The sequence below is a fragment of the Hydrocarboniphaga daqingensis genome, assembly GCF_900129825.1.
Taxonomy (GTDB): Bacteria; Pseudomonadota; Gammaproteobacteria; order Nevskiales; family Nevskiaceae; genus Hydrocarboniphaga; species Hydrocarboniphaga daqingensis.
Genome location: NZ_FQWZ01000002.1, coordinates 1 through 56244 on the forward strand (window position 1 = coordinate 1; position 56244 = coordinate 56244).

General features: G+C 63.4%; 50 protein-coding genes, 5 tRNA genes and 3 rRNA genes (1 of these 58 only partly in view). 19 read left to right on the plus strand and 39 right to left on the minus strand.

The genetic code is table 11. The features are described 5' to 3' along the window. From BUB09_RS03045 to BUB09_RS03070, 6 genes are all read right to left on the minus strand, one after another. A partial coding sequence (locus tag BUB09_RS03045; protein WP_245793092.1) for a GTP-binding protein occupies positions 1–416 on the minus strand: 416 nt, incomplete at its 3' end. Between the two features lie 219 nt (positions 417–635). Next, a tRNA-Thr gene (locus tag BUB09_RS03050) sits at positions 636–711 on the minus strand. A gap of 59 nt (positions 712–770) precedes the next feature. Then, positions 771–844 (minus strand) — tRNA-Gly (locus BUB09_RS03055). 5 nt (positions 845–849) lie between these two features. Next, positions 850–935: transfer RNA gene (locus BUB09_RS03060), tRNA-Tyr, on the minus strand. A gap of 109 nt (positions 936–1044) precedes the next feature. Further along, positions 1045–3516, minus strand: coding sequence for an ATP-dependent helicase HrpB (gene hrpB / locus BUB09_RS03065; RefSeq protein WP_072894098.1), 2472 nt, complete (start codon positions 3514–3516; stop codon positions 1045–1047). A gap of 4 nt (positions 3517–3520) precedes the next feature. Beyond that, a complete protein-coding gene (locus BUB09_RS03070; protein ID WP_072894101.1) occupies positions 3521–4387 on the minus strand; it encodes an alpha/beta fold hydrolase in 867 nt (288 codons plus the stop codon). A gap of 144 nt (positions 4388–4531) precedes the next feature. On the opposite strand from BUB09_RS03070, the gene BUB09_RS03075 reads away from it, so the two are divergent. From BUB09_RS03075 to trpE, 3 genes are all read left to right on the plus strand, one after another. Further along, entirely contained in the window at positions 4532–5293 is a 762-nt protein-coding gene (locus tag BUB09_RS03075) for a proteasome-type protease (RefSeq protein ID WP_072894105.1), read from the plus strand. A 70-nt stretch (positions 5294–5363) separates the two neighbouring features. Then, a complete protein-coding gene (rpe, locus tag BUB09_RS03080) occupies positions 5364–6044 on the plus strand; it encodes a ribulose-phosphate 3-epimerase (protein ID WP_072894107.1) in 681 nt (226 codons plus the stop codon). Between the two features lie 237 nt (positions 6045–6281). Beyond that, positions 6282–7715, plus strand: a complete 1434-nt coding sequence (gene trpE / locus BUB09_RS03085) for an anthranilate synthase component I (protein ID WP_072894128.1) — start codon at positions 6282–6284, stop codon at positions 7713–7715. 62 nt (positions 7716–7777) lie between these two features. On the opposite strand, the gene mmsB is transcribed toward trpE, so the two are convergent. The 5 genes from mmsB to BUB09_RS03110 form a co-directional block, all read right to left on the minus strand. Next, positions 7778–8662 (minus strand): 3-hydroxyisobutyrate dehydrogenase, encoded by an 885-nt coding sequence (gene mmsB / locus BUB09_RS03090; protein ID WP_072894131.1) that lies wholly within the window; start codon positions 8660–8662, stop codon positions 7778–7780. Between the two features lie 69 nt (positions 8663–8731). Continuing rightward, complete coding sequence (locus tag BUB09_RS03095) at positions 8732–9886, minus strand: enoyl-CoA hydratase/isomerase family protein (protein WP_072894134.1); 1155 nt, start codon at positions 9884–9886, stop codon at positions 8732–8734. Beyond that, positions 9879–10661, minus strand: a complete 783-nt coding sequence (locus BUB09_RS03100; RefSeq protein WP_072894137.1) for an enoyl-CoA hydratase — start codon at positions 10659–10661, stop codon at positions 9879–9881. Before BUB09_RS03100 ends, BUB09_RS03095 begins: the two co-directional genes overlap by 8 nt. Next, a complete protein-coding gene (locus BUB09_RS03105; protein ID WP_072894140.1) occupies positions 10658–11818 on the minus strand; it encodes an acyl-CoA dehydrogenase family protein in 1161 nt (386 codons plus the stop codon). The genes BUB09_RS03100 and BUB09_RS03105 overlap by 4 nt, the downstream gene beginning before the upstream one ends. A gap of 12 nt (positions 11819–11830) precedes the next feature. Beyond that, positions 11831–13348 carry a CoA-acylating methylmalonate-semialdehyde dehydrogenase gene (locus BUB09_RS03110; protein WP_072894143.1) on the minus strand — a complete coding sequence of 506 codons (1518 nt, stop codon included), beginning with the start codon at positions 13346–13348 and terminating at the stop codon, positions 11831–11833. A gap of 145 nt (positions 13349–13493) precedes the next feature. Between BUB09_RS03110 and BUB09_RS03115 the strand changes: the two genes are divergently transcribed. The 4 genes from BUB09_RS03115 (at position 13494) to trpC (ending at position 17463) form a co-directional block, all read left to right on the plus strand. Then, positions 13494–14864 carry a short-chain fatty acyl-CoA regulator family protein gene (locus tag BUB09_RS03115; protein ID WP_072894146.1) on the plus strand — a complete coding sequence of 457 codons (1371 nt, stop codon included), beginning with the start codon at positions 13494–13496 and terminating at the stop codon, positions 14862–14864. A 180-nt stretch (positions 14865–15044) separates the two neighbouring features. After that, on the plus strand, positions 15045–15635 hold the full coding sequence (locus BUB09_RS03120; RefSeq protein ID WP_072894149.1) for an anthranilate synthase component II: 591 nt from the start codon (positions 15045–15047) through the stop codon (positions 15633–15635). Continuing rightward, positions 15632–16672, plus strand: a complete 1041-nt coding sequence (gene trpD / locus BUB09_RS03125; protein WP_072894152.1) for an anthranilate phosphoribosyltransferase — start codon at positions 15632–15634, stop codon at positions 16670–16672. Before BUB09_RS03120 ends, trpD begins: the two co-directional genes overlap by 4 nt. Continuing rightward, positions 16669–17463 (plus strand): indole-3-glycerol phosphate synthase TrpC, encoded by a 795-nt coding sequence (trpC, locus tag BUB09_RS03130; RefSeq protein ID WP_072894155.1) that lies wholly within the window; start codon positions 16669–16671, stop codon positions 17461–17463. The genes trpD and trpC overlap by 4 nt, the downstream gene beginning before the upstream one ends. A gap of 27 nt (positions 17464–17490) precedes the next feature. Here the strand turns inward: trpC and crp are convergent, their stop codons facing one another. Further along, a complete protein-coding gene (gene crp, locus BUB09_RS03135) occupies positions 17491–18165 on the minus strand; it encodes a cAMP-activated global transcriptional regulator CRP (RefSeq protein ID WP_072894158.1) in 675 nt (224 codons plus the stop codon). 113 nt (positions 18166–18278) lie between these two features. On the opposite strand from crp, the gene BUB09_RS03140 reads away from it, so the two are divergent. The 3 genes from BUB09_RS03140 to BUB09_RS03150 all read left to right on the plus strand — a co-directional run bounded on the left by BUB09_RS03140 (position 18279) and on the right by BUB09_RS03150 (position 20487). Next, on the plus strand, positions 18279–18707 hold the full coding sequence (locus BUB09_RS03140) for an OsmC family protein (protein ID WP_072894161.1): 429 nt from the start codon (positions 18279–18281) through the stop codon (positions 18705–18707). 120 nt (positions 18708–18827) lie between these two features. Next, positions 18828–19652, plus strand: a complete 825-nt coding sequence (gene speD / locus BUB09_RS03145; protein ID WP_072895363.1) for an adenosylmethionine decarboxylase — start codon at positions 18828–18830, stop codon at positions 19650–19652. Between the two features lie 139 nt (positions 19653–19791). Next, the gene (locus tag BUB09_RS03150; RefSeq protein WP_084083132.1) at positions 19792–20487 is read left to right on the plus strand and encodes an RBBP9/YdeN family alpha/beta hydrolase; all 696 of its coding nucleotides are present in this window, start codon (positions 19792–19794) and stop codon (positions 20485–20487) included. A 28-nt stretch (positions 20488–20515) separates the two neighbouring features. Here BUB09_RS03150 and coq7 read toward each other — a convergent pair whose 3' ends face one another. The 4 genes from coq7 to BUB09_RS03170 form a co-directional block, all read right to left on the minus strand. Then, positions 20516–21187 (minus strand): 2-polyprenyl-3-methyl-6-methoxy-1,4-benzoquinone monooxygenase, encoded by a 672-nt coding sequence (coq7, locus tag BUB09_RS03155; RefSeq protein WP_072894163.1) that lies wholly within the window; start codon positions 21185–21187, stop codon positions 20516–20518. Positions 21188–21195: 8 nt separating this feature from the next. Further along, positions 21196–21897 (minus strand): SanA/YdcF family protein, encoded by a 702-nt coding sequence (locus tag BUB09_RS03160; protein WP_072894166.1) that lies wholly within the window; start codon positions 21895–21897, stop codon positions 21196–21198. Continuing rightward, positions 21879–22283, minus strand: a complete 405-nt coding sequence (locus tag BUB09_RS03165; RefSeq protein WP_072894169.1) for an MAPEG family protein — start codon at positions 22281–22283, stop codon at positions 21879–21881. Before BUB09_RS03165 ends, BUB09_RS03160 begins: the two co-directional genes overlap by 19 nt. Before the next feature lie 87 nt (positions 22284–22370). Beyond that, a complete protein-coding gene (locus BUB09_RS03170) occupies positions 22371–23552 on the minus strand; it encodes a vWA domain-containing protein (protein ID WP_072894172.1) in 1182 nt (393 codons plus the stop codon). On the opposite strand from BUB09_RS03170, the gene BUB09_RS03175 reads away from it, so the two are divergent. Further along, positions 23551–24279: a DNA-3-methyladenine glycosylase family protein gene (locus BUB09_RS03175; RefSeq protein WP_084083133.1), complete on the plus strand. Its 729-nt coding sequence runs from the start codon at positions 23551–23553 to the stop codon at positions 24277–24279. The genes BUB09_RS03170 and BUB09_RS03175 overlap by 2 nt on opposite strands. 10 nt (positions 24280–24289) lie before the next feature. Here BUB09_RS03175 and BUB09_RS03180 read toward each other — a convergent pair whose 3' ends face one another. The 12 genes from BUB09_RS03180 to BUB09_RS03235 all read right to left on the minus strand — a co-directional run bounded on the left by BUB09_RS03180 (position 24290) and on the right by BUB09_RS03235 (position 35598). Further along, complete coding sequence (locus tag BUB09_RS03180; RefSeq protein ID WP_072894174.1) at positions 24290–25357, minus strand: NADH:flavin oxidoreductase/NADH oxidase; 1068 nt, start codon at positions 25355–25357, stop codon at positions 24290–24292. A 351-nt stretch (positions 25358–25708) separates the two neighbouring features. Continuing rightward, positions 25709–26503, minus strand: coding sequence for an AAA family ATPase (locus tag BUB09_RS03185; protein WP_139250131.1), 795 nt, complete (start codon positions 26501–26503; stop codon positions 25709–25711). Positions 26504–26594: 91 nt separating this feature from the next. Beyond that, positions 26595–27110, minus strand: a complete 516-nt coding sequence (locus tag BUB09_RS03190) for a TPM domain-containing protein (RefSeq protein WP_072894180.1) — start codon at positions 27108–27110, stop codon at positions 26595–26597. Further along, entirely contained in the window at positions 27110–27982 is an 873-nt protein-coding gene (locus tag BUB09_RS03195; protein WP_245793098.1) for a TPM domain-containing protein, read from the minus strand. The genes BUB09_RS03190 and BUB09_RS03195 overlap by 1 nt, the downstream gene beginning before the upstream one ends. Positions 27983–27994: 12 nt before the next feature. Beyond that, on the minus strand, positions 27995–28588 hold the full coding sequence (locus BUB09_RS03200) for a LemA family protein (protein WP_072895371.1): 594 nt from the start codon (positions 28586–28588) through the stop codon (positions 27995–27997). 91 nt (positions 28589–28679) lie between these two features. Continuing rightward, positions 28680–29864, minus strand: a complete 1185-nt coding sequence (locus tag BUB09_RS03205) for a phosphoglycerate kinase (protein WP_072894185.1) — start codon at positions 29862–29864, stop codon at positions 28680–28682. A gap of 66 nt (positions 29865–29930) precedes the next feature. Next, positions 29931–30935, minus strand: coding sequence for a type I glyceraldehyde-3-phosphate dehydrogenase (gap, locus tag BUB09_RS03210; RefSeq protein WP_072894188.1), 1005 nt, complete (start codon positions 30933–30935; stop codon positions 29931–29933). Positions 30936–30978: 43 nt separating this feature from the next. Continuing rightward, a complete protein-coding gene (tkt, locus tag BUB09_RS03215; protein ID WP_072894190.1) occupies positions 30979–32973 on the minus strand; it encodes a transketolase in 1995 nt (664 codons plus the stop codon). Between the two features lie 139 nt (positions 32974–33112). Next, the gene (gene rpoZ, locus BUB09_RS03220; RefSeq protein WP_072894192.1) at positions 33113–33376 is read right to left on the minus strand and encodes a DNA-directed RNA polymerase subunit omega; all 264 of its coding nucleotides are present in this window, start codon (positions 33374–33376) and stop codon (positions 33113–33115) included. Positions 33377–33411: 35 nt separating this feature from the next. Next, on the minus strand, positions 33412–34077 hold the full coding sequence (gmk, locus tag BUB09_RS03225; RefSeq protein ID WP_175550098.1) for a guanylate kinase: 666 nt from the start codon (positions 34075–34077) through the stop codon (positions 33412–33414). 66 nt (positions 34078–34143) lie between these two features. Further along, positions 34144–35010 (minus strand): YicC/YloC family endoribonuclease, encoded by an 867-nt coding sequence (locus BUB09_RS03230; RefSeq protein ID WP_072894194.1) that lies wholly within the window; start codon positions 35008–35010, stop codon positions 34144–34146. Positions 35011–35175: 165 nt separating this feature from the next. Next, positions 35176–35598 carry a hypothetical protein gene (locus tag BUB09_RS03235; RefSeq protein WP_072894197.1) on the minus strand — a complete coding sequence of 141 codons (423 nt, stop codon included), beginning with the start codon at positions 35596–35598 and terminating at the stop codon, positions 35176–35178. A gap of 91 nt (positions 35599–35689) precedes the next feature. Between BUB09_RS03235 and BUB09_RS03240 the strand changes: the two genes are divergently transcribed. Then, positions 35690–36532, plus strand: a complete 843-nt coding sequence (locus BUB09_RS03240) for a glutaminyl-peptide cyclotransferase (RefSeq protein WP_084083134.1) — start codon at positions 35690–35692, stop codon at positions 36530–36532. A 52-nt stretch (positions 36533–36584) separates the two neighbouring features. Here BUB09_RS03240 and BUB09_RS03245 read toward each other — a convergent pair whose 3' ends face one another. The 6 genes from BUB09_RS03245 to BUB09_RS03270 form a co-directional block, all read right to left on the minus strand. Beyond that, positions 36585–36854 (minus strand): ComEA family DNA-binding protein, encoded by a 270-nt coding sequence (locus BUB09_RS03245; RefSeq protein WP_072894200.1) that lies wholly within the window; start codon positions 36852–36854, stop codon positions 36585–36587. Positions 36855–37062: 208 nt separating this feature from the next. Beyond that, a 5S ribosomal RNA gene (gene rrf, locus BUB09_RS03250) occupies positions 37063–37176 on the minus strand. A gap of 134 nt (positions 37177–37310) precedes the next feature. Further along, a 23S ribosomal RNA gene (locus BUB09_RS03255) occupies positions 37311–40144 on the minus strand. Between the two features lie 239 nt (positions 40145–40383). Continuing rightward, a tRNA-Ala gene (locus BUB09_RS03260) sits at positions 40384–40459 on the minus strand. 30 nt (positions 40460–40489) lie between these two features. After that, a tRNA-Ile gene (locus BUB09_RS03265) sits at positions 40490–40566 on the minus strand. Positions 40567–40664: 98 nt separating this feature from the next. Continuing rightward, positions 40665–42190: ribosomal RNA gene (locus BUB09_RS03270) — 16S ribosomal RNA — on the minus strand. The 16S, 23S and 5S rRNA genes sit together here with 2 tRNA genes alongside, the layout of an rRNA operon. 498 nt (positions 42191–42688) lie before the next feature. Here BUB09_RS03270 and ppk1 point away from each other — a divergent pair. After that, positions 42689–44794, plus strand: coding sequence for a polyphosphate kinase 1 (gene ppk1 / locus BUB09_RS03275; protein WP_072894202.1), 2106 nt, complete (start codon positions 42689–42691; stop codon positions 44792–44794). Between the two features lie 82 nt (positions 44795–44876). Here the strand turns inward: ppk1 and glnA are convergent, their stop codons facing one another. After that, positions 44877–46289 carry a glutamate--ammonia ligase gene (glnA, locus tag BUB09_RS03280; RefSeq protein ID WP_072894204.1) on the minus strand — a complete coding sequence of 471 codons (1413 nt, stop codon included), beginning with the start codon at positions 46287–46289 and terminating at the stop codon, positions 44877–44879. Positions 46290–46442: 153 nt separating this feature from the next. Continuing rightward, positions 46443–47123 (minus strand): carbonic anhydrase, encoded by a 681-nt coding sequence (locus tag BUB09_RS03285; protein ID WP_072894207.1) that lies wholly within the window; start codon positions 47121–47123, stop codon positions 46443–46445. Positions 47124–47220: 97 nt separating this feature from the next. Between BUB09_RS03285 and glyQ the strand changes: the two genes are divergently transcribed. After that, the gene (gene glyQ, locus BUB09_RS03290) at positions 47221–48123 is read left to right on the plus strand and encodes a glycine--tRNA ligase subunit alpha (RefSeq protein WP_072894208.1); all 903 of its coding nucleotides are present in this window, start codon (positions 47221–47223) and stop codon (positions 48121–48123) included. A 90-nt stretch (positions 48124–48213) separates the two neighbouring features. Here glyQ and BUB09_RS03295 read toward each other — a convergent pair whose 3' ends face one another. Then, a complete protein-coding gene (locus BUB09_RS03295; protein ID WP_072894211.1) occupies positions 48214–49659 on the minus strand; it encodes a catalase in 1446 nt (481 codons plus the stop codon). 257 nt (positions 49660–49916) lie between these two features. On the opposite strand from BUB09_RS03295, the gene glyS reads away from it, so the two are divergent. Continuing rightward, the gene (gene glyS, locus BUB09_RS03300; RefSeq protein ID WP_072894212.1) at positions 49917–51992 is read left to right on the plus strand and encodes a glycine--tRNA ligase subunit beta; all 2076 of its coding nucleotides are present in this window, start codon (positions 49917–49919) and stop codon (positions 51990–51992) included. A gap of 7 nt (positions 51993–51999) precedes the next feature. Continuing rightward, complete coding sequence (gene gmhB / locus BUB09_RS03305; RefSeq protein ID WP_072894214.1) at positions 52000–52551, plus strand: D-glycero-beta-D-manno-heptose 1,7-bisphosphate 7-phosphatase; 552 nt, start codon at positions 52000–52002, stop codon at positions 52549–52551. 4 nt (positions 52552–52555) lie between these two features. Here the strand turns inward: gmhB and folB are convergent, their stop codons facing one another. Beyond that, positions 52556–52933 (minus strand): dihydroneopterin aldolase, encoded by a 378-nt coding sequence (gene folB, locus BUB09_RS03310; RefSeq protein ID WP_072894216.1) that lies wholly within the window; start codon positions 52931–52933, stop codon positions 52556–52558. Between the two features lie 41 nt (positions 52934–52974). After that, positions 52975–54000 carry a tRNA (adenosine(37)-N6)-threonylcarbamoyltransferase complex transferase subunit TsaD gene (tsaD, locus tag BUB09_RS03315; protein WP_072894219.1) on the minus strand — a complete coding sequence of 342 codons (1026 nt, stop codon included), beginning with the start codon at positions 53998–54000 and terminating at the stop codon, positions 52975–52977. Positions 54001–54124: 124 nt separating this feature from the next. Here tsaD and rpsU point away from each other — a divergent pair, with 124 nt between their 5' ends. From rpsU to dnaG, 3 genes are all read left to right on the plus strand, one after another. After that, positions 54125–54340 carry a 30S ribosomal protein S21 gene (rpsU, locus tag BUB09_RS03320; protein WP_007184921.1) on the plus strand — a complete coding sequence of 72 codons (216 nt, stop codon included), beginning with the start codon at positions 54125–54127 and terminating at the stop codon, positions 54338–54340. Positions 54341–54383: 43 nt separating this feature from the next. Further along, the gene (locus tag BUB09_RS03325; RefSeq protein ID WP_072895376.1) at positions 54384–54830 is read left to right on the plus strand and encodes a GatB/YqeY domain-containing protein; all 447 of its coding nucleotides are present in this window, start codon (positions 54384–54386) and stop codon (positions 54828–54830) included. Positions 54831–54894: 64 nt separating this feature from the next. Then, on the plus strand, positions 54895–56244 hold the 5' portion of the coding sequence (dnaG, locus tag BUB09_RS03330) for a DNA primase (RefSeq protein ID WP_072894222.1). The gene runs 423 nt beyond the window's last position; 1350 of the gene's 1773 nt are visible here — the first part of the coding sequence; it begins with the start codon at positions 54895–54897; the stop codon falls past the right edge of the window.

The window sequence follows — 56244 nt, forward strand, 5'->3', positions numbered from 1 at the left end:
ACCACGATCTTCGGAACGTTCACCTGCTTGGCCAGCAGAACGTGCTCGCGCGTCTGCGGCATCGGGCCGTCAACCGCCGACACCACCAGAATCGCGCCGTCCATCTGCGCCGCGCCCGTGATCATGTTCTTCACATAGTCAGCGTGGCCGGGGCAGTCAACGTGCGCGTAGTGGCGCGCGTTGGTTTCGTATTCCACGTGCGAGGTCGCAATCGTCAGAATCTTCGTGCTGTCACGACGACCCTGCGATTCCGAGGCCTTCGCCACTTCGTCGTACGCAACGTACTTCGTCTTGCCGAACTTGTCCGACGAAATCTTCGTCAGCGCCGCCGTCGTCGTCGTCTTGCCGTGGTCAACGTGACCAATCGTGCCAACGTTCACATGCGGCTTCGCGCGCTCGAACTTTTCCTTTGCCATGACTCTTCTGACTCCAGTTTAGATAGCGTTTTGCCGGCGACGGCGGTTTTTAAAGAACTCGATGTCCGGGAACACACGGGGTGCCCGACTATTTCAAATCTGTGCCCACGAAAGGAATCGAACTTTCGCTGCCGCTACGCGGCATCGAAACACGATCCGTTCATTGGAGGTCGAAGCTTCGATTCCTTTCGTCGTCGATGACCTCAACCTCGTCCAATCTGGTGCCCACGAAAGGAATCGAACCTTCGACCTCACCCTTACCAAGGGTGTGCTCTACCGACTGAGCTACGGGGGCGTTGCGTGAAGCCTTGTGCTGCTGTGCCGCGTTCTGCTGCTTGAAACCAAAGCATTCAATGGAGCGGGAGACGGGAATCGAACCCGCACCATCAGCTTGGAAGGCTGAGGTTCTACCATTGAACTACTCCCGCGCAGGTGGTGGAGGGAGAAGGATTCGAACCTTCGTAGACATAAGTCAGCAGATTTACAGTCTGCCCTCGTTGGCCGCTTGAGTATCCCTCCCGCGCAGACAGGAGCGATCAGCTCCAGCCCAAAACGAGCCGCGTATTCTGGTGACGCAACCGAGGCCCGTCAAGGGATTCTTGATAAATTCATCGTTGCCGGCCCGCGATCAGGTGTTGCGCGGCTTGGCTCGCGCCGTCGGCAGGGCCTGCAGGGGGTCGTCCGGCCAAGGGTGCCGCGGGTATCGGCCCTTCAGTTCCTTTTTGACGTCGGCGTAGGTGCGAGCCCAGAAGCCGGCCAGGTCCTGGGTGATCTGGATCGGACGGCGCCCCGGCGACAGCAGGTGGAGCATGGCGGGCATGCGGCCGTCGTCGACGGCCGGGGTGCGGGTCAGGCCGAACAGCTCCTGTAGCTTGACCGCCAGCACCGGCGGCGCACCGTCGCACTGGTAGTCCAGCGCGACGCGCGATCCACTCGGCACGGCCAGATGGGTCGGCGCCAGGCGGTTGAGCTGTTGCTGACGCTCATAGCTGAGCTCGGCGGACAGGATGTCGGCCAGGTCGAGACGGGCTAGATGCTCTCGGCGGGTTACGCCGTCCAGATGCGGCTGCAACCAGCGTTCAAGCTGCTCGGTCAGCGCGGCGTCCGACACGTCGGGCCAGGACTCGGTCGGCCGCCATGCGCGCAAGGACAGCACGCGCGCCTGCCACTGCCGCGCCGGCTCGGTCCACGGCAGCACCTCGACGCCCAGTTGGCGGATGCCTTCGATCATCGCTCGGGCGGCGGCCGCCGGGTCGGCGCGCAACGGCCGGCGCTCAAAGATGATCGCGCCCAATGCGCGGCGCTCCTCGGCAATCACGGCCTCGGCCGTCGCGTCCCAGCGGACGCTGCGCTGCCAGCCGAGCGTGGCGGCAGCGTCGCGCAGCAATTGGGCTTCGACGAGGCGGGCGGCGGCCCGCACTTTGCGCGGCGGCCCAGGGTCCCAATGGCCGATCGCCAACCACGGCTGCTGCGCCAACGGGTCGTTTTCGGGCAGGCGGGCCTCGGAGCCGTCGGCACACAGATACAGGCCGCGACCGCTGTCGCGGCGGCGCGCGATGCGCTCGGGGTAGGCCAGTGCGACCACGCGGCCGACCTCATCCTCGTCAAAGTCGGCGTCACCGGGAGCGGCGCGATCGCGCAGCAACTGGCGCACCGCCTCGCGCACGCGGCGCTGCGCGCCCGAATCCTGAGCTTGGCCACGCGCATAACGGCGAACGGTCTGCGCCAGATCGAGTTGCCCGCTGCCATCACGCTCGTCGAGCACGGCGGCAGTCCAGGCGGCGACCGGCTCCAGTCCGAGACGGCGCGCCTCCACCAGCATGTGGCCGCGGCGCGGCGCGGCCGGCAGTCGCACCAGCTCGCGGCCGTGGGCGGTGATACGGCCGTCGTCGCCAATGGCGCCGAGCGCACGCAACAGGTCGCGGGCCACTTGCCAGGCAACGGGCGGCGGCGCGTCAAGCAGTCGCAACGCGACCGGCTCGGTGCCCCAGTCGGCCAGCTCCAGCGCAAATCGCGACAGGTCGGTCGTCAGAATCTCGGGGTCGTCGTAGGGCGCTAATCGCCCTTGCTGCTCGGCAGCCCACAGCCGGTAGCAGACGCCCGGACCCAAGCGCCCGGCGCGGCCGGCGCGCTGCTCGGCCGAAGCCCGCGAAATCCGCTCGGTCTGCAGGCCATTGGCGCCGGAGCCGAGGTCGTAGCGCGCCACCCGGGCATAGCCACCGTCGACGACGCTGGTCACGCCCTCGACGGTCAGGCTGGTCTGGGCGATGTTGGTGGCCAGGATCACTTTGCGGCGGCCTGCCGGCACCGGCGCCAGCGCCAGGTCCTGTTCGCGGCTGTCGAGCTCGCCGTACAGCGGGCGGACCTCGACCTGCGCCGGCAATCGCGATTCCAGCCGCCGCTGGCAACCACGAATCTCGCGGCCTCCGGGCAGAAAGGCCAGCACGTCGCCCTGGGTTTCGGCCAGTGCGGTGAGCACGGCGCCGGCCATTGCCGACTCCAGATCATCACCCGCCCGCGGCGGCCGGTAGCGGATCTCCACCGGATACATCCGCCCGCCGGCTTCGACCACCGGCGCTCCGTCCAGCAGCGCCGATACCCGTGACGTATCGAGCGTCGCCGACATCACCAGCAAGCGAAGCTCGGGCCTCAGGCTCGCTCGTGCGTCATGACACAGCGCCAGCGCCAGATCAGCATCGAGGCTGCGCTCGTGGAACTCGTCGAAGATCACCAGCCCGACGCCGGGCAGGTCGGGGTCGGACTGCAGGCGCCGCGCGAGCAGCCCCTCGGTGATGACCTCGATCCGCGTGCGGGGCCCGATGCGGCGCTCGAAACGCACCTGATAGCCGACCGTGTCGCCGACGCTCTCGCCGAGCAGGCTGGCCATGCGCGCGGCCGAAGCGCGTGCCGCGAGCCGGCGCGGCTCGAGCATGACGATGCGTTGCCCGGCCAACCAGGGCTCATCGAGCAAGGCCAGCGGCACCACGGTGGTCTTGCCCGAACCCGGCGGCGCGGCCAACACCGCGCAGCCAGGACTCGCCAAAGCCTGCCGCAGCGCCGGCATCGCCTGCAGTGCCGGCAAGTCGGGAAGCACGGCCATGGCCTCAGCCCTCGGCGAAGAACCGGCGCAGCAGGGCCGCTGTCTGCAACGGCTGCTCGAAGTGCAACATGTGGCCGCATTCCTCGATGACGGTTTGCTGGCGGTGACGGAAACACGCCAGCCGCTCGGCGCGCTCCTCGGCCGAAATCAGCCGTCGCAGCTCGGACAATCCGCCGTCGATGAACAGCGTCGGCGCGGTGACTTCCGACCACACCTGCCGCGACTCGGCGGCGCGGTACAGCACGGGAAACGCGCGCCGATGACGCGGATCGGCGCGCAGGCCGATCTGGCCGTCGTCACGCTCGTAGCCCCAGGCCCGGGCCACGAACAGCGCGCGTTCCGGCGTCAGCCGCGTGTGCAGCCGGCGGATGCGCTCCGCCAGTTGCTCATAGCTGGCGTAGTGCGAGTCGCGCGGCGGATCGCGCAGTTCGTCGAGCCACTGGCGCTGTCGGCGCACCGCCATTGCCGGCGGCTGATCGGGCTGGAACAAGCCGTCCAGCAGCGCCAACCGATCGATCCGCTGCGGACGCAAGCCCGCGTAGATGCTCGCGATTTGCGCGCCGAGGCTGTGCCCGATCAGGCGCACCGTGCCACTGGGCGCGTAATGGTCGAGCAGCGCTTCGAGGTCGCCAAGATAGTCGGCGAACCAATAGCCGTCCTGCGGCCACTGGCTCAGCCCGAAGCCGCGCCAATCCGGCGCCAAGACCTGCCAGTCGGGCAGCAGCGCAACGGCGAGGTCGTGGAAGGTTGCCGATACGTCCAGCCAGCCATGGAGCAGGAACAGCACCGGTGCATCCGGCGAGCCCCAACGACGTATGTGGTGGCGCAATCCGCGCAAATCGACAAATTCGGAACGGCTTTCGGGGCTCATCGGACGGGTCTTTTCGGCCGAGTCTGCATGCGTGGCTCAGGATTTGCACCAGACCCAACGCGGCTTGTGCCGTGACGTGACCGACTGCCGCCCCTAAACTGTGACCGCGATGTTCGCTCCACGCTTGCCAGCCTCCAAGACCCCATGACCTATTGCCTCGCCATCAAAGTGGACGACGGCCTCGTGTTCGCCTCCGACACGCGCACCAGCGCGGGTGTCGACGACGTGCGCACCTACAACAAGCTGCACATTTCCGAGACGGCCGGCGAGCGGGTCTTCGTGGTGCTGTCGGCCGGCAATCTGGCAACCACGCAGTGGATCCTGAACGCAATCCGCCGCGACCTCGACCAGCCCGATGCGCCGGTGTCGCTGCGCAGCGTGCGGCACATGTACGACGCGGCCGAGTACGTCGGCACTCTTTCGGTGCGTGCCCAGAAGGAATCGTCGGCCTATGGCCAGTACAGCAATGTCGACTTCCGGACGACGCTGATTCTCGGCGGCCAGATCCTCGGCGAAGAGCCGTCGCTGTATCTGGTCTATCCCGAGGGCAACTGCATCTCGGTATCGCCCGAAACCCCGTATCTGCAGATCGGCGAAAGCAAGTACGGCAAGCCGATTCTCGACCGCATCATCCGGCCGTCGACGTCACTGGAAGACGCCACGCGCTGCGCGCTGGTATCGCTGGACTCGACGATGAAGTCCAATCTGACGGTCGGGCCGCCGCTGGACGTGGCGATCCTGCCGCGCGATGCGTTGCGCATCACGCACAAGTTGCGCCTGGACATCGACACGCCGTACTACGCGGCGCTGAAGAAGGCCTGGGGCGAGAACCTGGAGCGGGTGTTCCGCAACGACTTGCCCAAGTTCGAGTGGGAAGGCGACCCGCAGCAGCATTCGATGCTGTGAGCGTCGGCGCCCGTACGTGGGCGCTCCGCTTTCTGGGATAATCCGCGTCGTTCCCGGCCGGATATCCACCATGTCGCGTCAAACCCCCGTCATCGCCCCCTCGATCCTGTCGGCCGACTTCGCGCGGCTGGGCGAGGACACTGCCCGCGTGCTGGCCGCCGGCGCCGACTGGGTGCACTTCGACGTGATGGACAACCACTACGTCCCCAACCTGACAATGGGCCCGATGTTCTGCGAGGGCTTGCGCAAGTACGGCATCACCGCGCCGATCGACGTGCACCTGATGGTCGAGCCGGTTGATGCGCTGGCGCAGGGCTTTGCCAAGGCCGGGGCGACGTCGATCACGTTCCACCCGGACGCGACCCGCCATGTCGACCGCAGCTTGCAGGCGATCCGCGATGCCGGCTGCAAGGCCGGGCTGGTGTTCAATCCCGCCACGCCGCTCGATGTGCTGCGCTACGTGATGGACAAGGTCGATCTGGTGCTGCTGATGTCGGTCAACCCGGGCTTCGGTGGCCAGAGCTTCCTGCCGTCGGCGCTGACCAAACTGCGCGAAGCGCGCGCGCTGATCGACGCCAGCGGCCGCGACATCCGCCTGGAGATCGACGGCGGGGTCAAGGTCGACAACATCGGCGAGATCGCCGCCGCCGGCGCCGACACCTTCGTCGCGGGCTCTGCGATCTTCAACACGCCCGACTACGCGGCGACGATCGCCGCGATGCGCCAGCAGATCGACGCGCGGCTGCGGTGATTCCATCGCGAGGCAGCGGTGTTCGCGACCGCCGCAGGGCGGCTCGCGAAGGGGCCGGTGTATAGTCGTCGCGTCGCAAACGAGCCAATGGCATGAACGCAAACGTCAGGGAAACAAGCCGGCACCGCGCAACCCGCGCGCTGCCCTGGTGGCGATGGCGCTGATCGTCCCGCGCCCCGCGCGAGCGCCTCGGCGCCGCGTTTTTCCCCGCTGCCCGCTGTCCACCTCTCCGACTCCATGACGCCCTACACCCATCTGGCGCTGACGCGCGAACTGTCGGCCGACCTCGACACTCCGGTCGGCACCTATCTGAAACTCGCGGCCGCGCCGTATTCGTTCCTGCTGGAATCAATGGTCGGCGGCGAACGTTGGGGCCGGTATTCGTTCATCGGCCTGCCGTCGCGCGAAGTGCTGCGCGTACGCGGCACGCAGATCAGCCTGAGCCGCGACGGCGCGGTGATCGAAACGGCGCAGGCCGACGATCCGACCGGCTGGATCCGCGACTACGCGGCGCGTCGCAAAGTGCGTCCGGAACCGTCGCTGCCGCGCTTCTCCGGCGGCTTGGTCGGCTACTTCGGCTATGACTGCGTGCGCTACTTCGAGCCGCGCCTGGCGGCGACCCAGCCCGCCGATCCGCTCGGCACGCCCGACATCCTGCTGATGCTGGCCGACGAGCTGGTCGTGTTCGACAACCAGCGCGCCACGCTGACGATCGTCACCCACGCCCGCGCCGATGATGCAGCCGACCAAGCACGCGCGCGCCGTCGTCTCGACGAGATCGAGGCCCAGCTCAATGCACGGATCGAGGTCTCGCGCACACCGCTGAGCGCGCAGCCGGATGATCTGGCGTTTACGTCGAGCTTCGGCGAAGCCCCGTTCAAGCGCGCGGTCGAGCACATTCAGGACTACATCGCGGCCGGCGACTGCATGCAGGTGGTGCCGTCACAGCGACTGTCGGCGCCGTTCACGGCCGAGCCGATCGCGCTGTACCGGGCGATCCGGCAACTCAACCCGTCGCCGTATCTGTACTGCATGAATCTGGGCGATCACCACGTGGTCGGCTCGTCGCCCGAAATCCTGGTCCGAGTCGAAGATGGCGACGTGACCGTGCGGCCGATCGCCGGCACGCGCAAGCGCGGCGCAACGCAGGCCGAAGACCAGCGACTGGAAGCCGAGCTGCTGGCCGACGACAAGGAACGCGCCGAGCACTTGATGCTGATCGACCTGGGCCGCAACGACGTGGGCCGCGTGTCGACCACCGGCAGCGTCCGCGTCACCGAAAAGATGAGCATCGAGCGCTACAGCCACGTGATGCATATCGTCAGCAACGTCACCGGCAAGCTGCGCGACGGGCTCGACGCGCTGCATGCACTGGCGGCGACGTTCCCGGCCGGCACGCTATCCGGCGCACCCAAGGTGCGCGCGATGGAAATCATCGACGAAGTCGAGCCGGTGAAGCGCGGTATCTACGGCGGCGCGGTCGGCTATCTGGGCTGGGACGGCAACATGGACACGGCGATCGCGATCCGCACCGCCGTCATCAAGGACGGCCAGGTGCATGTGCAGGCCGGCGCCGGCGTCGTCGCCGACTCGGTGCCGCAGTCCGAATGGGATGAAACGATGAGCAAGGCGCGCGCGATGATGAAGGCGGCGGCGCAAGCCTCGTCCTGACTTGCCGGCACCGGCCTGACATCACCATGCCCAGGTGATGTCAGGCCGGTGCCGAGGCGTCGTCAGTCCTTGCGGTACAGATTGACGATGCTGGAGAAATCCAGCCCGCCTTCGTCCTGACAATGCAGCTGGTAGAGATTGCGCGCCAGCTCACCCAGCGGGATCGCGCTGCCGGCGGCCGTAGCGGCCTCGGCGGCCAGGCCCAAGTCCTTGAGCATCAGTGCACTGCCGAATCCACCGGTGTAGCCCCGCGACGCCGGTACGTTGTCCATCACGCCCGGCCAGGGGTTGTACAGCTCCAGCGACCAGTTGCGACCCGAGCTCTTGACCATGATGTCGGACAACACTTTCGGGTCCAGGCCGTTGGCCACGCCCAGCGCCAGCGCCTCGGCGCTGCCGGCCATGTGGATGCCCAGCAGCATGTTGTTGCAGATCTTGGCGACCTGGCCGGCGCCGTTGCCGCCGGCGTGGAAGATGTTCTTGCCCATCACGCTCAGGTAAGGACGCGCGCGCTCGAGCAGATCGGCGGCGCCGCCGACGATGAAGGTCAGCGTGCCGGCGGCCGCACCGGCGGTACCGCCGGACACCGGCGCATCGATGAAGTCGATGCCGCGCGCCTTGGCGGCATCGGCCACCTTGCGCGAGGACGCGGGTGCGATCGTCGAGCAATCGATCACCAGGGTGCCGGGCGCGATGCTGGCGAGCAGGCCCTGGTCGCCCAGATACACGCCTTCGACGTGCTTGCTGGCCGGCAGCATCGAGACGACCGCCTCGGCGCCCTCGACAGCCGCTGCCGGCGACGCAGCGACGATCGCGCCAGCGGCGCGGGCGGCGTCGAGCGCCGCGGCGGACAGATCGAACACCCGGACCTGATGCCCGGCCTTCAGCAAGTTGAGCGCCATCGGGCCGCCCATGTTGCCCAGGCCAATGAATGCGAGTTGTGCCATTGAAAACTCCTGCCAGTGACGTCGTGCCGCGCGCGAATGCGCGCGCGGCGGGTCGTGAGGGTGGCGCGACTAGAGGTCGGCCAGCGGATGCGCGGTGCCGGGCCAAGCCGGCGCGGTCAGGTGTTCGGCGACCCAGGCCGGCGTGACGGCGTCCGGCGTCGCTGGCGTCCAGCGCGGCGCGTTGTCCTTGTCGATCAGCAGCGCGCGCACGCCTTCCGGAAAGTCCGGGTGCGCGCAGCACTGCAGCGCGACGACCAGCTCCATCCGGAACACGTCGGCCAGGCTCATCGTCGCGGCTCGGTCGAGCAGTTCCCAGCACAGCGCGGCCGTCGTTGGCGAGCCGGCCGCCAGTGTCGCGGCCGCGCGGCGCAGCCAGGCGTCATCGCCCGAATAAGCGGTGATCGCCTCACGTACCGCAGCCAGCGTGCGACCGGACACCAGCTGCGCAATCGTCGCGGCATGCCGCTGCAGGTTCGACTCGGGCAGCAGCCCCGCCGCTGCTTCCCCCAGGCCGTCGAGCAACCGGGTCAGCAGACGGTGGTTGTGCTCGGCGTCGGCCGACCAGTCGCCGCAGCCGGCCAGACGCTCGAATACCGCGTCGCGGTCGGCCGCGCGCAGGAAGTGGTCCGCGAGCTTCACGTGCAGCAGATCGTGCGCATTGATCGACACGCCGGTCAGCGCCAGGAACAGGCCGACACGGTCCGCGATGCGGCTCAGGAAGTAGCTGCCGCCGACGTCGGGGAACAAGCCGATCGTGATCTCGGGCATCGCCACGCGCGAGGTTTCGGTGACGACGCGGTGGCTGGCACCGGCCATCAAGCCCAAGCCGCCGCCCATGACGATGCCGCTGCCCCAGACCAGCAGCGGCTTGGCGTAGGTATGGATCCGGTAGTCGAGGCGGTATTCCTCGCTGAAGAACGCCAGATTGTCCGGATTCGGCGGCGGCCCTTGGTGGTCGGTGATCGCCTTGTACAAGCTGCGCACGTCGCCGCCGGCGCAGAACGCCTTTTCGCCGGCACCGTGCAGCACGACGCAGGCGATGCCCGGGTCTGCGGCCCAGCGCTGCAACTGCGGGTCGAGCAGCCGGATCATCGGCAGCGTCAGCGCATTGAGCGATTTTTCAGCGTTGAGTTGGGCCACGCCGATGCGCTGGCCGCTGACCGTGGCCAACTCGCGGAACTGCACTGGCGCAGGCGCCGCTACGGCAGCATCGGCCTCAGCCATTGCGCCACTCCGCGCTGCGTTTCTGCAGGAACGCGTTGACGCCTTCCTTCTGGTCTTCGGTGTCGAACAGGTCGACGAACAGCTCGCGCTCGATCGGCAGCAACTGCTTGAGCGGGTTGCTGCGCGCACCCTGGATCAGCGTCTTGCATGCGGTGACGCTGGTCGGGCTCTGCTTGGCGACACGCGCGGCAAGTGCCAGTGCCGCTTCCAGGCCAGCGCCGGTGGCGACGACTTCCTCCACCAGGCCGATGCGCAGCGCGGTGGCGGCATCGATGCGCTCGCCGCACAGGATCATCCGCTTGGCCCAGCCCTCACCCACCAGCCACGGCAGGTTCTGCGTGCCGCCGGCACACGGCAGCAATCCGACGGTCGCCTCGGGCAGCGCCATCTGCGCATGGGCCTCGGCGATGCGGATGTCGCAGGCCAGCGCGCATTCCAGCCCGCCGCCCATCGCGTAGCCGTTGATCGCCGCGATGCTGACGCCGCGAAACGCGCTCAACGCTTCGAACGCTTCGCCGAAGCGGCGCGCCATCAGCCGCGCACGCGCCTTGTCGCCGTCGGCAAACAGCTTCAAGTCGGCACCGGCGCTGAAGAACTTGGCGCCATCGCCGGTGATGACCAGCGCATAGATGCTGCGGTCGGCGTTCAAGTCGGCCACCAGGCGCGTCAGCGACTGCAGGCTATCGGCCGTCCAGGTGTGCGCTGGCGGGTTGTTCAGCGTGACGATCGCGGTGCTACCGCGCTTTTCCAGCAACAGGTTGGTGTAGTCGCTCATCTGAGGTCCTCGGTTGCGCCTTCCTTCAGCGCGGCGCGGGCAACGATCACCCGCATGATTTCGTTGGTGCCTTCCAGTATCTGATGCACGCGGCTGTCGCGCACATGGCGCTCCAGCGGGTACTCGCGGATGTAGCCGTAGCCGCCGTGCAGCTGCAGGGCCTGATTGCAGACCTCGAAGCCGACGTCGGTGGCGTAGCGCTTGGCCATCGCGCAATAGGTGGTCGCGTCGGGGCTCTGCGTGTCCAGCTTCCATGCAGCCAGCCGCACCATCTGCCGGGCCGCCACCAGCTCGGTCAGCATGTCGGCGATCCGGAACTGCAAGGCTTGGAACTGCGCCAGCTCCTGGCCGAACTGCTTGCGCGTGTTCAAGTAGGCCGCGGTGCGATCCAGCGCGGCTTGCGCGGTGCCGATCGAACAGGCGGCGATGTTGATGCGACCGCCGTCGAGCGCCTTCATCGCGATGCGAAAGCCTTCGCCTTCGGCGCCAAGCCGGTTGACCTCCGGCACCTCGACCGCGTCGAACGTGATCATCCGCGTCGGCTGGCAGTTCCAGCCCATCTTGTGTTCGAGCTTGCCGTACTGGATGCCCGGCGCATCGGCCGGCACCGCAAAGGCCGAGATGCCCTTGGCACTGTTGTCGCCGGTGCGCGCCATCACCACCAGCAGATCCGTCGCACCGGCGCCGCTGATGAACATCTTGCTGCCGCTGAGGTAGTAACGCTCGCCGCGCTTTTCCGCACGGGTTTTCAGGCTCGCGGCATCCGAACCGGCACCGGGCTCGGTCAGGCAGTAGCTGCCGAGCTTCTGGCCGCTGGCCAGCGCCTGGGCCCAGACCTCGGTGACAGCCGGCTGGCCCCAGTTCGCCACGATCCACGACACCATGTTGTGGATCGAGATATAAGCCGCCGTCGACGTACAACCGGCGGCCAGTTCTTCCAGGATGATCGACGCCTCAACCCGGTTCAGCCCCAGACCGCCAGCGCTCTCGGGTGTGTAGATGCCGCAGAAGCCGATGTCGCCAGCCCGGCGGATCGTGTCGATCGGAAACTCGCTGGCCTCGTCCCAATGCGCCGCATGCGGTGCCAGTTCGCCGCGAGCAAAGCTGCGCGCGGCGTCCTGGAACGCCCGCTGATCGTCGGTCAGTGCGAAGTCCACGGGCGTATGCCTCTAGCGCAGGCTGATGGTGGTGTTGACGCCGACGCTCAGCGTGCTGTCGTCGAACCAGCGCTGCGTGATCGTCTTGGTCTGCGTGTAGAACAGGATCACCTGCTTGCCGTACGGGCCCAGGTCGCCGAGCTTGGAGCCGCGCGAGCCGGTGAACGAGAACAGCGGTACCGGCACCGGGATCGGCACATTGATGCCGACCTGGCCGACATCGATGTCTTCCTGGAACTTGCGTGCGGCGGCGCCCGACTGCGTGAAGATCGCGGTGCCGTTGCCGTTGGGGTTGCGGTTGATCAGTTCGATCGCCTCATCGAGCGTGTCGGTTTCGACGATGATCAGCACCGGCCCGAAGATTTCCTGGTCGTAGATCGACATGCCCGGCTTGACGCCGGCAAAGATCGTCGGGCCGACGAAGTTGCCCTTCTCGTAACCCGGCACCTGCGGATTGCGGCCGTCGAGCACCAAGCGCGCACCTTCGGCGACGCCGCGCTCGATCAGGCCATTGACCCGCGACAGCGCGGCGCAGGACACCACCGGACCGACGTCGGTACCCGGCTCCATGCCAGCGTTGACCTTCAGCGTCCGCGACTTGCTGACCAGATCGGGAATCCAGTTGCGGGCCTCACCGACCAGCACCGCGGTCGACGCCGCCATGCAGCGCTGGCCCGCCGCGCCGAACGCGGCACCCACCAGATTGTTGAGCGTCTGCTCCTTGTTCGCGTCGGGCATGACGACCGCGTGATTCTTGGCGCCCATCATGCACTGGGCACGCTTGCCGGCCAGCGTGGCGCGGTTGTAGACATGCGTGCCGACCTTGGTGCTGCCGACGAAGGACACGGCCTTGATGTCGGCGTGGTCGCAAATGCCGTTGACGATGTCTTCGCCGCCGTGGACGACGTTGAGCACGCCAGCCGGGATGCCGGCTTCGAGCGCCAACTCGACCAGGCGGCAGGTCACCAGCGGGTCCTGTTCCGACGGCTTGAGCACGAAGGTGTTGCCGCAGGCGATCGCCATCGGAAACATCCACAGCGGGATCATCGCCGGGAAGTTGAACGGTGTGATGCCGGCGCAAACGCCCAGCGGCTGCAGCAGCGTGTAGGTGTCGACGCCGGTGGCGACGTTGTTGGCGATTTCACCCATCTGCAGCGTGCCGATGTTGGCCGCATGCTCGACCACTTCCAGCCCGCGGAAGATGTCGCCTTCGGCGTCCGGCAGCGTCTTGCCCTGCTCGGAGGTCAGGATCGCCGCCAGTTCCTTCATGTGCTCGCGGATCAGCTGCTGGTACTTCAGAAAGATGCGCGCACGCACACCGATCGAGGTCTTTCGCCAGGTCTTGAACGCGGCCTGAGCCGAGGCGACCGCGGCATCGAGTTCGTCGGCGGTGGCGAACGGCACGCGGGCCAGCACGTCCTGCGTGGCCGGGTTGACCACGTCACGCCAGACGGTGGTCTTGGATTCGACCCACTGGCCGCCGATCAGCAGCTTGACGGTGGGGACGGCGGCGGAAGCAGTTGCAGACATATCTCGACTCCAGAAAGGTTTTCAGGCCGACTTTCCTGCCGGCTCTTCACATTATTTGCAATTCGGGGTCGCGCGGGATGCAAAAAAGTGCGAATACCTGCGAAGCGTCTGGGCAGCTCTTGCGAATTCTGCAAAGATCGCGGCCATGGCCAAGTCATTCATGGGCGTCCGGGTGCAGCGTCTGCGCGAGGAGCGCGGCTTGAGCCAAGTGGCGCTTGCACGGCAACTCGGCATCTCGGCGAGCTATCTGAACCAGATCGAGCGCAACCAGCGGCCGCTGACGCTGGCGATCCAGCTGCGGATCAACGCGCAGTTCGACATCGACCTGCAGGCGTTTTCCGACAGCGACGAGGCGCACTTGATCGCCGATGTGCGCGACGTGCTGGCCGAGGCCGGCATGGAGGCCTTGTCGATGGCCGAGGCACGAGCCTTGGTGTCGAACACGCCGTCGGTGGCCCGCGCGATGATCGAACTGCACCGGCGCAACCGCGCCACCGCCGAGCGCGCCGACACGCTGGCCGCGCGCCTGGGCGACGGCCACAAGCTGGCCTCGTTCGCGCTGCCGGGCGTCCACGACGAGGTCCGCGACTACCTCAATCAACGCTACAACCACATCGCCGAACTCGACGAACCGGCCGAGGCGATCTTCAACGACAGCGGCATGGCGGTCGGCGATGTCGGCACCAAACTCGCGCAGCGGCTGGCGGAGCGCCACCAAGTCCAGGTTGCGCTGTGGCGTGGCGACGACGCGGCGCGGCAAGGCGCGCGCGCTTTCGACCCGGCAACCCGCACGCTGCGGCTGCCCGACCATCTGCGGCCTGGCCAGCAAGCGTTCCAGATGGCGGTGCAGCTGGCACATCTGGAACTGAGCAGCACGCTCGACCGCCTGATCCGCGACGGCGGGTTTTCCAGCGCCGAGTCGATGCGGCTCGCGCGGATCGGCCTGGCGAATTACTTCGCTGGCGCGCTGGTGATGCCCTACCAGGCGTTTCTGCAATCGGCTGAAGATCTCGGCTACGACATCGAGCGGCTGTCCAACCGCTTCGGCGTCGGCTTCGAAGCGGTCTGCCATCGGCTGTCCACGCTGCAGCGGCCCGGCGCGCCGGGCCTGCCGTTCTTTTTCGTCCGCGTCGACCGTGCCGGCAATGTCAGCAAGCGCCATTCAGCCGCGGATTTTCATTTTTCACGCGTCGGCGGCACCTGCCCGCTCTGGATCGTCTACGAAGCGTTCAGCCAGCCCGAGCGCGTGCTGACCCAGATCGCCGGCATGCCCGACGGGCGTCATTACTTCTGGATCGCACGCCAGGTGGTCAGCGGACCGGTCGGATTCGGCCGCCCTCAGAAAACCTTCGCCGTCGGCCTGGGCTGTGACCTGCGCCATGCACGGCGCCTGATCTATTCGCGCGGCCTGGACTTGTCGAACCCGTCCGCCGCGACGCCGATCGGCGTCGGCTGCAAAGTCTGCGAGCGCCATGCCTGCCCGCAGCGCGCCTCGCCGTCGTTGGTAGAACGCTGAACGCGCCGACGCATTACCGCATTACAATGGCGCCCCGCTTTTCCATCCGCAGCCGCACGGCCTGTCCGTCATGAATCGTTGGCGTCACTCCTGAGCCCCGCCTCCAGCCTCGCTGGAGCGCCTGTCCCCCGCCCGGCCTCGCGCCCGCGCCGACACCCTTTTTAGCCCGGATGACGTTCCATGCTGCTGATGATCGACAACTACGATTCGTTTACCTACAACCTGGTGCAGTATTTTGGCGAGCTGGGCGTCGAGGTGCAGGTGCACCGCAACGACCAGATCACCGTTGACCAAGTCGCCGCCTTGAATCCGCAGCACATCGTGCTGTCGCCGGGTCCGTGTACGCCGACCGAAGCCGGCATCTGCCTGGAGCTGATCGAACGCCTCGGCAAGACCGGCCGCTTCCCGATCCTCGGTGTCTGTCTGGGGCACCAGTCGATCGGCCAAGCCTTCGGCGGTGACGTGCGCCGTGCCCGCTCGGTAATGCACGGCAAGACGAGCCTGATTCACCACCAGGGCCAAGGTGTATTTCGCAACCTGCCATCGCCGTACACGGCGACGCGCTATCACTCGCTGATTGTCGAGCAGGACACGTTCCCGGCCGAACTGGAAGTCACGGCGTGGACGCAGCACGACGACGGTCGCCGCGATGAGGTCATGGGCCTGCGCCACCGCACGCTGGCGATCGAGGGCGTGCAGTTCCACCCCGAATCGATCCTGACCGAGCATGGCCACGCGCTGCTGAAGAACTTCGTGGAGCGAACCGCATGAGCATCACGCCGCAACAAGCGCTGACGCGGACGATCGAGCATCGCGAGATCTTCCACGACGAGATGATCGATCTGATGCGCCAGATCATGCGCGGCGATGTCTCTCCGGTGATGATCGCGGCGCTGCTGACCGGCTTGCGCGTCAAGAAGGAAACCATCGGCGAAATCGCCGCGGCGGCGATCGTGCTGCGCGAGTTCTCGCGCAAGGTCGTGTTGCCGCCCGATGCGCATTTCGTCGACGTGGTCGGCACCGGCGGCGACGGGGCCCACACGTTCAACATTTCAACCGCCGCCAGCTTCACGGCCGCAGCGGCCGGCGCGCGCGTCGCCAAGCACGGCAACCGCGGCGTTTCCAGCAAGAGCGGCGCCGCCGACGTGCTCGAATCGCTCGGCGCGGTGATCGAACTGGAACCCGAGCAAGTCGCCGCCTGCATCGCCGAGGTGGGCTTCGGCTTCATGTTTGCTCCGCGGCATCATCCGGCGATGAAAGTGGTGGCGCCGGTGCGCCGCGAACTGGGCGCAAGGACCATCTTCAATATCCTTGGCCCGCTGACCAATCCGGCCGATGCCCCCAACATGCTGATGGGCGTATTCCATCCCGATCTGGTCGGCATCCAGATTCGCGTGCTACAGCGGCTCGGCACACGCCGCGCGCTGGTGGTCTGGGGCAGCGACGGGCTTGATGAGATTTCGCTGGGCGGCGCAACCCGCGTAGGTGAACTGGCCGACGGCCAGATCCGCGAATACGAAATTCACCCGGAAGACTTCGGTATCGCGATGTCGGCAACCCGCAATCTGCGCGTTGCCGACGCCGATGAATCGCGGATCCGCTTGCTCGAAGCCCTGGCCGACGTGCCCGGTCCAGCGCGCGACATCGTCGCGCTCAATGCCGGCGCCGCACTGTATGCGGCCGGCGTGGCCGATTCGATCGCCGATGGCTTGGAACGGGCCCGCGCCGCCATCCGCACCGGCGCAGCACGCGCCAAACTCGACGACTACTTGCGTGTCACGCAGCGGCTGGGAGCCGCCACTCGATGAGCGACATTCTCGACACGATCCTGGCGCGTAAGCGCGAAGAGATCAGCGCGCTGCGCACGACCACGACGCTGGCCTCGCTGCGCGACCAAGCACGTGACCAAGACCCGCCGCGCGGCTTCTGCGCTGCACTGCGCCGCGCTGCGGTGCACGGGCCGGCCGTCATTGCCGAGATCAAACGTGCCTCACCGAGCAAGGGCCTGATCCGCGCCGATTTCGACGCCGCCTGGCTGGCGGCCGAATACGAGCAGGGCGGCGCGGCCTGCTTGTCGGTACTGACCGATCGCGACTTCTTTCAAGGCGGCGACGAGTACCTGATCGCCGCGCGCGCGGCGTGCGCGCTACCGGTGATCCGCAAAGACTTCCTGATCGACGAAATCCAGATCGTCCAAGCGCGCGCAATCGGTGCCGACTGCGTGCTGCTGATTGCCGGCGCGATGGACGCCGCCCAGCTCCGTCGCTTGCACGACATCGCCCGCGAACAATCATTGGACGTGCTGGTCGAGATTCACGACGCCGAAGAGCTGCAGCGGGTGATCGACGCCCAACTCGGCGAGGGCTTCCTGCTCGGCATCAACAACCGCAATCTGCGCACGTTCGAAACCCGGCTCGAGACCACGCTGGAGTTGCTCGACCGCTTGCCGGTCAGCGTCGAAGTCGTCACTGAAAGCGGCATTGCGCAACCGGCCGACGTCCAGCGGATGATGAAATCCGGCGTGCGGCGGTTCCTGGTCGGTGAGTCCCTGATGCGCCAGCCCAGCCCGGCAACCGCGCTGCGGCAGCTGATCGGCTAGGCCGAGCCGGAGCACCGGCTACGGCCGCTAGCGCGGCTTGTTCGTGACCAGCGGCACCTTCGGCGGACGCTCCTTGGGCTGGACGCCCAAGACCAGGATGCTGCGGCCCTGCGCCAGCAGGGTGCCGTCTTCTTCGAGCTTCTTGAGCACCCGACCGGCCATCTCGCGGGAACAGCCGATGATTCGCGCCAGTTCCTGGCGGCTGCACCGGACCATGGTGCCGCGCGGGTGCGCAACGGCATCAGGCTGCCGGCACAGTTCCAGCAGGGCATGGGCCAAGCGGCCTGCGACGTCGAGGAAGGCCAGGTCGCCCAGCCGGCGGCTGGTGTCTCGCAGCCGAACGGCCAACTGCCCGGCGACCTCGTACATGATCGCCGGATGCTGCGCCATGAAGGCACCGAAGGCGTGGTACCCGATTTCGGCAACCAGCGTCGGCACGCGCGTGCGGACGATGGCCGAGCGCCGGGGCTGATCCGGGAACAAACACATTTCACCGAAGAACTGGCCCGCATTGAGATAGGCCAGCACCATCTCGCGGCCGTCTTCGTCTTCGATCAAGATGCTGACCGAACCTTCCAGTATCAGATACAACGATGTGGGTTCGTCGCCGGCGTGGATCACCGTATGCTTCGGCGGCAACGTCCGCTTGTGGGCTTGCGCAATGAACGCTTGTACCGCGGGTTTCTGCAACACCATGGACATCCCCTTTCGACTCCAATCACGTCCTTCAAAACCGCTACGACTCGGGCTTTCCGCCCTGTTATTTCAACAATCTAGCACCCAAAACCGCTAACAACGCCCATCCGGAGATCACCTTGCAAGCACGCGTTAAATGGATCGAGAACGCCGCCTTCGTCGGCGAAACCGGCAGCAGCCATGGCGTGGTGATCGATGGCCCCGCCGAGATCGGAGGTCGCAACCTCGGCGCCCGTCCGATGGAGTTGATGCTGCTATCAGTGGGCTCCTGCTCCGCCGTTGACGTGCTGCACATCCTCAAGAAAGCACGCCAGCCGGTAACGGACTGTCATGTTGAGGTCGATGGTCAGCGCGCCGAAACGGAACCCAAGGTTTTTACTGATATTCATCTCAAGTTTGTCATCAGCGGCCGCGGCCTAAATGTGAACCACGTCAAACGAGCAGTGGAACTTTCGGCGGACAAATATTGCTCGGCATCGATCATGCTCAAGCGCGGCGGCGTCAACGTCACCCATAGCTACGAGGTCGTCGAGGCCGACAACCCGTGAAACCTGAGCGCGGCGGCGTGACATCACTGCCGCGCCGCTGTCATCGGATTCCCGCATAATGTCGCCCCTTCGCGTACGGGTCCGTATGCGACCCCTCCTTTTTTGCTCATCTCCCCGGGGATCTGTGGCGTGACCAAGCCGACCAACAATCCGAAACTCAAGCTGCTCGGGTTCAACAACCTGACCAAGACCTTGAGCTTCAACATTTACGACATCTGCTACGCGCGCAGCCCGCAGCACCAGCAGGAATACATCGAGTACATCGACGAGGCCTACAACGCCGAGCGTCTGACTGCGATCCTGACCGAGGTGGCGGACATCATCGGCGCCAACGTGCTCAACGTCGCCCGGCAGGACTACGACCCGCAGGGCGCGTCGGTCACGATGCTGATCTCCGAGGGTCACCTTGATGGCCTGCCGACGCCGGGCATGCCGGAGCCGGGCACCGAGATCGTCAAGGAATCGGTGGTGTCGCATCTTGACAAGAGCCACATCACGGTCCACACGTATCCGGAAACCCATCCGGACGCCGGCATCAGCACGTTCCGCGCTGATATCGACGTGTCCACCTGCGGCAAGATTTCGCCGCTGAAGGCCCTGAACTATCTGATCAAGAGCTTCGAGAGCGACATCGTGGTGATGGACTACCGCGTGCGCGGTTTCACCCGCAACGTACGCGGCATGAAGCACTTCATCGACCACAACGTCGACTCGATCCAGAACTTCATCAGCAAGAGCATCCGCGATCGTTACGACATGGTCGACGTCAACGTCTACCAGGAGAACATCTTCCACACGAAGATGCGTCTGAAGGAACTCGACCTCGATACCTACCTGTTCGGCGAAGGTGCCGCGGAGTTGCCGCCGCGCGAGTCCAAGCGGATCCGCGAGCGCGTCGACCATGAGATCATGGAAATCTTCTACGGCCGCAACATCCAGCGCTGAGCATCGGCTGACGGCCAGGCTCTTTCTTTAGATCGCGCCGCTATCTCCAAAGATTTTGATATTCCTTTTGTAACGGTGGGCTCCTATAGATGATGTCGGCGCCGTGGCAGTCAGGCCACGCGTCATTCAGGAGCCCACCATGCCGATTCACGCACTGACCCGCGCCTCGCGACCCGACACCGGCAGCGGTGCGACGTCGCATCACGGCGACGCCCATCGCATTGCACCGGGCCAGACCCAGACACCACGGGTCGACGTTTACAGCGAGCGGTTCGCCGGCACGCGCGTTTTGGTGGCACCGGGCTTGTTCGGGAGTGGCCCCGACCACTGGCAATCAGCCTGGCAGCGCCAGTTTCCCCGCTTCAGCCGCGTCGAGCAGGACGACTGGAGCTGGCCCAATCTGGAGCGCTGGTCACGCAAGGTCGTTGAGACCGCGATTGCGACCAACGAGTCGGTGGTGATCGTCGCCCACAGCTTCGGCTGCCTGGCGACCGTGCGAGCTTCGGTGTTCCAGAGCAATTTGATCGCCGGTGCGCTGTTGGTGGCCCCGGCCGACCCGGCGCGATTCCGCGTCGAAGACAAGTTGCCGAACGCGACACTGGACTTCCCGACGACCGTGGTCGCCAGCAGCAATGATCCGTGGATGCCGGTGGACAAGGCGCAGCGCTGGGCCGAACGCTGGGGAAGCGAGTTCGTTCGCCTCGACGACGCCGGGCACATCAATGTCAAATCAGGCTATCGCGAGTGGCCACAAGGGCTGGCGCTGCTGGACCAGCTCTGCGCTCGACTGCCCACGGCGGCCAAGCGCATGCCGCTACTGCAGTTGCTGCACTGACCCCAAGCGGCGGCCGCGGCCGAACCGATCAGAAGCGATAAGCAGCGGCCTTCATGACGCCGGCGACTTGATGCATCAGCCGCCGGACCGGCGATGGCAAGGGCTTGCCGCCGAGGTCGCGGGCTTCACGCCCGTGACGCTGCTCGTCGCTGCGCATCGCATGGATCACCGCGCGACTGCGCATGTCATCGGCCGGCAGCCGCTGAAGATGGTCGTCGAGATGCTCGGCGACCTGCTTCTCGGTTTCTTCAACGAAGCCCAGGCTCCAGCGGTCCCCCGCGATACCGGCCGCCGCGCCCATCACAAACGAGCCGGCGTACCACAGTGGCTGTAGCACGCTGGGCTTGGCGCCCAGCTCGTTGAGGCGCTGCTCGCACCACTGCAGGTGCGCACGCTCCTCGTCGGCCGCGTGCAATAGGTGCTCGCGGATCGCCGGGTCGCGCGATGCCAGCGCCTGGCCGTGATACAGCGCTTGGGCGGCCACTTCACCGGCATGATTGACGCGCATCAGCCCGGCGGCGTGCCGGCGCTCGGGGTCGGTCAGTGTCGTCGTCGGCAGATCACCGCCCGGACTCGGCGGCGACGGAGGAATCTTCGATGCCGGCCGCGTCAGCCCGGCGAGGCGTTGCTGCAAGCCGATCAGCATGCGGTCGGCACCGCTGTAGTGGCGCAGCGATTCCGAAGTACCTGTGCGGCTCATGGTGTCGTTCACGGTCGGGATCCGTTTGGAGAGGTGTCGCCAGAGGGCGGGGTCAGCTCGATTTTCTGCGGCTCGCCCAGAAACTTGGGGCGGGTCCGCAAAACAAAAAGGTCGAGCACGGCCTTGACCCGAGCAAACACCTCACGCAAGTACGGCTGGAAGCGGGGGCCCGGCCCCGGTGCCGCGTACGCTGCGATCCGCATGTTGATCTTCTTGCCGATGAATACCGCGCGGTACGCGTGGTACTCCTGCGTGATCACGGTGACGCGATCTAGGCCGAATACGTCGCGCGCGCGCGCGACAGAATCGAGCGTCCGCAGTCCGGCGAAATCCATCGTGATGACGTTGTCGGGGATACCGGCCTTGACCAGCTCGCGGCGCATTTGCCGAGGCTCGTTATAGGTGTCGTCGGGGTTGGCCCCGCTGACGATGATGTGCCGGATCTTGCCGATCTGATACAGCTGCACGGCCGCTTCGATGCGCCCGTAAAAATGCGGGTTGGGTTTGCCGCTGCCGGTGTACGGACTGGTGCCGAGCACCAGTCCAACATCATTTTCCGGCAGCAGCGCCCAATTGCGATACACGTAGGCGTCGGTGCTGTTGATGACCCAGCGATTGGCAAGCAGGGTCAGCAGACCGACCGCGATCAGCGTGGTCCAGCCAAGGCGCCACAGACGGCGCCGCAGTCGTTTCAGGCGAAGAGTTGCCACAGCATCCTGAGCATGAGGGCCAATTGTGCGGCCCAGAACGTGGCGCGGATCAGAACCAGAAACTGGTTGGTGCCGATCAGATGCGCCACGCTCTGACCGATACGGGCATAGAGCACCCAAACGGCAAAAGGTGCAATCGCGTCGAGGCGGCCGAGCACCTGCGCCGACAACACGATCACGCCGAATACCACCAGATTCTCGACGCAGTTGGCGTGGGCGTCGCCGGCACGGATCGCGAAGGCCGACTCGTTCGCTGGACGGCTGCCGCGCGGCCAAGCGTTGATCGGCGTACCCGTCAGCAGGCGAAAGCCGCGATACGAAAACACCAGCAACACCATCAGCAACGTCCAGCCGGCAAAGCCAAGCAAAGCGTGAATCGCACCCATGTCTGTTCTCCCTTGTGGTTATGTCCTACTGCGCGAGGCCGCATCCTAGTCGAAAGGCCGCGCGACGGCGCCCCCCTCTGCGCCGGCTCAGTGACCCAGGCGGCGCATGCCCTGTTCGAGGCCGGACAGCGTCAGCGGGAACATCCGGTCGGCGCCGATCAGCTTCTGCACGATACCCACCGACGGCGTGTACTCCCAGCGCTGCTCGGCATCGGGATTGAACCAGACCAGATGCGGATAGGCGTTCATCAGCCGCTGCATCCACACGGCGCCGGCTTCCTCGTTCCAGTGCTCGACGCTGCCGCCGGGCTGGACGATCTCGTACGGGCTCATCGCCGCGTCACCGACGAACACGATCTTGTAGTCGGGCGTGTATTTGCGCAGCACGTCGTACATCGGAATGCGCTCGCCGTGGCGGCGCAGATTGTCCTTCCAGACGCTCTCGTAGATGAAGTTGTGGAAGTAGTAGTACTCCAGGTGCTTGAACTCGCTCTTGGCCGCCGAGAACAGTTCTTCGCAGACGCGCACGTAGGGGTCCATCGAGCCGCCGATGTCCAGAAACAGCAGCACCTTGGCCGCGTTGCGGCGCTCGGGAACCATCTTCAGGTCGAGATAGCCGGCGTTGCGCGCCGTGCTGCGGATCGTGTCGTCGAGATCGAGCTGGTCGGCCGCACCTTCGCGGGCAAAGCGGCGCAGGCGGCGCAGCGCGATCTTGATGTTGCGCGTGCCGAGTTCGACGTTGTCGTCGAGATTCTTGAAGTCGCGCTTTTCCCACACCTTGGCCGCACGCTTCTGGCCCCCTTCGCCGCCGATGCGCACGCCCTCGGGGTTGTAGCCGCTGTTGCCGAAGGGGCTGGTGCCGCCGGTGCCGACCCATTTGCTGCCGCCCTGGTGACGTTCCTTCTGCTCTTCGAGTCGCTGCTTGAGCGTCTCCATCAGCTGGTCGAGGCCGCCGAGGGCCTGGATCTTGGCCTTCTCCTCGTCGGTCAGCAGCTTGTCGGCCTGCTTGCGCAGCCAATCCTCGGGAATGCTGGTGCCGAAGGTTTCGCCGGTGACGGCTTCGATGCCCTTGAAGTAGGCCGCAAACGCGCGATCGAAGCGGTCATACTGACTTTCGTCTTTGACCAACGTGACGCGCGCCAAGTGATAGAAGTCGTCGATCGAGAAGATCGCGACATGCTTGGACAGCGCTTCGAGCAGGGTCAGAAATTCCGACAGCGCCGTTTTCAGGCCCGCGGCACGCAGCGTGAAGAAGAACGAGAACAGCATGGTTCAGGTCGGTCCGGGTGGATCCAGCGGTCGTCGCATTGTACGCAAGGGCGCCGTTGCCAGCCCGCTGTCGCCAACAGGCTTGATCACGGCCGACGAAATGGCGGCCGCAGAACGGCATTTGTCCAAGGCCTGCCCGGTGATGAAGCGGCTGATCAAAACCCATGGCCGCTGCACGATCGGCCAGAGCCCGCGCGACCCATTCCATGTGCTGTGCACGTCGATCATCAGCCAGCAGCTGTCGGTCAAAGCAGCCGATACGATCCAGGCGCGCGTCGCCGCTGCCGTGCTCGACCGCGCGGCGCACACCGGCGGCTTCGTACCAGCGCATTTCATCGACGTCGAGCATTCGCTACTGCGCAGCGCCGGTCTGTCGAATGCCAAGGCCACATGGCTGATCGGGATCGCGCAGCGGGTCCATCGCGGCGAGTTCAGCTTTGCTGCGCTCGACCAGATGGAAGACGAAGCCGCGATCGAGGCGCTCGACGCGCTGCCCGGCATCGGTCGATGGACGGCCGAGATGTACCTGATGTTTGCTTTAGCCAGGCGCGACATCTTTTCGCTGGGCGATGTGGGACTGCGCAATGGCGTCAACCGGCTGTTCAACGCCGGAGAGAAGCTCGACGACGACGCGACCCGCGCCGTGGCGACACGCTGGGCACCGTACCGGTCGATCGCCAGCTGGTACTTGTGGCGCGCGATGGAAGCGGCGCCGAAAGTCGGATGAGGCGGCGCGATTACCAGGCGCGCTGGTAGGGCTCTGGCACCGGCATGGCCACGCCGAGCGCCTTGGCCGCGTGGTATGGCCAGTACGGATCGCGCAGCAGCTCGCGGGCCATCAGCACCAGGTCCGCATCGCCGGATGCAACGATCGCTTCGGCCTGCTGCGGCTCGGTGATCATGCCGACCGCGCCGGTGGCGATATCCGCCTCGCGACGGATGCGGGCCGCAAACGGCACTTGATAGCCAGGCCCGACCGGGATCCGCACTTTGGGCAAATTGCCGCCGCTGGAGACATCGATCAGGTCGACACCCATGTGCTTGACCCGCCGCGCCAGCTCGATGCTCTGCTCGATGTCCCAACCGCCGTCGTCAAGCCAATCGGTGGCCGATATCCGCAGCATCAGCGGCAGGCGTTCCGGCCACACCGCGCGGACCGCCGCGATCACATCCAGCGTCAGGCGAATGCGGTTGTCGAAGCTGCCGCCGTAATCGTCGTCGCGCTGATTGCTCAGCGGTGACAGGAATTCGTGCAGCAGATAGCCGTGAGCGCCGTGCAGTTCGATCAGTTCGAAGCCGGCGGCCAGCGCGCGCTGCGCGGCCAAAGCAAAGCTTGCGACCAGATCGGGCAACTCCGACGCCGTTAGCGCACGCGGCGTCTTGTAGGCCGCGTCGAAAGCCACGGCACTGGGCGCGACGATCGGCGACCAGCCGCCCTGATCCGGCGCCAGCGCAGCGCCACCTCGCCAAGGCAGATCCATGCTGGCCTTGCGACCGGCATGCGCCAACTGGATGCCCGGCACCGCGCCGGCCTGACGGATGAAACGCGTGATCGGCGCCCAGGCGTCGATGTGCTCGTCGCGATACAAGCCGGTATCGCCCGGCGAGATGCGGCCCCGCGCTTCGACAGCCGAGGCCTCTGCGATGACCAAACCGGCGCCGCCGATCGCGCGACTGCCCAGATGCACCTGATGCCAGGCATTGGGCGACCCGTCGACGGCGCGGTACTGGCACATCGGCGACACCGCGATGCGGTTGCGCAGCGTCAGACCGCGCAGCGGGAATGGATCGAAGAGGCGACTCATTTGAGGCTCCGAATACGAAGGCTTTGGCTCGGATTCCGGGCCGGCAACGGCGCCGCGCAAGGCGGTTCCCGATCAGCTCAGCCTGAAAGGCCCTCACCCGTCGCTGCGCGACACCCTCTCCTGGCGGGAGGGGGTAAGGCTACGCTGATTGCCGTGGCCGCCGTTAGGCGATCCGCTGGGTCGGCTGACGCCAACGGCAGAAGCGTCGCACCGCCCCGCTTGCCTCTCCCTCCGGGAGAGGTCGACGCGCATAGCGCGTCGGGTGAGGGCGTCTGAACTCAGCGCCCATCTGCGAGACCCTCACCCGTCGCTACGCGACACCCTCTCCCGCAGGGAGAGGGCAAAGCCGAGCTAGTTGCCGCGACGGGCCATGAAGGCGATGCGCTCGAACAGATGGACGTCCTGCTCGTTCTTCAACAGCGCGCCGTACAGAGGCGGCAGCGACTTTTTGTTGGCGGTATCCCGCAGCACGGCGGGATCGATGTCTTCGGCCATCAGCAGCTTGAGCCAGTCGAGCAGTTCGGACGTCGACGGCTTCTTCTTCAAACCCGGCAGTTCACGCAGGCCGAAGAACACTTCCATCGCTTCCTTGACGAGGTTCTTCTTCAGCTCGGGGAAATGGACGTCGACGATCTTCTGCATCGTGTCCTTGTCCGGGAAGCGGATGTAGTGGAAGAAGCAGCGGCGCAGAAACGCATCCGGCAGTTCTTTCTCGTTGTTGGACGTGATGATGATGATCGGCCGACGTTTCGCCTTGATCGTCTGCTTGGTCTCGTAGACGTAAAACTCCATCTGGTCGAGTTCACGCAGCAGGTCGTTCGGGAACTCGATGTCGGCTTTGTCGATCTCGTCGATCAGCAGCACCGGCTGCTGGTCGGATTCGAAGCATTCCCACAGCTTGCCCTTGATGATGTAGTTGGCGATGTCCTTGACCTTGGAATCGCCAAGCTGCGAATCACGCAGCCGCGACACGGCGTCGTATTCGTACAAGCCATGCTGGGCCTTGGTTGTGGACTTGATCGCCCAGTCGAGGAACGGGCGGTTGAGTGCACGCGCCACTTCCTGCGCCAGCTGGGTCTTACCGGTGCCCGGCTCGCCTTTGACCAGCAGCGGACGACCGAGCGTGACCGCGGCGTTGACCGCCATCGTCAGATCGTCGGTGGCGACGTAGTTTTCATTGCCTTCGAAACGCACGGCGATTCCTTGGAGTTATCGATTGGAGAACGACGCGCCGAGTCTAAAGGACGATCGGCGCATCCGGCAGTTCGTTGCCGACATCAGCTCGGTCGGGAGGATGGCGGGCGAGCAGATCAGCCGCTGCCTCGATGCCGGCGACCGCGCCTTCGGCGAAGCGCCCGGCAGCGAAATGCTGCTCCATCACCCGGCAGCACGCTTCCCATTCGGACTGCGGTACACGACCGCCGGCAACGCCGCGATCCGCGACAATTTCAACGTCGCGGTCAGCCAACAGCACATAGATCAGCACGCCGTTGCGGTGCTCGGTATCCCAAACCCGATACTGCGCGAACAGGTCGATCGCGCGATCGCGCGGCGACAGGCCGGCCAGCACGTCGGCAGGCGAAAGACCGGCTTCGACGATGAAGCGGATTTCGCCAGGGTGACGCGCCTCGCAGCGCGCAACGGCAGCTTGAATCTGCGCCAGAACTGACGGTGGAAAGCGACGCCGCGTATCCCAGCGGCCGGCGATCAGATGCCGGATGAATCGAGACCAACGCGATCTGGGCTTTGCCATCACCAGTCCCCCGACGCGCCGCCGCCACCAAATCCACCACCGCCGCCGCCAAACCCACCGCCACCAAATCCGCCGCGCCCGCCGCCCAGCCCACCGATCATCATGCCGTCGAGCAGCGAGTTTCGGCGGCCGCGGCGGCCACCACCTCCGCTAACGACGATCACGAACGCAACGAAGGCATAGAACAGCGCGGCAGCCACGCCGACGAGCGCGATGCCGACCAAGCCCGACACCAGCAGTGCGGAGCCCCCGCCGGCCACGCGGTTGGTTGCGGCGCGAACGGCAAAGCCGACGAGCACGCCGAGGACGATCGCCAGCATCCCCAACGGCGGCAGTTCGCTTCCGGCGCTGCTGCTGGCGCCGCGTTGCGCCGCCGGCTCTGGCAAGGCCTCGCCATCGATAACGGCGATCATCGCGTCGATCCCGGCGGAAATACCGGCGTTGTAATCGCCGGAACGAAACGGCGGCGTGATGATCTCCCGAATGATGCGCTTGGCGGTCACGTCCGGCAGCGCACCTTCGAGCCCGTAGCCGACCTCGATACGCAGCTTGCGGTCGTCACGCGCGATCAACAGGATCGCGCCGTCATCAACGGCGCTGCGGCCGATCTTCCAAGCTTCGGCGACACGGATCGAATACTGCTCGATGGTTTCGTCGCCAGTCGACGGCACGATCAACACGGCGATCTGCGCACCCTTGCGTGCCTCAAAGGCCGCCAACCGCGACTCAAGTTCAGCGCGCTGGCCCTCGGTGAGCATGCCCGTGGTGTCGGTCACGCGCGCGGTCAGCGACGGCACCGGCACGACATCGGCCGCTGCCAGCAGCGGAAACAGCGCCAGCAGCAGCGCCATCCAATATCGACGGATCAACACGCTAGGCGCCGTTTACTTGCCGAAATCGACCTGGGGCGGCTTGGCGATCTCGCCTTCGTTCTCGACCTTGAAGTTGGGCTTGACCTGGTGGCCGAACATTTTCGCCGTGAGGTTGGCGGGGAACGAGCGCACGGTGACGTTGTAGGTCTGCACCGCGTCGATGTAGCGCTTGCGTGCCACGGTGATCCGGTTTTCGGTGCCTTCCAACTGCGCCTGCAGGTCACGGAATGCCGCATCCGACTTCAGGTTTGGATAGTTCTCGGTCACGACCAGCAGCCGCGACAATGCCGACGTCAGCCGGCCCTGCGCCTGCTGGAACTGCTCGAACGCGGCCGGGTCGTTGACCAACTCCGGCGTTGCATTGATGCCGCCGACACGGGCACGCGCCTCGGTCACTTCGGTCAGCACCGACTTTTCCTGCTCGGCATAGCCTTTGACCGTGCTGACGAGATTCGGCACCAGATCGGCTCGCCGCTGATACTGGTTCAGCACTTCCGACCACGCGGCCGTCACCGCCTCATCCTGAGCCTGGATCTTGTTGTAGCCGCAGCCCGACAGGCCCGCGGCCAGCAACACCGTGACCACCATCATCCAAAGTTTTTTCATGTTGCTCGTCATCCCTAGTGTCGCCCAACAAAAAAGCCGCACCCGCAGACTATGCGGGTGCGGCTGACGCTTTCCAAGCTGACGCCGTGGATCAGGCCTTGGCGCGCTGCTCCAGCGCTTCCACCGCCGGCAGGGTCTTGCCTTCGAGGAATTCGAGAAACGCGCCGCCCGCCGTCGAGATGTAACCGACGTCCTTTTCGATGCCGAACTTGGCAATGGCCGCCACCGTGTCGCCACCACCGGCGATCGACATCGCGCTGGACTGCGCGATCGCCTTGGCCAGTGACGCAGTGCCGGCGGCGAAAGCGTCGAACTCGAACACGCCGACCGGGCCGTTCCAGACGATCGTGCCGGCCTTGGCCATCACGTCGGCCAGCAGCGCCGAGGTCTTGGGGCCGATGTCCAGAATCAGATCGTCGTCGGCAACGTCGGTCGAGGCTTTGACAGTCGCGACCGCATCGGCAGCAAAAGTCTTGGCGGTGACCACATCGACCGGAATCGGCACCGAGGCGCCGCGTGCGGCCAGCTTGTCGATGATCCGCTTGGCTTCCGGCACCAGATCCTTTTCAGCCAGCGACTTGCCGATCGGCAGGCCGGCCGCGAGCAGGAAGGTGTTGGCGATGCCACCGCCGACGACCAGCTGGTCGACCTTGTCGGCCAATGCATCGAGGATCGTCAGCTTGGTGCTGACCTTGGACCCGCCGACGATGGCCACCAGCGGCCGCTTCGGGCTCAGCAGCGCAGCGCCGAGCGCTTCGAGTTCGGCCGCAACCAGCGGGCCGGCGCACGCGATCGGCGCCGCCAGCGCCAGCGCGTGGGTCGTGGCTTCGGCGCGATGCGCGGTACCGAAGGCGTCGTTAGCGTAGACGTCGCACAGCTTGGCCATCTTGGCGGCCAACTCGGCGCTGTTCTTCTTCTCGCCCTTGTTGCAGCGGCAGTTTTCGAGCAGCACCACCTCGCCCGGCTTGACGGTGAAGCCGCCGTCGACCCAGTTGGCGATCAGGCGTACGTCCTGCCCGAGCAGTTCGCTCATGCGCTTGGCGATCGGTGCCAGCGAATCGGCGGGCTTGAACTCGCCTTCGGTCGGGCGGCCCAGATGGCTGGTGACCATCACGGCCGCGCCCTTGCCGAGCGCGAGCTTGATGCCGGGAATCGAGGCACGGATGCGCGTGTCTTCGGTGATGGCGCCGCTGTCGTCCTGCGGCACGTTGAGGTCGGCGCGGATGAACACGCGCTGGTTGGTCAGATCAAGATCGGCGAGACGGAGAAATTTCATGTTCAACACTCTCTGGAAGCGAAAAACCCCTCCGGCGAAGGAGGGGCTTGTTGTGTAGCCGGCCGTTTACTTGGCGGCGACGACGCGCACCATTTCCAGGCACTTGTTGGAATAGCCCCACTCGTTGTCGTACCAGCTGACCAGCTTGACGAACGTGGTGTCGAGCTGGATGCCGGCGTCGGCATCGAAGATCGACGTGCGGGCATCGCCACGGAAGTCGGTGGCCACAACCTTGTCTTCGGTGTAGCCGAGCACGCCCTTGAGCGCGCCTTCGCTCTGCGCCTTCATTTCAGCGCAGATTTCGGCGTAGGTCGCCGGCTTCTCGAGTTCGGCGGTCAGGTCGACGACCGACACGTCGGAGGTCGGCACGCGGAACGACATGCCGGTGAGCTTCTTGTTCAACTCCGGAATGACGACGCCGACGGCCTTGGCCGCGCCGGTGCTCGACGGAATGATGTTCTCGAGAATGCCGCGGCCGCCGCGCCAGTCCTTGCTGCTCGGACCGTCGACGGTCTTCTGCGTGGCCGTGGTCGCGTGCACCGTGGTCATCAAGCCGCGCTTGATGCCCCACTTGTCGTTCAGCACCTTGGCCAGCGGCGCGAGGCAGTTGGTCGTGCACGAGGCGTTCGACACGATCGCCTGGCCGGCATAGGTCTTGTGGTTGACGCCGTAGACGAACATGGGGGTGTCATCCTTCGACGGCGCGGACAGGATCACCTTCTTGGCGCCGGCATCCAGATGCTTCTGCGCGGTGACCTTGTCGAGGAACAGGCCGGTGGATTCGATGACCACGTAGGCACCGACGTCGGCCCACTTGAGCGCGGCCGGATCGCGTTCCTGCGTCAGGCGGATCTTCTTGCCGTTGACCAGCAGCGCGCCGCCTTCGATGGCGATCTCGCCCTTGAAATGACCATGCACGGAATCGTACTTGAGCATGTAGGCGAGGTAGTCCGGATCGAGCAGATCGTTGATGGCGACGATTTCGATGTCACCGCCGAAGTTCTGCACCGCTGCGCGCAGCACGTTACGGCCGATGCGGCCGAAGCCATTGATGCCTACTTTCACTGCCATGTCTCGATCCTCTTAGCTTGTTGTGACGTTGACTCGGATTCGTTCAGCCCAGCAGGGCTTGAACGCGGGAAACGATATTGCGAACCGTCAGACCAAAGTGCTCGAACAGCGCCGGCGCCGGCGCCGATTCGCCAAAGGTGTCGACGCCGATCACATCGCCGTCATCACCGACAAAACCGCGCCAGTAATGCGTGACGCCGGCTTCAACGGCCAAACGCTTGCTGTTCTTGGGCAACACGCTGCTGCGGTAGGCGGCGTCCTGCTTCAGGAAACGCTCGGCGCAGGGCATCGACACGACACGGACCGCAACCCCGAGATCGGCCAACTGCCGCGCTGCGTCGATTGCGATCGACACTTCCGAGCCGGTGGCGATAATGATCGCCTGCGGCTCACCGACCGGCTGATGAACGACGTAGCCACCACGCAAGATCTGCTCGGCCTGGCCAGCAGGGTGCGGCAACGGCGGCAGGTTCTGCCGCGACAGCGCCAGCGCCGTCGGGCCATCGCGACGTTCGATTGCCGCCTGCCACGCCAGCGCGGTTTCGAATGCATCGGCCGGGCGCCAGGTTTCCAGATTCGGGATCAACCGCAGCGAAGAGACGTGCTCTACCGGCTGGTGCGTCGGCCCGTCTTCGCCCAAGCCGATCGAATCATGCGTGAACACGTGGATCACGCCGATCTTCATCAGCGCGGCCATGCGAACTGCGTTACGCGAGTAGTCGCTGAAGACCAGGAACGTGCCGCCAAACGGCAGCAAGCCGCCATGCAGCGCCATGCCGTTCATCGCCGCGGCCATCGCGAACTCGCGGACACCGTACGACAGGTAATTGCCGTGGACGCGTGCCGGCTTGGACGTCAGCGCGCCTTCCCAACGGGTCAGGTTGGAGTCGGTCAAGTCGGCGGAACCGCCGAGGAACTCCGGCAAATGCGGTGCGATCAGATTCAACGCGTTCTGCGAGCTCTTGCGCGTGGCGACCGGCTTGTCAACGGCCATCGCGGCAGCCTGCAGTTTGGCGACGGTGGCGGACCAGTCGTCCGGCAGGCGACCGTCGATGCGGCGGCGCAACTCGGCCGCTTCTTTCGGGTACTCGGCCGCGTAACGGTCGAACAGCGCGTTCCAGACGCGCTGCGCGGTGGCCCCCTTTTCAACCTTGTTCCAGCCGTCGCGGATGTCCTGCGGAATCTCGAACGGCGCGTGCGGCCAGCCCAGCTGCTCGCGAGTCTTGGTGATTTCGTCAGCGCCCAGCGGCGCGCCGTGCGATGACTCCTTGCCGGCTTTGTTCGGCGAGCCCCAGCCAATGATCGTCTTGCAGCAGATCAGCGTCGGCTTGTCGGCCGAAGCCCGGGCCGTTTCGATCGCCGTCTTGATCTCGTGCGGATTGTGGCCGTCGACATTGCGGACCACCTGCCAGCCATAGGCTTCGAAACGGCCTGGTGTGTCGTCGGCGAACCAGTCATGCACCTCGCCATCGATCGAGATGTTGTTGTCGTCGTAGAACACGATCAGCTTGCCAAGGCCCAGCGTACCGGCCAGCGAGCAGGCTTCGTGGCTGATGCCCTCCATCAAGCAGCCGTCGCCGGCGAAGACGTAGGTGTAGTGGTCGACGACCGGGAAGCCGTCGCGGTTGAACTGCCAGGCGAGCACGCTTTCGGCGATGGCCATGCCGACCGCATTGGCGAGTCCCTGGCCCAGGGGACCGGTGGTCGTTTCGACGCCAGCGGTAACGAACTGCTCTGGGTGCCCCGGCGTCTTGCTCTTGAGCTGCCGGAAGTTCTTCAGGTCGTCGATCGACAGGTCATAGCCGGCAAGGTGCAACAGCGAATACAGCAGCATCGAACCGTGTCCGTTGGACACGACGAAACGATCGCGGTTGAACCACTTGGGATCGGCCGGGTGGTGCGACAGAAAGTCGTTCCACAGCACCTCGGCAATGTCGGCCATCCCCATCGGCATGCCGGGGTGGCCGGAGTTGGCTTTTTGAACCGCATCCATCGAAAGGGCGCGGATCGCGTTGGCAAGGTCGAGACGTGTAGGCATCAGCTGGGGACCAAGAGGACGACGGGATACAGTCGGAACCCGCGGCGCGGTGCGCGGTGCAGGCGTCCGATCTGCATTCGCAAACGACGAGGCCGGCAGATCGCCGGCCTCAATTCACGTTTGCACGAAAACCAACCACTTACAGGTCGAAGCTGGCGTCGAGCGGCTCGAGATCGACCTTAGGCTGCTGAATTGCCGGCAGGTCTTGCTCGGCCAGCACGTCCTTGCTGACATGACCATCGGCGATTTCGCGCAGCGACAGCACGGTGGACTTGTGATTGCCCCAAGGCAAACGGGCCTCGGCGCCACGAGCGAGCTGACGGGCACGCTTGGCAGCCACCAGCGTCAGTTCAAACTGGTTCGGGATCTTTTCGAGGCAATCTTCGACGGTAACGCGGGCCATGTACGCCACTCTGGCAGCGGAAAAGGGCGGCGAGTTTAGCCGATATGGCGGGGTGAGGCCAGCAGATCGGCGATCAGTGCGGCGCGGGTCGCTCGCTGCCGTGGTGCCCGCAGCCGACGAGCCAGCAGTACAGCAGCCAGTTCGGCCACGGCGCGGTCGAAGTCTTCGTTGATTACCACAAAGTCGTATTCATCGTGATGCGACATCTCGGCGCGGGCAGCCGCCATCCGAGCCGCAATTACATCGTCGCTGTCCTGACCACGGCCGCGAAGCCGTCGCTCCAGTTCGGCGGCTGACGGCGGCAGGATGAAAATGCTTGTGACTTCAGGGTGTTGCTGCCGAACCTGGCGCGCACCCTGCCAGTCGATGTCCAAAATTACGTCGAGGCCAGCCGTCAGCAGTGCGTCGGTCCGCTGGCGTCCGGTGCCGTAATGGCGGCCAAACACTTCAGCGTGTTCCAGAAACTCACCGGCATCTGCCATCGCGCGAAACGTTGGCACATCGACGAAATGGTAGTGAACGCCCTGCTCCTCACCCGGGCGCGGCGCACGAGTGGTGTACGAAACCGATATCTCTGCCGGCGCATTGTGCTGCGCCAAGTACGGAATCAGCGCGCGACTGAGGCTGGTTTTACCGCCGCCCGAAGGCGCTGACAGGATGAACAGACCGCCGGTTGTAGTGACTGGAGAGCTCACGAGCATTTCATAGGAGCGCAGCGCGCGGCGGCGCAGTGTGCGGGCAAACGGCCGCTATCGGAAGACCCCGCACTACTCGAGGTTTTGGACCTGCTCGCGCATCTGCTCGATCAGCACCTTCATTTCAACCGCGTGCTGCGTCATTTCAGCGTCTTGCGACTTCGACGACAGGGTGTTGGCCTCGCGGTTGAGTTCCTGCATCAGGAAGTCGAGTCGCCGGCCGACTGGCTCTGGTCGGGTGAGTGCGGCGCGCACTTCCACCAGGTGAGAGAGCAGCCTGGATAATTCCTCGTCGACGTCCAGGCGCTGCAATGCGACCACCAATTCCTGCTCGAAACGTCCTGGATCAAGCTCGACGTTCAAGTCAGCCGCCTTGGATCGCAGTCGATCCCACCACTGCGCGCGGACCACCGCATAACGGGCGCGGACCTTGGTAATCAGGTCGTCGATCAACACGCATCGGTCGATCAGCAGCTGCGCCAGACGCTCGCCTTCGCGGGCGCGCATGTCGGTGAATTCGGCTAGAGCGTGGTCAAACAGGTCGCGTACAGCGCGGTTCAGTGCGCTGGCATCGGCGGGCAGATCGCGCGTAACGCCCGGATACGACAGCACTTTTAGTGCGTCAGGGAGAGCGACGGCAGTGATTTGCTGCGAGATCAGATCCAGCGCGGACGTCAGTGCGGCCAAGCGATCGAGGTCAATTTCGATCGTCCCCATGCCGCTGCCGGCCGGTTGATAACGAAGGCCGCATTCGACTTTGCCTCTCGCCAAATGGGTAGACGCTTGCGCTCTGAACTCGTTTTCGAGCGAGCGGACGTCGTCGGGAAGCTTGAACTGAAGGTCGAGATAGCGGTGATTGACCCCGCGGATTTCCCAACTCAACCGTCCCCAAGGGCCCTGAGAGTCGACACGGGCGTATCCGGTCATGCTGCGGATCATGGGCGTCGATCGGTTAGTAGTGGTAGGGCTGCAACCCAGGCGTCAGCCAGCGTCGGCCGCTGTGTCGGGGTGCGTGAAACAAAAACCGCCGAGCAACCCGGACGATGCGCAGTCCGGGTTTCGGCGGCGGTGCTAAACAACGGGCGGCAGATGCCGCCCCGCGATCTAGACGATCGGCGTCGGCGCAGGGGCCAGTGCCGGCTCGACAGGCTCGACGATCGGGGCGACGACTTTCTTCACCGTCTTGCGTGCCTTCTTGGCAACGACTTTGGCCTTGCCGACGACCTTCTTCACGACGCCCTTGGCCTTCTTGACGACTTTCTTGGCAGCGCCCTTCTTGGCGGCGGCTTTCTTGACGACCTTCTTGACGACCTTCTTCGCGCCCTTCTTGGTCGCGACTTTCTTGGCGGCGCCCTTCTTGGCAGCTGCCTTCTTCGCAACCTTCTTGACGGCCTTCTTTGCGGACTTCTTCGGCGCTGCCTTCTTGGCGGCCACTTTCTTCGTCACTTTCTTGACGGCTTTCTTGGCCGTCTTCTTGGACGCCTTCTTTGCCGAGGACTTCTTCGCTGCTTTGGATTTCACCGCCATGTGTCTATCCTCCGTCTATCGAGACGTTCCCACACTGTTGAGATTAAGCTAACGAAGAACCCATTCTTCGCTATTTTGGAACTTTACGCAATTGGCCAGAAAAGTCAATCCTCTCTCACAATCCTTTGGATTTCGAGGGCTTGTAAGTGGTTTGTGGCTGAGCTTTGCGTTTGGATACGCCTCACAGGGGACTGCAGCGGGGTCTGGTTCGGATACGCAGCTGCTGTCGTATCGGATCGTCAATCAGTTTCCGCATGACATCCGGCATTTCACTCAGGGCCTTGAGATCGATTCCGGCATTCTGTGGGAGAGCACCGGCGGATACGGCCGGTCGGGTGTCTACAAGAAGACGCTTAGAGCTGGCGCCGCTGAGGCGACTTCAGCGGTGGATCTTCCGCCAGCGGTGTTTGGGGAGGGTCTTACGGCAGCAATGGGGCGGATCTTCGTACTGACGTGGCGAGAAGGCCTCGCATTCTCGTTCGACCGACAGCTGAGAGACACCAAGCTATTCAGGTTGCGGCGCGAAGGCTGGGGATTGACGCATATGCCGACACTGGCCGGCGAACGCTTGGTCAGTAGTGACGGCAGTTCTCGACTTTATTTCCTGCGAGCGGACACATGGGAAGAGACGGGAAGCTTAGACGTCAGTGACCGAGGTGAGCCGGTGCGTCGTCTAAATGAGCTCGAATACGCGCGAGGCGAACTGTACGCCAACGTATGGCAAAGCAGCCGGGTCGCGGTGATTCAACCAGGGACGGGTAAAGTCCGGGCGTGGATCGACTTCAGCAGACTCGAAGCAATGCTAAACAAGCCGAGCACGTGGGACGCAGGTGAGCATGTGCTGAACGGAATCGCATATGACGCTGATTCAGGTCACTTTTTCGTGACCGGGAAATGCTGGCCGAGCCTGTTCGAAGTTGACGTGATGCCGTGAGATGCCCGTTGAGCTGGCGGTTATCGCAGCTCAACGGGCATGTAGCTGACAACTACTTCTCGCTGAATTTCAGCTTGTCCTTGTTGCGTTCGCCGGTTTTCTTGCCCCAGCCTTTGACGCGTTTGTCGAGATCTTCAACGCTGGTAAATGGCGCTTTTTCGCGTTCTTTGACGATCGCAAGCGACATTTTCTCGCCGACGCCATCAAGTTCCTTGGCGATGGTCTTGGCGTCAGCCGTATTGATGTTGACGGCCGCCGATACAAGGTCCGCGGCCAGCAGTAACGCGAAGCCCGCTAGAAGCGGGAGGATTGAACGGTTCATTGGAGCCCCCTAGTGCGACCGCGAATCGCGGCTGAGTCAGGTTCTCGCCTCGTCTTGGCCTCGCCCGTGTCGAATTTCACAGTCCTGCGATGTGCTTCGTCGATCACTTCACAGTTCATCAACACAGCCGAGGACTTCGTAGGGTTTGATCAAATCCTTCGGACAAAAGAAAACCCCCGAGCATTGACTCGGGGGTTTGGGTTTAAGAGCCTGGCAGTGTCCTACTCTCGCATGGTCTCGCCACACTATCATCGGCGCTGAGTCGTTTCACTTCCGTGTTCGGGATGGGAACGGGTGGTTCCAACTCGCTAATGCCGCCAGGCAAACTGGCTGAGTTCTTGGTTTATCAGGTCCAAGAAGCTCGAATTTGGTTTGTAGTCAACACATGTTGCACGTAAGCGATTGTTCTCAATGGCTCAAGGTGCGTATGACGGTTAAAAAATGCTTGAGCGTTATATGGTCAAGCCTCACGAGCAATTAGTACACCTTAGCTACACGCATTACTGCGCTTCCACATGGTGCCTATCAACCTCCTAGTCTAGAAGGGCTCTTTAGGGCGCTTAAAGCGCCGCGAAGTCTCATCTTGAGGTGGGCTTCCCGCTTAGATGCTTTCAGCGGTTATCCCGTCCGTATTTAGCTACCCAGCGATGCCACTGGCGTGACAACTGGAACACCAGAGATACGTTCAACCCGGTCCTCTCGTACTAAGGTCAACTCCTCTCAAACTTCGAACGCCCACGGCAGATAGGGACCGAACTGTCTCACGACGTTCTGAACCCAGCTCGCGTACCACTTTAACCGGCGAACAGCCGGACCCTTGGGACCTGCTACAGCCCCAGGATGTGATGAGCCGACATCGAGGTGCCAAACACTGCCGTCGATATGGACTCTTGGGCAGTATCAGCCTGTTATCCCCGGAGTACCTTTTATCCGTTGAGCGATGGCCCTTCCATACAGAACCACCGGATCACTTACACCTACTTTCGTATCTGCTCGACTTGTTTGTCTCGCAGTTAAGCTACCTTATGCGTATGCACTCAAAAGCGCGATTTCCGACCGCGCTGAGGTAACCTTCGCACTCCTCCGTTACTCTTTGGGAGGAGACCGCCCCAGTCAAACTACCCGCCATGCAATGTCCCTACTCTGGATAACAGAGCGAGGTTAGAACTTCGAGTTTATCAGGGTGGTATTTCAAGGTTGCCTCCACCAGAACTGGCGTCCTGGCTTCAAAGGCTCCCACCTATCCTACACAAACAAACTCAAAATCCAATGCAAAGTTGTAGTAAAGGTTCACGGGGTCTTTCCGTCTTGCCGCGGGAACACTGCATCGTCACAGCAATTTCAATTTCACTGAGCCTCGGATGGAGACAGTGGGGCTATCGTTACTCCATTCGTGCAGGTCGGAACTTACCCGACAAGGAATTTCGCTACCTTAGGACCGTTATAGTTACGGCCGCCGTTTACTGGGGCTTCGATCAAGAGCTTTGGCTTGCGCCTAACCCCATCAATTAACCTTCCAGCACCGGGCAGGAGTCACACCCTATACGTCCACTTTCGTGTTTGCAGAGTGCTGTGTTTTTGATAAACAGTCGCAACCCCCTCTTCACTGCGGCCTGCTTGCGCAGGCGTACCTTATCCCGAAGTTACGGTACTAATTTGCCGAGTTCCTTCACCCGAGTTGTCTCAAACGCCTGAGGATACTCTCCTCGCCCACCTGTGTCGGTTTGGGGTACGGCTTCCTGTTACCTGAAGCTTAGAGACTTTTCTTGGGAGCTGAGTATCAGTTACTTCGGTCCAAAAGGACCTCGTCATCACGCCTCAGCTAAGCTCTCCGGATTTGCCTAAAGAGCACGCCTAAACGCTTAAACCACCATCCAACAGGTGGCCAACCTAACTTTCTCCGTCATCCCATCGCAGTAACAGCAAGTGCAGGAATATTAGCCTGCTTTCCATCGACTACGCCTCTCGGCCTCGCCTTAGGAGCCGACTCACCCTGCGCCGAATAACGTTGCGCAGGAAACCTTGGGCTTACGGCGGAACGGTTTTTCACCGTTCTTATCGTTACTCATGTCAGCATTCGCACTTCTGATACCTCCAGCCCCCCTTACGAGAGACCTTCGCAGGCTTACAGAACGCTCCTCTACCACGCGTATTGCTACGCATCCGCAGCTTCGGTACTCGGCTTAGCCCCGTTACATCTTCCGCGCGGGCCGACTCGACCAGTGAGCTATTACGCTTTCTTTAAATGATGGCTGCTTCTAAGCCAACATCCTGGCTGTCTATGACTTCCCACATCGTTTACCACTTAGCCGAAATTTAGGGACCTTAGCTGGCGGTCTGGGTTGTTTCCCTCTTCACGATGAAATTTAGCTCCCACCGTGTGTCTCCCGTGATTGAACTTGCCGGTATTCGGAGTTTGCAACGATTTGGTAAGGACTTGTGTCCCCCCTAGTCGTAACAGTGCTCTACCCCCGGCAGTTAGACACGAGGCGCTACCTCAATAGCTTTCGAGGAGAACCAGCTATCACCCGCCTTGATTAGCCTTTCACTCCTATCCACACCTCATCTCCGGCTTTTTCAACAGACGTGAGTTCGGGCCTCCATTGTGTGTTACCACAACTTCACCCTGGACATGGATAGATCGACGGGTTTCGGGTCTACAGCCTGCTACTAATCGCCCTATTAAGACTCGGTTTCCCTACGGCTCCCCTATACGGTTAGCCTCGCAACAGACTAGTAAGTCGCTGACCCATTATACAAAAGGTACGCAGTCACTCTTTCGAGCTCCTACTGCTTGTATGCATGCGGTTTCAGGTTCTATTTCACTCCCCTCTCCGGGGTTCTTTTCGCCTTTCCCTCACGGTACTGGTTCACTATCGGTCGGCAACGAGTATTTAGCCTTGGAGGATGGTCCCCCCATGTTCAGACAAGGTTTCACGTGCCTCGCCCTACTCAATTTCATATGTTTGGCCTTTCGCATACGGGACTATCACCCTGTATCGCCGGACTTTCCAGACCGTTCTGCTAGGTTTCACATACTTTTGGGCTGATCCGCGTTCGCTCGCCACTACTAGCGGAATCTCGGTTGATTTCTTTTCCTCCGGGTACTTAGATGTTTCAGTTCTCCGGGTTTGCTTCCCTTGCGGGATACTCCTAAGAGTGGGTTGCCCCATTCGGAAACCGCTGGATCAAAGCCTGTTTGCTGGCTCCCCAACGCTATCGCAAGCTACTGCGTCCTTCATCGCCTGTTGCCGCCAAGGCATCCACCACATGCACTTGGTCACTTGACCATATAACCTCAAACATTCTTCCGAATCATGAAGTTATATTTACTACATAACGATATTTTTTCGCCGTCAAAGCACCTTGGGCATTGAGAACAATGTGATTCACTAAAAATGAACTACATGTCACGCTTACAGTGTTGACTACAAACCTAATTGTTAAAGAACAAGAGAAACCCGATTCCTCGGATTCAACAAAACGCCCTCTCACGAAGAGGCTTTGTTGAATCAAGAGAGATACAAGTTGGTGGAGCCAGACGGGATCGAACCGACGACCTCATGCTTGCAAAGCACGCGCTCTCCCAACTGAGCTATGGCCCCGGATGATCACCACCGGCCTGCAGATCAATATGGTGGGTCTGGGTGGATTTGAACCACCGACCCCACGCTTATCAAGCGTGTGCTCTGACCAACTGAGCTACAGACCCGAGAGCAGGGTATCCATCAGCCGCGCAATGGGGCTGATCTCTTTTATTGGCAAGTGACTTGTGTGGATGCTCCCACAGATGCTTTGAAAGCATACTGTAAAGGAGGTGATCCAGCCGCAGGTTCCCCTACGGCTACCTTGTTACGACTTCACCCCAGTCATTGACCACACCGTGGTAGGCGCCCCCCTTGCGGTTAGACTACCTACTTCTGGTGCAACCAACTCCCATGGTGTGACGGGCGGTGTGTACAAGGCCCGGGAACGTATTCACCGCGACAAGTGCTGATCCGCGATTACTAGCGATTCCGACTTCATGGAGTCGAGTTGCAGACTCCAATCCGGACTACGATCGGCTTTCTGGGATTGGCTCCCCCTCGCGGGTTGGCGACCCTCTGTACCGACCATTGTAGTACGTGTGTAGCCCTGGTCATAAGGGCCATGATGACTTGACGTCATCCCCACCTTCCTCCGGTTTGTCACCGGCGGTCCCCTTAGAGTGCCCAACTGAATGATGGCAACTAAGGGCAAGGGTTGCGCTCGTTGCGGGACTTAACCCAACATCTCACGACACGAGCTGACGACAGCCATGCAGCACCTGTGTTCAAGTTCCCGAAGGCACATCCGCATCTCTGCAGACTTCTTGACATGTCAAGACCAGGTAAGGTTCTTCGCGTTGCATCGAATTAAACCACATACTCCACCGCTTGTGCGGGCCCCCGTCAATTCCTTTGAGTTTCAACCTTGCGGCCGTACTCCCCAGGCGGAGAACTTATCGCGTTAGCTACGACACCTACTCGCATAGCAAGCAGACGTCAAGTTCTCATCGTTTACAGCGTGGACTACCAGGGTATCTAATCCTGTTTGCTACCCACGCTTTCGTGCCTCAGTGTCAGATCAGGCCCAGGCAGTTGCCTTCGCCATCGGTGTTCCTCCGGATATCTACGCATTTCACCGCTACACCCGGAATTCCGCTGCCCTCTACCGATCTCTAGCCACCCAGTATCGAATGCAGTTCCCAGGTTAAGCCCAGGGCTTTCACATCCGACTTAAATAGCCACCTACGCACGCTTTACGCCCAGTAAATCCGATTAACGCTTGCACCCTCTGTATTACCGCGGCTGCTGGCACAGAGTTAGCCGGTGCTTATTCTGCTGGTACCGTCAAGACTTCCTGTATTAGAGAAAGTTTTTTCTTTCCAGCCTAAAGTGCTTTACAACCCGAAGGCCTTCTTCACACACGCGGCATTGCTGGATCAGGCTTTCGCCCATTGTCCAATATTCCCCACTGCTGCCTCCCGTAGGAGTCCGGACCGTGTCTCAGTTCCGGTGTGACTGATCATCCTCTCAGACCAGTTACGGATCGCGGCCTTGGTGAGCCATTACCTCACCAACAAGCTAATCCGACATAGGCTTCTCCAAAAGCGCAAGGCCTTGCGGTCCCCTGCTTTGCTCTCTCGAGATCATGCGGTATTAATCCGGGTTTCCCCGGGTTATCCCCCACTTAAGGGCAAATTCCTATGTATTCCTCACCCGTCCGCCACTAGAGTATTGCTACCCTCGTTCGACTTGCATGTGTTAGGCATGCCGCCAGCGTTCAATCTGAGCCAGGATCAAACTCTCCAATTGAATACAATGCTTCATTTGGATCTCACCCTCACGCCCCAAAAGGCGCTTCAGGTGATTTGGAGTCATCAAACTGAACTCATTCCAACCAGGCTCAATTGATACTCTCGTGTTGCTTGGCTTTCGCCGCAATCCACGGGAGCACCCACACAAATCACTTGCTTATTCTTTTAAAGATCAGGGCTTTAGCTTCGCTTCGAAACCGCGTTGCCGTCACCAGGGAGGCGCATTCTACGGAGATTCAGAAGGGCGTCAACAGGTCCCATCATCATTTGTCTTATAGCGTTGTTTTATAACGATCTTTAGTTTGAAATCAGCTGTTGATTGATGGCGCCAACGCGCTTTTGGTGATCATTTTATGACCGAAATTGTTCGTTCTGGCCATCGGCAGGCTCTTCTTTCGTTGCCAGAACGCTTCCATAGAGCCGAGGAACCAAGGTGTAACATCGCTGCAACCCCTGGCGCCCTAACGTGCGTCGCCAAGAACAACCTTTAGACGTGATGGAAGCGCCCGCCAAACTCGAGTTCCAGGCTACTGACCTGTTCATCAACCGCGAGCTTTCCCTGCTCGAGTTCAACCAGCGTGTTCTGGAGCAGGCCAAGGATGAGTCACAGCCGCTACTGGAACGGCTGAAGTTCCTCTGCATCTCCAGTTCGAACCTCGATGAGTTTTTTGAGATCCGGGTTGCCGGGTTGATGCAGATGGCGGAAGCCGGGGCAGCCCAACGGGGTCCTGACGCGATTTCACCGCAGGAGTCGCTCGCCGCGATCAGCACGCGCGCGCATTCGTTGGTGGAGGAGCAGTATCGCGTCTTCAATGAAGTACTGGTCCCAGCACTGGAGCGCGAGAAGATCCGGTTCCTGCGGCGCTCGGAGTGGACGCCGGAGCAGGAGTCCTGGCTGCGGCATTACTTCAGCACGGAGTTGCTGCCGGTGCTCTCGCCCATTGGGCTCGATCCGGCGCATCCGTTTCCCCGGATTCTGAACAAGTCGCTGAACTTCATCGTTACCCTTTCGGGCAAGGATGCGTTCGGGCGCAACATCGGCTTTGCGGTCGTGCAGGCGCCTCGGGCGCTGCCCCGCTTGATCCAGCTGCCACGCGATCTCCAGGGAAGCGGCCCTTACGACTTCGTCTTTCTGTCGTCCGTGATCCACGCATACGTCGACGATGCGTTTCCGGGGATGGATGCGACGGGCTGCTATCAGTTCCGAGTGACGCGCAACTCCGATCTGTTCGTCGATGAAGAAGAGGCCAAGGATCTGGCAGAAGCACTCGAAGATGAACTGAGCCAGCGCCAGTGGGGCGACACCGTGCGCCTGGAGGTGGCAGACAATTGCCCCGAGTCGCTGTGGAACTATTTGATGCAGGAGATGCAGCTGACGCCGGCCGACGTTTACCAGGTCAACGGCCCCGTCAACCTGATGCGGCTGATGGCGATCCCCGACTTGGTCGACCGCCCTGATTTGAAGTACGTGCCGTTCGTGCCGCGCGTACCCAAGGCGCTGGGAGGCGATATGTTCGCAGCGATTCGCGAGCAGGATCAGCTGCTGCACCATCCCTACGATTCATTCGTCCCGGTCCTCGAGTTCCTGCGCCAGGCCGCCCGCGATCCGAAGGTCCTGGCGATCAAGCAGACGCTGTATCGCACGGGCGCCAAGTCACCGGTCGTCGAGGCCCTAATGGAGGCAGCGCGCAACGGCAAGGAGGTCACCGTTGTCGTCGAGCTGCGTGCGCGATTCGACGAGGCCGACAACCTCGACTTGGCGCAGAAGCTCGAAGAGGTCGGCGCCCACATCGTCTATGGCGTGGTCGGCTACAAGACCCACGCGAAAATGTGCCTGGTCGTGCGCCGAGAAGAGTCCGCCGCTGCGACTGGCGGGGCTACTAGCGCATTGCGGTACTACGCGCACTTGGGAACCGGGAACTATCACCCACGGACCGCTCGCCAGTACACCGACTACGGGCTGTTCACGGCCGACCAGATGCTGTGCCGGGACGTGCACGCCGTGTTTCTGCAGCTGACCAGCTTGGGCAGGGTCAGCCGCCTGAACAATCTGTTGCAGTCGCCGTTCACGCTATTTACCGAGATGCAGGAACGCATCGACCGGGAAATCGCTCACGCCAAGGCTGGAAAGCCGGCGCGTCTGATCGCCAAGATGAACTCGCTGGTCGAAGCGGAGATGATCAAGAAGCTCTACGAGGCTTCACAGGCCGGCGTGCAGATCCAGCTCATCATCCGCGCCATGTGCTCGGTCCGACCCGGCGTCCCCGGTCTGTCTGACAACATTACGGTGCGGTCTATCGTGGGCCGCTTTCTCGAACATCATCGGGCGTTCTATTTCCACAACGACGGCGACGCCGAGCTGTATCTGTCCAGCGCCGACTGGATGGAGCGCAATTTGTACAAGCGCGTCGAGATCGCATTCCCGATCAAGGATGCGCGGCTGCGCAAGCGCATCATCGATCATCTCGAAGCGTACCTGGCTGATACGGCACAAAGCTGGTCGCTGCAATCCGATGGCCGATACATTCGCACGGCTCAGCCCGGCGAGCCGATGGGCAAGGCGGTTCAGTTGCAGTTTCTAGAAGACAACAACCCGGTTTGACACCACGTCGGCAGCTCGACCCCAAAGCAGAAGCCCCGCTTTCGCGGGGCTTCTGTTAACAGCTTGAGACTGCGACTCGCCTTTACAGCGAGTAGTACATCTCGAACTCGACCGGGTGGGTCGTCATGCGGAAGCGCGTAACTTCCTGCATCTTCAGCTCGATGTACGAGTCGATGACGTCGTCGGTGAACACGCCACCGGCCTTCAGGAAGTCACGGTTCTTGTCCAGCGACTCGAGCGCCATGTCCAGCGAGTGGCAGACGCGCGGGATCTTCGCGTCTTCTTCCGGCGGCAGATGGTAGAGATCCTTGTCGGCAGCGTCGCCGGGATGGATCTTGTTCTTGATGCCGTCCAGACCGGCCATCATCATCGCCGTGAAGGCCAGATACGGGTTGGCGGTCGAGTCCGGGAAGCGGACTTCGATGCGACGACCCTTCGGATTGGCCACGTACGGGATGCGGATCGACGCGGAACGGTTGCGGGCCGAGTAGGCCAGCATGACCGGCGCTTCGAAGCCCGGCACCAGGCGCTTGTAGCTGTTCGTGCCCGGATTCGTGAACGCGTTGAGCGTCTGCGCGTGCTTCAGGATGCCGCCGATGTAGTACAGCGCCGTTTCGGACAGACCGCCGTAGCCGTCACCGGAGAACAGGTTCTTGCCACCGAGGCTCAGAGACTGGTGGACGTGCATGCCGGAACCGTTGTCACCAACGATCGGCTTGGGCATGAAGGTCGCGGTCTTGCCGAAGCTGTGCGCGACGTTTTGCACGACGTACTTCAGACGCAGCACTTCGTCGGCCTTCTGCACCAGCGTGCCGAACTTGACGCCGATTTCGCACTGACCGGCCGTCGCCACTTCGTGGTGATGAACTTCCACTTCCATGCCGACCGATTCCAGCGTCTCGCACATCGCCGAGCGGATGTCGTGCAGGCTGTCGACCGGCGGAACCGGGAAGTAGCCGCCCTTGACCGCCGGACGATGGCCGGTGTTGCCGGACTCATAGACCTTGCCGGAGTTCCATGCCGCGTTCTCGGCGTCGATCTCGACGAAGCAGCCCTTGAGGCCGGAATCGAAACGGATCGAGTCGAAGATGAAGAATTCGTTTTCCGGGCCGAAGAAGGCGGTGTCGGCGATGCCGGTCGACTTCAGGTAGGCCTCGCCACGCTTGGCGATCGAGCGCGGGTCGCGCGAGTAACCCTGCATCGTGGCCGGCTCGATGACGTCGCAGGTGATGACCAGCGTGGCGTCTTCGAAGAACGGATCCATGTAGGCGGTCGACGGATCCGGCATCAGGATCATGTCGGACTCATTGATGCCCTTCCAGCCAGCGATCGACGAACCGTCGAACATCTTGCCGTCGGTGAACACGCTTTCGTCGACGGTCTTGGCCGGCACGGTCACGTGCTGCTCTTTACCCTTGGTGTCACAGAAGCGGAAGTCGACAAACTTCACGCTCTTTTCCGAAATAGTTTTAATGACGTCTTTACCCGAAGACATGGGTTTCTCCTACGAGTGTCGAGGGTGGATTCGAGGGGTGCCGCGGCGGAGCCCCCTGCCCCGATTCGGCGGGCAGAGCGCAGCATGATCTGTGCCAGGGGAAAACCCCCAGAACCCGCTTGGTACTGGTTATTGCAACTGCCTGACTTTGAATCAACCCGTCGTCCCTGACGGATCCAAAACTTCGTTGAAGACCGCTTCCACCGCCAGCCGATGGGCGCGCACCAGGCCATCGGGACCCGCAAGGGTCAAGCCCAGATCGCGCAGCAAGCCGTCGCCGACGCCATAAACCCAGCCGTGCACCGCTAGCGGCTGCTGCCGGGCCCATGCGTCTTGAACGACGTTGGATTTGCAGACGTTCACCACTTGTTCGAGGACGTTGAGCTCACAAAGACGATCGTTACGCTCGACGGCCGTGGGCAGCGCCTGCAACCGGTCGACGTAGCGATCTTGAACGTCGCGCAGGTGGTAGAGCCAATTGTCGGCCAGCCCGATCCGCGTACCGCTTTCGCAGGCCCGGACGCCGGCGCAACCATAGTGCCCGACCACGATGACGTGCTCGACCTTGAGCACGTCGACGGCAAACTGGATTACCGACTGCGCACTGAAGTCGCTATGAACGACCAGATTGGCGATGTTGCGGTGGACGAACACGTCGCCCGGCGGCAGACCCAGGATCTCATTGGCGGGGACGCGCGCGTCGGCGCAGCCGATCCACAGATATTTCGGAACATGCTGGGCGGCCAGCTTGCGGAAGTAATCGGGATCGCCGGCCAGACGCTCTTCGCGCCAGACCCGGTTGCTGTGGAAAAGATCGGAAAGATCGGTGCTCATCGGCCGAAACTATAACGCGTCGTCGCCGGCGAGGCTGGCGGACCGGCGCCGGCTATACTCCGCGGCCGTTCATCCGCGACTCGCGCCGGGCATTACGATGACCTTCCAAGACCTGATTCTGAAGCTGCAGGCTTTCTGGGCCGGCCATGGCTGCACGATCGTGCAGCCGATGGACATGGAGATGGGTGCCGGCACCTTTCATTGGTCGACGTTCCTGAGAGCGCTGGGACCCGAGCCGTGGAATACCGCCTATGTGCAGCCGAGTCGCCGGCCGACCGATGGTCGCTACGGCGAGAACCCGAACCGGCTGCAGCACTACTACCAGTTTCAGGTGTTGATGAAGCCCTCGCCGGCCAACATCCAGCAGCTCTACCTCGAGTCGCTGAAGATGCTGGGCTTCGACCCGCTGGTGCACGACATCCGCTTTGTCGAGGACAACTGGGAATCGCCGACCCTCGGCGCCTGGGGCCTGGGCTGGGAGGTGTGGCTCAACGGCATGGAAGTTACGCAGTTCACCTACTTCCAGCAGGTCGGCGGCATCGAATGCCGGCCTGTTGCGGGTGAAATCACGTACGGCCTCGAGCGCCTGGCGATGTACATCCAGGGCGTGGAGAGCGTCTACGACCTGGTCTGGTCGGACACCGGCGGACGGATCGTGACCTACGGCGACGTCTACCATCAGAACGAAGTCGAGCAAAGCACCTATAACTTCGAGCACGCCGACGCTGCGACGCTGTTCGAGCGCTTCAACAAGGCCGAGGCCGAATGCCAGAAACTGCTGGCGCTGGACACGCCGTTGCCGCTGCCGGCTTACGAGCGGACGATTCAGGCAAGCCACGCGTTCAACTTGCTCGATGCTCGCGGCGCGATCTCGGTGACCGAGCGCCAAGCCTACATCCTGAGAGTTCGCACGCTGGCCCGCGGCTGTGCCGAGGCCTACTTCGCGGCACGCGAAAAGCTCGGATTCCCGATGTTGCCGAAAGCATCGCAGGCGGCCTGACACCCCTCGCGCAATACCAATAAAAACAGGCCGCTGGCTTGCGCCAGCGGCCTGTGTCTGAATCTAACCCAACGCCGAATCGCGGCCGGATCAAGCCTTGAGCCGGGCTGACACCCGACGGGCGTAGTCGGGGTCCGCCTTGGCGAAGTGGGCGAGCTGGCGCTGGATGATGTCGTCGGCAACACCGGCCATCGCCGCTGCGATGTTGTCCGCCAAACGCTCCTTCTCCGCCTCGGGCAGCAGGCGGAACAGATCGCCGGCCTGGGTGTAGTCATCCTCATTCGCCCGGGCGTCATAGCGCGCCGCCAAGCCGACCGACAGCGGCGGTTCGCCGTGTCCCAATCCGTACGGAGCGGTTCCCTGCGCCACGACATTGGCGTAGTTCGTTGCCGGACCGAAGTTGGCGTGGCTCATCGCACCGTCGCGCTGGTGATGATGGACCGGACAGCGCGCCGCATTGACCGGCAGGTACTGATGGTTGGTGCCAACCCGGTACAACTGTGCGTCGTGATAAGCGAACAAGCGCCCCTGGAGCATCTTGTCGGGCGAATAGCCCATGCCGGGCACGATATTGGACGGTGAAAACGCGGCCTGCTCCACCTCGGCGTGATAGTTGTCGGGATTGCGATTGAGCTCGAGTACGCCGACCGGAATGCGCGGAAAGTCCTTGTGCGGCCAAACCTTGGTCAAATCAAACGGGTTCCAGCCCGTACGCCGACTCCAGGACTCGGCCTCGTCCTCGGTCATCACTTGGATCATCACGTTCCAGCGCGGGTAGTCGCCGCGGTTGATCGCGTCGAACAGGTCCCGCTGGCTGTAGTCGGGGTCGGCGCCCATCAAGCGCTCGGCCTCGTCCGCCATCAGATTCTTGATTCCCTGCTGGGTCTTCAGGTGCCACTTGACCCAGACGCGCTCACCGGCAGCATTGATCAGGCTGTAGGTGTGGCTGCCGAAGCCGTCCATGTGGCGGTAGCCGTCCGGCGTACCGCGGTCCGAAAACAGCATCGTGACCTGATGCAGGGATTCCGGCGCCCGGCTCCAGAAGTCCCACTTCATCGCGCCCGACTTGAGATTCGACTGCGGACAGCGCTTTTGCGTGTGGACGAAGTCGGGGAACTTGATGGGGTCCTTGATGAAGAACATCGGCGTGTTGTTGCCAACCAGATCCCAATTGCCTTCTTCTGTGTAGAACTTGATCGCAAATCCGCGTGGATCGCGCTCGGTATCGGCAGACCCTCGCTCGCCGCCGACCGTCGAGAAGCGCACGAAGGTATCGGTCTTTTTACCGACCGCCGAGAACAAGCCCGCCTTGGTGTAACGGCCGATGTCGTGGGTCACCGTGAAGGTTCCATAAGCGCCGGAGCCCTTGGCGTGGACGACGCGCTCCGGGATGCGCTCCCGGTTGAAGTGCTGGAGCTTTTCGATCAGATGGAAATCCTGCAGCAGCAGGGGGCCACGAGGGCCGGCGGAAATCGAGTTCTGGTTATCGGCGACCGGAATGCCGGATGCAGTGGTCAGGCGTGGGGATTCAGACATGGCTACTCCTTAAATTTGACGGCTTCGCAGGTCGCGCGTCCGTCTGCCTGGTTCGCGCTCGCTTGATGCTACGGCGCGGCATCGGGCCCGGATGACGACAAGCCCAGTGTGGTCGCCTCCAATCAATAGTTCCAATGAATCCTGACTTGCACTTCGATAGTTTTATCGATGATTCTCTGGCGGGCCGACCTGATAGTTGGCGGCACCCGCGCGCTTAACCGACAATTGCCGGCCCTGCAAACCTGATTGAGTGCTGCATGCCGCTAGACCTGCTGATCGAGATCGGCACCGAAGACCTGCCGGCCCGTTATCTGAGCCCCTTGGCGGGCGCGCTGACGCGCGGCATCGAAGGCGGCCTGCAGCGCCGCGGCGTTGCGCTTGGCGCGGTGCGCAGCTTTGCCACGCCACGTCGCTTGGCCGTGCTAATCACCGGCGTGGCGGAAACCCAGCCCGAACAGAAGCAGGAAAAGCTCGGGCCGGCCGTCGCGGCCGCCTTCAAGGATGGCCAGCCGACGCCGGCCGCTCTCGGCTTCGCCCGGTCCTGCGGCGTCGAATTCAGTGCCGTCGGCCAGAAGGACGGCAAACTGCACTTTGCGCGCAGCGTCCCCGGCGAACCCACTGCGCAATTGCTGCCGGCGATCTTCGAAGAAACGCTCAAGCAGATGGACGAGTTGGTGCCCAAGCGCATGCGCTGGGGCAGCGGCGAGGAAACCTTCGTGCGGCCGGTCGCTTGGCTGCTGTGCTTGCTGGGCGGCGAGATCGTGCCGCTGCGCCGGTTTGGGCTGGAAGCGGCTCGCGTGACGTACGGGCATCGCTTCCACGCTCCCGAGGCGATCGCGCTGTCGTCGCCGGCCGATTACGAAGACGCACTGCGCCAGGCCAAGGTGTGGGCCGATGTCGCAACGCGCCGCGATGAGATCGAGCACCAGATCAAAACCAAGGCGGCGTTGCTTGGCGGCCACGCGCGGATCACGCCCGATCTGCTCGACGAAGTCACCGCGCTGGTCGAGTGGCCCGTGGTCATCGCCGGCGAGATGGAAGCGCGTTTCATGCGGCTGCCACCCGAAGTCATCGTCGCGACGGTGGAAACCAACCAGCGCTACTTCACGCTGTTCAGCGACGAGCAGCACACCCGACTGCTGCCGTGCTTCATCACGATCTCCAATATTGAGTCGCGCGACGTTGCCCAGGTCATCTCGGGCAACGAGCGCGTCGTGCGCCCCCGCTTGAGTGATGCGCTGTTTTTCTGGGACCAGGATCTGAAACAACCGCTGGCCGCCTACGCCGACAAGCTGGCGCAAAGCACGTTCCAGAAGGACCTCGGCAGCATTGCCGACAAAGTGGAGCGCGTTCGCAAGCTGATCGCGCAGATCGTCGCAGCGCTGCCCAAGGCGACAACCGAACTCGCCGCGCTGGCGGACCGCGCCGCAGCATTGGCCAAATGCGATCTGGTGACCAAGGTCGTCTACGAGTTCCCCGAGTTGCAGGGTTTGATGGGCGGCTACTACGCCACGCACGGCGGCGAACCCGACGGTGTCGCGCTCGCGATCCGCGAGCACTATCTGCCGACGCAGCAAGGCACGCCGATCCCGTCATCTCCGGCGGGCCAGTTGGTGTCGCTGGCCGACAAGCTCGATTCCCTGGCCGGCATTTTCGCGATCGGCCAGAAGCCAACCGCCAGCAAGGATCCCTATGCGCTGCGGCGCGCAGCCGCCGGCGCGCTGCGAATCCTGATCGAAGGCGAGCTCGATGTGGACCTGCGCGCGCTGCTGCAGTCGGCACTTGAGCTGCAACCCGCCGGCAAGCGGGACGCCAGCGTTGCCGATGATCTGTGGAGCTTCTGTCTGGAGCGGCTGCGCAGCTACTGCCTTGACCGCGGCGCGACGGCCGAAGCCTTCGAGGCCGTGCGTGCCACTGGCGTTAGCGTCCCGTTGGATTTCGAACGCCGATTGCAGGCACTGCTGCGTTTCTTGCCGTCACCAGAGGCGGCCAGCTTGGCCGCGGCTGACAAGCGCGCACGCAATATCCTGCGTCAGGCCGGCATCGAGACGACGGCAGCGGTCCGGACCGATCGATTCGAGGTGGCCGCCGAACAAGCGCTGTACGCCGAGCTGCAGCGGGTCGCGGCTCAGGTTGCGCCGCTGCGCGCCGCCTGCGACTACACCGGCACTCTGGCCGCGTTGGCCGCGCTCAAACCCCCGGTCGATGCCTTCTTTGAAGCCGTAATGGTCATGGCCGACGACCCCGACGTGCGCGCCAACCGCCTTGCGCTGCTGGCTCAACTCGACGCGCTGTGTCGCGACGTCGCCGACCTGTCGTTGCTGCCCGGCTGACCCGACCATGCCCGGAAGCCCCGCCGCCAAGTTGATGATTCTCGACCGCGATGGCGTGATCAACGAGGAGTCCGACGCGTTCATCAAGTCGGTCGCCGAATGGCATCCGATCCCGGGCTGCATCGAGGCGATTGCCCGCTTGAGCCAGGCGGGCTGGCGCGTGTTCATCGCCAGCAACCAATCCGGCGTCGGCCGCGGCCTGCTCGACTTCGACGCGCTGTTTGCGATCCACGACCGGATTCAGCGTGCCTGCGCCGAGCTGGGCGGCCGCATCGACGGAATCGCGTTTGCGCCGGAGCACCCCGACCATGCGTCGGTGATGCGCAAGCCTGCGCCGGGCATGCTGCAAGACCTCGCAAGACGACTGCAGGTCCAGCTCGATGGTGTGCCGTTCGTGGGCGACAGTGCATCGGACATCGAAGCCGCCCGCGCCGCCGGCGCGACGCCCATTTTGGTGCGCACCGGCAAAGGTGCGCGCACCGAAATAGAGCATGGCGCCGTCGGCGTCGCGATTTATGACGACTTGGCGCAGTACGTCGCCACGCTGCTGGCAGCCTGATCGCTCAGCGGACGCCGCAAGCGGCGTAGTCCTCGCGGCGGCGCTCGATCTCGACGCCGACGTCTTCGACCGGAATCGCGCCCGGCTTGTGGATCGCCATCCGCAGCGTCATCAGCAGCGGAAAATCCTTGAACAGCGCGCGGGCGATTTTCTCGGCCAGCGCCTCCAGCAGCGCCGGGTGGTACTCGGTGGCGATCTTGGTGATCGTCTCCATGATGGCGGCGTAGTCGATCGCATCACGCACGTGATCGCTGGCGGCGGCGTCGGTGAAATCAGCGCCCAGATCCAGGTCGAAGCTCAACGGACGGTTCGCGTGGCGCTCCCAGTCATAGACGCCGATGATCGTTTCGACCTTGAGTCCACGGATGAAAATCTTGTCCATTGTGTTTCAGCTCGGTTGTGGTTCTTGATGCGGACCCAGCACTACGCCGCACGGGTACCGGGTGGTTGCAAGCTTTCCAGCGGCCAGCGGGCCGTGGTGAACAAGCGACCGTCGGCCGGGCGGGCGTCGGCGAGCCGCGCCCAGCCGGCGTAAGCGATCATCGCGGCGTTGTCGGTGCAGAACTCAGGTCGCGGAAAGTACAGCCCCACGCCACGCCGCGTCGCCAGATCGGCCAGCCGCGCGCGGAGCCGGCGATTGGCGCCGACGCCGCCGGCGACGACCAGACCACGGTAACCCGTGGCCTCCAACGCCCGGTCGCACTTGATCGCCAGTGTTTCGGTGACGGCATCCTCGAAGCTGCGGGCAATGTCGGCGCGCTGCTGATCGTCGGCGTCGACTGGAAGCGCTGTGGCGACCGCTGTCTTCAAGCCGCTGAAGCTAAAGTCCAAGCCCGGTCGATCGGTCATCGGCCGCGGGAATCGATAGCGCCCGGGCTGACCTGCTTCCGCCAGGCGCGCCAGATGGGGCCCTCCCGGATACGGCAGGCCCAGCAGCTTGGCGGTCTTGTCGAAGGCCTCGCCGACGGCGTCGTCCAGACTTTCGCCCAGCACGCGGTACCGCCCGATGCCTTCGACCGATACCAGCAGCGTGTGGCCGCCGGAAACCAGCAGCGCCAGAAACGGGAATACGGGACGCTCGGGTTCGAGCATCGGCGCCAGCAGATGCCCTTCCATATGATGGACGGCGACCAGCGGCAGCCCCTGCGCCAGCGCCAGGCCGGCCGCGACCGAGGCACCGACCATCAGCGCGCCGATCAGCCCCGGCCCGGCGGTATAGGCCACGCCGCTCAAGTCGGCCGCGCCCAGGCCCGCTTGCTCCAGCGCGATCCGGATCAAGCCGTTGACGCGGCGGACGTGGTCGCGAGACGCAAGTTCTGGGACCACGCCGCCGTACTGGGCGTGCAGCCGGATCTGCGAATGCAGCGTGTGGGACAGCAGGCCGCGCTCACCGTCATAGATGGCGACCGCAGTTTCATCGCAGGAGGTTTCGAGGGCGAGGACCGGCATAAGACCGCTATTGTGCGGCATCGCAAGACGTCGGGCAGAACGCAGGCTTTGCATTGAGCGCTCTGCGCGCATAAAATCGCCGCCCCTTTGGGCCTAGCCCTGCGTAAAGAGCGAGCTTCACCTTATGCCGACTGTCCGCGTCCGCGAAAACGAACCCTTCGAAGTTGCCCTGCGCCGCTTCAAGCGCACCTGCGAAAAAGCCGGTGTGCTGACCGATGTGCGCAAGCACGAGTTCTTCGAGAAGCCGAGCCAGGAACGCAAGCGCAAGCGCGCTGCCGCGGTCAAGCGCCAGCTGAAGAAGGTTTCGCGCGACGTCACCCGCCGTCAGCGTCTGTACTAGCCGACTGGCGCGGCCACCGGCAACGGTGACTGCGCAAATGACGATGTCCGATCTCCAGAAGCGCGTCCTCGACGACGTGAAAGCGGCCATGCGCGCCGGCGACAAAGATCGCCTAACCGTGCTGCGCATGCTGTCGGCCGAGCTCAAGCAGCGCGAAGTCGTCGAGAGCACGACGATTACCGACGCTGTCGTGACGGCGGCCGTCGAAAAGATGGTCAAGCAGCGTCGCGACTCGGAAAGCCAATTCCGCAGCGGCAACCGACCAGATTTGGCGGACAAGGAAGCGGCCGAAATCCAGATGTTGCTCGGCTACCTGCCGCAGCAGCTGACCGAGGCGGAAATCAGCGCCCTGCTCGATCAAGCCGTTGCCGAAACCGGCGCCACGTCCGGCAAGGACATGGGCAAGGTCATGGCGTGGATCAAGCCGCGTGTTGCGGGGCGCACCGACATGGGCAAGCTGTCGGGCCTGATCAAGGCCAAACTCGGTTGATCCGCCGGCGGCGCCATCGCGCCGCCGTTCTTGCAGCCGCAATACCCGGGGGTAGACTCACGTCGTGAGCGGCCGCATCCCCCAATCCTTCATTCATGACCTCCTCGCGCGGACCGATATCGTCGAGGTGATCAGCGCGCGCATTGAACTCAAGCGGGCCGGTCGCGAGTACAAGGCGCTCTCGCCGTTTTCGAACGAAAAATCGGCATCGTTCTTCGTCTCGCCGACCAAGCAGTTCTTTCATTGCTTTTCGTCAGGCAAGCACGGTAACGCGGTGGGCTTCCTGATGGAGTACGACCGCCTGACCTTCGTCGAGGCGGTTGAAGAACTGGCCAAGCGCGCCGGCCTGGAAGTACCCCGCGAAGGCGGGGGCCACCATGAGCGCCTCGTGCTCGACGGCCCGCTCGATGCGCTGGCTGCCGCCGAGCGCTTCTTCCGCGAGCAACTGCGCAAGCATCCCGCCGCGATCGAATACCTGAAGAAGCGCGGCGTCGGCGGCGACACCGCCAAGTCCTTCGGGATCGGCTTTGCGCCCGACAGCTGGGATTCGCTGACACGATTCTTCGACAACCCACAGCACGCCATCGAAGCCGGGCTGCTGATCCCGAAAGACGGCGGCAAGGCCTACGATCGCTTCCGTAACCGGGTGATGTTTCCGATCCGCGACACGCGCGGCCGAGTGATCGGCTTTGGCGGCCGCACACTCGGCGACGATCCGGCCAAGTATCTGAATTCGCCGGAAACCGTGCTGTTTCACAAGGGCCGCAACCTATTCGGCCTGTATGAGGCGAAGCAGTCGATCAAGTCGGAACTGCCGTTCCTGCTGGTGGTCGAGGGCTACATGGACGTGGTCATGCTGGCCCAGCATGGCATCCACAACGGCGTGGCCACGCTCGGCACGGCGACCACGCGCGAACATCTGGCGCTGATCTACAAAAGCACGCGCAAGGTCGTGTTCTGTTTTGACGGCGATCGGGCCGGCCGCGCCGCCGCCTGGCGTGCGCTGGAACAAGCCCTGCCCGAGGTTCACGGCGACCGCGAGTGTCTGTTCATGTTTCTACCCGACGGCCATGATCCGGACACGCTGGTGCAGGAGATCGGGCAAGCCGCTTTCCGCGAGCAGATCGCCAGCGCGATGACGCTGAGCGCGTTTCTGCTGGGCGAGCTATCCAAGCAGGTCAACCTGGCCACGCTCGACGGCCGCGCCAAGCTGGCCTCGCTGGCGCGGCCGCATCTCGAAAAGCTGCGACCCGGCCCGCTGCAGACGCTGATGATCGACGAACTGGCCCGGATGACGCGGCTGAGGCGCGAAGACCTGACCCCGCAAACATCGGCGCCGTCACCGGACGACGAAGGACCCCGCCGCGAATCGCGTCCGTCGGCTGGCGCAGTGGAGTCCGGTGCAACCCGCCCG

What these genes read in the sequence shown, in the direction of transcription:
- hrpB (WP_072894098.1), bottom strand. Translation starts at nt 3,516, where the DNA reads ATGGCCGTGCTTCCCGACTTGCCGGCACTGCAGGCGATGCCGGCGCTG.
- BUB09_RS03070 (WP_072894101.1), bottom strand. Translation starts at nt 4,387, where the DNA reads ATGAGCCCCGAAAGCCGTTCCGAATTTGTCGATTTGCGCGGATTGCGC.
- BUB09_RS03075 (WP_072894105.1), top strand. Translation starts at nt 4,532, where the DNA reads ATGACCTATTGCCTCGCCATCAAAGTGGACGACGGCCTCGTGTTCGCC.
- rpe (WP_072894107.1), top strand. Translation starts at nt 5,364, where the DNA reads ATGTCGCGTCAAACCCCCGTCATCGCCCCCTCGATCCTGTCGGCCGAC.
- trpE (WP_072894128.1), top strand. Translation starts at nt 6,282, where the DNA reads ATGACGCCCTACACCCATCTGGCGCTGACGCGCGAACTGTCGGCCGAC.
- mmsB (WP_072894131.1), bottom strand. Translation starts at nt 8,662, where the DNA reads ATGGCACAACTCGCATTCATTGGCCTGGGCAACATGGGCGGCCCGATG.
- BUB09_RS03095 (WP_072894134.1), bottom strand. Translation starts at nt 9,886, where the DNA reads ATGGCTGAGGCCGATGCTGCCGTAGCGGCGCCTGCGCCAGTGCAGTTC.
- BUB09_RS03100 (WP_072894137.1), bottom strand. Translation starts at nt 10,661, where the DNA reads ATGAGCGACTACACCAACCTGTTGCTGGAAAAGCGCGGTAGCACCGCG.
- BUB09_RS03110 (WP_072894143.1), bottom strand. Translation starts at nt 13,348, where the DNA reads ATGTCTGCAACTGCTTCCGCCGCCGTCCCCACCGTCAAGCTGCTGATC.
- BUB09_RS03115 (WP_072894146.1), top strand. Translation starts at nt 13,494, where the DNA reads ATGGCCAAGTCATTCATGGGCGTCCGGGTGCAGCGTCTGCGCGAGGAG.
- BUB09_RS03120 (WP_072894149.1), top strand. Translation starts at nt 15,045, where the DNA reads ATGCTGCTGATGATCGACAACTACGATTCGTTTACCTACAACCTGGTG.
- trpD (WP_072894152.1), top strand. Translation starts at nt 15,632, where the DNA reads ATGAGCATCACGCCGCAACAAGCGCTGACGCGGACGATCGAGCATCGC.
- trpC (WP_072894155.1), top strand. Translation starts at nt 16,669, where the DNA reads ATGAGCGACATTCTCGACACGATCCTGGCGCGTAAGCGCGAAGAGATC.
- crp (WP_072894158.1), bottom strand. Translation starts at nt 18,165, where the DNA reads ATGTCCATGGTGTTGCAGAAACCCGCGGTACAAGCGTTCATTGCGCAA.
- BUB09_RS03150 (WP_084083132.1), top strand. Translation starts at nt 19,792, where the DNA reads ATGCCGATTCACGCACTGACCCGCGCCTCGCGACCCGACACCGGCAGC.
- coq7 (WP_072894163.1), bottom strand. Translation starts at nt 21,187, where the DNA reads ATGAGCCGCACAGGTACTTCGGAATCGCTGCGCCACTACAGCGGTGCC.
- BUB09_RS03165 (WP_072894169.1), bottom strand. Translation starts at nt 22,283, where the DNA reads ATGGGTGCGATTCACGCTTTGCTTGGCTTTGCCGGCTGGACGTTGCTG.
- BUB09_RS03175 (WP_084083133.1), top strand. Translation starts at nt 23,551, where the DNA reads ATGGTTCAGGTCGGTCCGGGTGGATCCAGCGGTCGTCGCATTGTACGC.
- BUB09_RS03170 (WP_072894172.1), bottom strand. Translation starts at nt 23,552, where the DNA reads ATGCTGTTCTCGTTCTTCTTCACGCTGCGTGCCGCGGGCCTGAAAACG.
- BUB09_RS03180 (WP_072894174.1), bottom strand. Translation starts at nt 25,357, where the DNA reads ATGAGTCGCCTCTTCGATCCATTCCCGCTGCGCGGTCTGACGCTGCGC.
- BUB09_RS03185 (WP_139250131.1), bottom strand. Translation starts at nt 26,503, where the DNA reads ATGGCGGTCAACGCCGCGGTCACGCTCGGTCGTCCGCTGCTGGTCAAA.
- BUB09_RS03190 (WP_072894180.1), bottom strand. Translation starts at nt 27,110, where the DNA reads ATGGCAAAGCCCAGATCGCGTTGGTCTCGATTCATCCGGCATCTGATC.
- BUB09_RS03200 (WP_072895371.1), bottom strand. Translation starts at nt 28,588, where the DNA reads ATGAAAAAACTTTGGATGATGGTGGTCACGGTGTTGCTGGCCGCGGGC.
- BUB09_RS03205 (WP_072894185.1), bottom strand. Translation starts at nt 29,864, where the DNA reads ATGAAATTTCTCCGTCTCGCCGATCTTGATCTGACCAACCAGCGCGTG.
- gap (WP_072894188.1), bottom strand. Translation starts at nt 30,935, where the DNA reads ATGGCAGTGAAAGTAGGCATCAATGGCTTCGGCCGCATCGGCCGTAAC.
- tkt (WP_072894190.1), bottom strand. Translation starts at nt 32,973, where the DNA reads ATGCCTACACGTCTCGACCTTGCCAACGCGATCCGCGCCCTTTCGATG.
- rpoZ (WP_072894192.1), bottom strand. Translation starts at nt 33,376, where the DNA reads ATGGCCCGCGTTACCGTCGAAGATTGCCTCGAAAAGATCCCGAACCAG.
- gmk (WP_175550098.1), bottom strand. Translation starts at nt 34,077, where the DNA reads ATGCTCGTGAGCTCTCCAGTCACTACAACCGGCGGTCTGTTCATCCTG.
- BUB09_RS03230 (WP_072894194.1), bottom strand. Translation starts at nt 35,010, where the DNA reads ATGATCCGCAGCATGACCGGATACGCCCGTGTCGACTCTCAGGGCCCT.
- BUB09_RS03235 (WP_072894197.1), bottom strand. Translation starts at nt 35,598, where the DNA reads ATGGCGGTGAAATCCAAAGCAGCGAAGAAGTCCTCGGCAAAGAAGGCG.
- BUB09_RS03245 (WP_072894200.1), bottom strand. Translation starts at nt 36,854, where the DNA reads ATGAACCGTTCAATCCTCCCGCTTCTAGCGGGCTTCGCGTTACTGCTG.
- ppk1 (WP_072894202.1), top strand. Translation starts at nt 42,689, where the DNA reads ATGGAAGCGCCCGCCAAACTCGAGTTCCAGGCTACTGACCTGTTCATC.
- glnA (WP_072894204.1), bottom strand. Translation starts at nt 46,289, where the DNA reads ATGTCTTCGGGTAAAGACGTCATTAAAACTATTTCGGAAAAGAGCGTG.
- BUB09_RS03285 (WP_072894207.1), bottom strand. Translation starts at nt 47,123, where the DNA reads ATGAGCACCGATCTTTCCGATCTTTTCCACAGCAACCGGGTCTGGCGC.
- glyQ (WP_072894208.1), top strand. Translation starts at nt 47,221, where the DNA reads ATGACCTTCCAAGACCTGATTCTGAAGCTGCAGGCTTTCTGGGCCGGC.
- BUB09_RS03295 (WP_072894211.1), bottom strand. Translation starts at nt 49,659, where the DNA reads ATGTCTGAATCCCCACGCCTGACCACTGCATCCGGCATTCCGGTCGCC.
- glyS (WP_072894212.1), top strand. Translation starts at nt 49,917, where the DNA reads ATGCCGCTAGACCTGCTGATCGAGATCGGCACCGAAGACCTGCCGGCC.
- gmhB (WP_072894214.1), top strand. Translation starts at nt 52,000, where the DNA reads ATGCCCGGAAGCCCCGCCGCCAAGTTGATGATTCTCGACCGCGATGGC.
- folB (WP_072894216.1), bottom strand. Translation starts at nt 52,933, where the DNA reads ATGGACAAGATTTTCATCCGTGGACTCAAGGTCGAAACGATCATCGGC.
- tsaD (WP_072894219.1), bottom strand. Translation starts at nt 54,000, where the DNA reads ATGCCGGTCCTCGCCCTCGAAACCTCCTGCGATGAAACTGCGGTCGCC.
- rpsU (WP_007184921.1), top strand. Translation starts at nt 54,125, where the DNA reads ATGCCGACTGTCCGCGTCCGCGAAAACGAACCCTTCGAAGTTGCCCTG.
- BUB09_RS03325 (WP_072895376.1), top strand. Translation starts at nt 54,384, where the DNA reads ATGTCCGATCTCCAGAAGCGCGTCCTCGACGACGTGAAAGCGGCCATG.